This window comes from Plantactinospora sp. A48 (assembly GCF_055793945.1).
Map to the genome: position 1 here is coordinate 1 of NZ_JBTIXF010000054.1, position 46017 is coordinate 46017.

General features: G+C 70.4%; 44 protein-coding genes. 22 read left to right on the top strand and 22 right to left on the bottom strand.

Annotation, left to right across the window (positions count from 1 at the left end; genetic code table 11):
- The 6 genes from ACXN5W_RS23260 to ACXN5W_RS23285 form a co-directional block, all read right to left on the bottom strand.
- The coding region (locus ACXN5W_RS23260; RefSeq protein ID WP_473160475.1) for an amylo-alpha-1,6-glucosidase at positions 1 to 1272 on the bottom strand (1272 nt) is incomplete at its 3' end.
- Positions 1269 to 1652, bottom strand: coding sequence for an SCP2 sterol-binding domain-containing protein (locus tag ACXN5W_RS23265; protein ID WP_473160476.1), 384 nt, complete (start codon positions 1650 to 1652; stop codon positions 1269 to 1271). The genes ACXN5W_RS23265 and ACXN5W_RS23260, both read right to left, overlap by 4 nt.
- 59 nt (positions 1653 to 1711) lie before the next feature.
- Entirely contained in the window at positions 1712 to 2128 is a 417-nt protein-coding gene (locus ACXN5W_RS23270; protein ID WP_473160477.1) for a CBS domain-containing protein, read from the bottom strand.
- A gap of 97 nt (positions 2129 to 2225) precedes the next feature.
- Complete coding sequence (locus tag ACXN5W_RS23275) at positions 2226 to 3248, bottom strand: aspartate-semialdehyde dehydrogenase (protein WP_473160478.1); 1023 nt, start codon at positions 3246 to 3248, stop codon at positions 2226 to 2228.
- Positions 3249 to 3277: 29 nt separating this feature from the next.
- A complete protein-coding gene (locus ACXN5W_RS23280) occupies positions 3278 to 4621 on the bottom strand; it encodes a M16 family metallopeptidase (RefSeq protein ID WP_473160479.1) in 1344 nt (447 codons plus the stop codon).
- Positions 4618 to 5910 (bottom strand): M16 family metallopeptidase, encoded by a 1293-nt coding sequence (locus tag ACXN5W_RS23285; protein WP_473160480.1) that lies wholly within the window; start codon positions 5908 to 5910, stop codon positions 4618 to 4620. Before ACXN5W_RS23285 ends, ACXN5W_RS23280 begins: the two co-directional genes overlap by 4 nt.
- Positions 5911 to 6067: 157 nt before the next feature.
- Here ACXN5W_RS23285 and ACXN5W_RS23290 point away from each other — a divergent pair, with 157 nt between their 5' ends.
- From ACXN5W_RS23290 to ACXN5W_RS23300, 3 genes are all read left to right on the top strand, one after another.
- Entirely contained in the window at positions 6068 to 6283 is a 216-nt protein-coding gene (locus ACXN5W_RS23290) for a hypothetical protein (RefSeq protein WP_473160481.1), read from the top strand.
- A 441-nt stretch (positions 6284 to 6724) separates the two neighbouring features.
- A complete protein-coding gene (locus ACXN5W_RS23295; protein ID WP_473160482.1) occupies positions 6725 to 6928 on the top strand; it encodes a hypothetical protein in 204 nt (67 codons plus the stop codon).
- Between the two features lie 87 nt (positions 6929 to 7015).
- Complete coding sequence (locus tag ACXN5W_RS23300; RefSeq protein WP_473160483.1) at positions 7016 to 7225, top strand: hypothetical protein; 210 nt, start codon at positions 7016 to 7018, stop codon at positions 7223 to 7225.
- A 57-nt stretch (positions 7226 to 7282) separates the two neighbouring features.
- Here the strand turns inward: ACXN5W_RS23300 and ACXN5W_RS23305 are convergent, their stop codons facing one another.
- Both ACXN5W_RS23305 and ACXN5W_RS23310 read right to left on the bottom strand, forming a co-directional pair.
- Entirely contained in the window at positions 7283 to 7837 is a 555-nt protein-coding gene (locus ACXN5W_RS23305; RefSeq protein ID WP_473160484.1) for a DUF1360 domain-containing protein, read from the bottom strand.
- Positions 7838 to 7946: 109 nt separating this feature from the next.
- A complete protein-coding gene (locus tag ACXN5W_RS23310) occupies positions 7947 to 8300 on the bottom strand; it encodes a DUF6158 family protein (RefSeq protein WP_473160485.1) in 354 nt (117 codons plus the stop codon).
- A 151-nt stretch (positions 8301 to 8451) separates the two neighbouring features.
- Here ACXN5W_RS23310 and ACXN5W_RS23315 point away from each other — a divergent pair, with 151 nt between their 5' ends.
- From ACXN5W_RS23315 to ACXN5W_RS23325, 3 genes are all read left to right on the top strand, one after another.
- Positions 8452 to 9015 carry a hypothetical protein gene (locus tag ACXN5W_RS23315; protein WP_473160486.1) on the top strand — a complete coding sequence of 188 codons (564 nt, stop codon included), beginning with the start codon at positions 8452 to 8454 and terminating at the stop codon, positions 9013 to 9015.
- Between the two features lie 22 nt (positions 9016 to 9037).
- The gene (locus ACXN5W_RS23320) at positions 9038 to 9376 is read left to right on the top strand and encodes a DUF3817 domain-containing protein (RefSeq protein WP_473160487.1); all 339 of its coding nucleotides are present in this window, start codon (positions 9038 to 9040) and stop codon (positions 9374 to 9376) included.
- Between the two features lie 378 nt (positions 9377 to 9754).
- Entirely contained in the window at positions 9755 to 10717 is a 963-nt protein-coding gene (locus tag ACXN5W_RS23325; protein ID WP_473160488.1) for a C40 family peptidase, read from the top strand.
- Between the two features lie 206 nt (positions 10718 to 10923).
- Here the strand turns inward: ACXN5W_RS23325 and ACXN5W_RS23330 are convergent, their stop codons facing one another.
- From ACXN5W_RS23330 to ACXN5W_RS23345, 4 genes are all read right to left on the bottom strand, one after another.
- Entirely contained in the window at positions 10924 to 11874 is a 951-nt protein-coding gene (locus ACXN5W_RS23330) for a sigma-70 family RNA polymerase sigma factor (RefSeq protein ID WP_473160489.1), read from the bottom strand.
- A 535-nt stretch (positions 11875 to 12409) separates the two neighbouring features.
- Positions 12410 to 13375, bottom strand: a complete 966-nt coding sequence (locus tag ACXN5W_RS23335; protein ID WP_473160490.1) for an N-acetylmuramic acid 6-phosphate etherase — start codon at positions 13373 to 13375, stop codon at positions 12410 to 12412.
- Entirely contained in the window at positions 13372 to 14292 is a 921-nt protein-coding gene (locus tag ACXN5W_RS23340; RefSeq protein ID WP_473160491.1) for a MurR/RpiR family transcriptional regulator, read from the bottom strand. The genes ACXN5W_RS23335 and ACXN5W_RS23340 overlap by 4 nt, the downstream gene beginning before the upstream one ends.
- An 85-nt stretch (positions 14293 to 14377) precedes the next feature.
- Positions 14378 to 15385: an NAD-dependent epimerase/dehydratase family protein gene (locus tag ACXN5W_RS23345; RefSeq protein ID WP_473160492.1), complete on the bottom strand. Its 1008-nt coding sequence runs from the start codon at positions 15383 to 15385 to the stop codon at positions 14378 to 14380.
- A gap of 183 nt (positions 15386 to 15568) precedes the next feature.
- Here ACXN5W_RS23345 and ACXN5W_RS23350 point away from each other — a divergent pair, with 183 nt between their 5' ends.
- From ACXN5W_RS23350 to ACXN5W_RS23390, 9 genes are all read left to right on the top strand, one after another.
- Positions 15569 to 16270 carry an SDR family NAD(P)-dependent oxidoreductase gene (locus tag ACXN5W_RS23350; RefSeq protein ID WP_473160511.1) on the top strand — a complete coding sequence of 234 codons (702 nt, stop codon included), beginning with the start codon at positions 15569 to 15571 and terminating at the stop codon, positions 16268 to 16270.
- Positions 16271 to 16406: 136 nt separating this feature from the next.
- Positions 16407 to 16985 (top strand): nucleotidyltransferase, encoded by a 579-nt coding sequence (locus tag ACXN5W_RS23355; protein WP_473160493.1) that lies wholly within the window; start codon positions 16407 to 16409, stop codon positions 16983 to 16985.
- Positions 16982 to 17260: a hypothetical protein gene (locus tag ACXN5W_RS23360; RefSeq protein WP_473160494.1), complete on the top strand. Its 279-nt coding sequence runs from the start codon at positions 16982 to 16984 to the stop codon at positions 17258 to 17260. The genes ACXN5W_RS23355 and ACXN5W_RS23360 overlap by 4 nt, the downstream gene beginning before the upstream one ends.
- A gap of 35 nt (positions 17261 to 17295) precedes the next feature.
- Positions 17296 to 18087 (top strand): metallophosphoesterase family protein, encoded by a 792-nt coding sequence (locus ACXN5W_RS23365; protein ID WP_473160512.1) that lies wholly within the window; start codon positions 17296 to 17298, stop codon positions 18085 to 18087.
- Positions 18078 to 18221 carry a GPGG-motif small membrane protein gene (locus ACXN5W_RS23370; protein WP_473160495.1) on the top strand — a complete coding sequence of 48 codons (144 nt, stop codon included), beginning with the start codon at positions 18078 to 18080 and terminating at the stop codon, positions 18219 to 18221. The genes ACXN5W_RS23365 and ACXN5W_RS23370 overlap by 10 nt, the downstream gene beginning before the upstream one ends.
- A 434-nt stretch (positions 18222 to 18655) precedes the next feature.
- On the top strand, positions 18656 to 20014 hold the full coding sequence (locus ACXN5W_RS23375) for an ABC transporter substrate-binding protein (protein WP_473160496.1): 1359 nt from the start codon (positions 18656 to 18658) through the stop codon (positions 20012 to 20014).
- A gap of 111 nt (positions 20015 to 20125) precedes the next feature.
- The gene (locus ACXN5W_RS23380) at positions 20126 to 21067 is read left to right on the top strand and encodes a carbohydrate ABC transporter permease (RefSeq protein WP_473160513.1); all 942 of its coding nucleotides are present in this window, start codon (positions 20126 to 20128) and stop codon (positions 21065 to 21067) included.
- The gene (locus ACXN5W_RS23385) at positions 21064 to 21990 is read left to right on the top strand and encodes a carbohydrate ABC transporter permease (RefSeq protein WP_473160497.1); all 927 of its coding nucleotides are present in this window, start codon (positions 21064 to 21066) and stop codon (positions 21988 to 21990) included. The genes ACXN5W_RS23380 and ACXN5W_RS23385 overlap by 4 nt, the downstream gene beginning before the upstream one ends.
- A 121-nt stretch (positions 21991 to 22111) precedes the next feature.
- A complete protein-coding gene (locus ACXN5W_RS23390; RefSeq protein WP_473160498.1) occupies positions 22112 to 23863 on the top strand; it encodes a glycoside hydrolase family 13 protein in 1752 nt (583 codons plus the stop codon).
- 82 nt (positions 23864 to 23945) lie between these two features.
- Here the strand turns inward: ACXN5W_RS23390 and ACXN5W_RS23395 are convergent, their stop codons facing one another.
- The 5 genes from ACXN5W_RS23395 to xylA form a co-directional block, all read right to left on the bottom strand.
- The gene (locus tag ACXN5W_RS23395) at positions 23946 to 25361 is read right to left on the bottom strand and encodes an MFS transporter (RefSeq protein WP_473160514.1); all 1416 of its coding nucleotides are present in this window, start codon (positions 25359 to 25361) and stop codon (positions 23946 to 23948) included.
- 96 nt (positions 25362 to 25457) lie between these two features.
- Positions 25458 to 26714, bottom strand: coding sequence for a type II toxin-antitoxin system HipA family toxin (locus ACXN5W_RS23400; protein WP_473160499.1), 1257 nt, complete (start codon positions 26712 to 26714; stop codon positions 25458 to 25460).
- Entirely contained in the window at positions 26701 to 28413 is a 1713-nt protein-coding gene (locus tag ACXN5W_RS23405) for a DUF262 domain-containing protein (protein ID WP_473160515.1), read from the bottom strand. The genes ACXN5W_RS23400 and ACXN5W_RS23405 overlap by 14 nt, the downstream gene beginning before the upstream one ends.
- Before the next feature lie 129 nt (positions 28414 to 28542).
- The gene (locus ACXN5W_RS23410; RefSeq protein ID WP_473160500.1) at positions 28543 to 29991 is read right to left on the bottom strand and encodes a xylulokinase; all 1449 of its coding nucleotides are present in this window, start codon (positions 29989 to 29991) and stop codon (positions 28543 to 28545) included.
- A 105-nt stretch (positions 29992 to 30096) separates the two neighbouring features.
- Complete coding sequence (xylA, locus tag ACXN5W_RS23415) at positions 30097 to 31272, bottom strand: xylose isomerase (RefSeq protein ID WP_473160501.1); 1176 nt, start codon at positions 31270 to 31272, stop codon at positions 30097 to 30099.
- A gap of 274 nt (positions 31273 to 31546) precedes the next feature.
- Between xylA and ACXN5W_RS23420 the strand changes: the two genes are divergently transcribed.
- Positions 31547 to 32713 (top strand): ROK family protein, encoded by a 1167-nt coding sequence (locus tag ACXN5W_RS23420; protein ID WP_473160516.1) that lies wholly within the window; start codon positions 31547 to 31549, stop codon positions 32711 to 32713.
- 66 nt (positions 32714 to 32779) lie between these two features.
- On the opposite strand, the gene ACXN5W_RS23425 is transcribed toward ACXN5W_RS23420, so the two are convergent.
- Positions 32780 to 33307 carry a MarR family winged helix-turn-helix transcriptional regulator gene (locus ACXN5W_RS23425; RefSeq protein ID WP_473160502.1) on the bottom strand — a complete coding sequence of 176 codons (528 nt, stop codon included), beginning with the start codon at positions 33305 to 33307 and terminating at the stop codon, positions 32780 to 32782.
- 55 nt (positions 33308 to 33362) lie between these two features.
- Between ACXN5W_RS23425 and ACXN5W_RS23430 the strand changes: the two genes are divergently transcribed.
- Entirely contained in the window at positions 33363 to 34511 is a 1149-nt protein-coding gene (locus tag ACXN5W_RS23430; protein WP_473160517.1) for a PP2C family protein-serine/threonine phosphatase, read from the top strand.
- Between the two features lie 18 nt (positions 34512 to 34529).
- On the opposite strand, the gene ACXN5W_RS23435 is transcribed toward ACXN5W_RS23430, so the two are convergent.
- From ACXN5W_RS23435 to ACXN5W_RS23450, 4 genes are all read right to left on the bottom strand, one after another.
- A complete protein-coding gene (locus ACXN5W_RS23435) occupies positions 34530 to 36014 on the bottom strand; it encodes a sugar transferase (protein ID WP_473160503.1) in 1485 nt (494 codons plus the stop codon).
- Positions 36015 to 36636: 622 nt separating this feature from the next.
- Positions 36637 to 38331, bottom strand: a complete 1695-nt coding sequence (locus ACXN5W_RS23440; RefSeq protein WP_473160518.1) for a VWA domain-containing protein — start codon at positions 38329 to 38331, stop codon at positions 36637 to 36639.
- Positions 38332 to 38583: 252 nt separating this feature from the next.
- The gene (locus ACXN5W_RS23445) at positions 38584 to 39615 is read right to left on the bottom strand and encodes a lactonase family protein (protein WP_473160504.1); all 1032 of its coding nucleotides are present in this window, start codon (positions 39613 to 39615) and stop codon (positions 38584 to 38586) included.
- A 74-nt stretch (positions 39616 to 39689) separates the two neighbouring features.
- On the bottom strand, positions 39690 to 40292 hold the full coding sequence (locus ACXN5W_RS23450; RefSeq protein ID WP_473160505.1) for a GTP-binding protein: 603 nt from the start codon (positions 40290 to 40292) through the stop codon (positions 39690 to 39692).
- Between the two features lie 234 nt (positions 40293 to 40526).
- Between ACXN5W_RS23450 and ACXN5W_RS23455 the strand changes: the two genes are divergently transcribed.
- From ACXN5W_RS23455 to ACXN5W_RS23475, 5 genes are all read left to right on the top strand, one after another.
- Positions 40527 to 41114, top strand: a complete 588-nt coding sequence (locus tag ACXN5W_RS23455) for a hypothetical protein (RefSeq protein ID WP_473160506.1) — start codon at positions 40527 to 40529, stop codon at positions 41112 to 41114.
- 13 nt (positions 41115 to 41127) lie between these two features.
- Positions 41128 to 42705, top strand: coding sequence for a hypothetical protein (locus tag ACXN5W_RS23460; protein WP_473160507.1), 1578 nt, complete (start codon positions 41128 to 41130; stop codon positions 42703 to 42705).
- 236 nt (positions 42706 to 42941) lie between these two features.
- Positions 42942 to 44621 (top strand): sodium:solute symporter family protein, encoded by a 1680-nt coding sequence (locus ACXN5W_RS23465; RefSeq protein WP_473160508.1) that lies wholly within the window; start codon positions 42942 to 42944, stop codon positions 44619 to 44621.
- Between the two features lie 13 nt (positions 44622 to 44634).
- Positions 44635 to 45081 carry a hypothetical protein gene (locus ACXN5W_RS23470; protein WP_473160509.1) on the top strand — a complete coding sequence of 149 codons (447 nt, stop codon included), beginning with the start codon at positions 44635 to 44637 and terminating at the stop codon, positions 45079 to 45081.
- Positions 45082 to 45526: 445 nt separating this feature from the next.
- Positions 45527 to 45886, top strand: a complete 360-nt coding sequence (locus ACXN5W_RS23475; RefSeq protein ID WP_473160510.1) for a hypothetical protein — start codon at positions 45527 to 45529, stop codon at positions 45884 to 45886.
- Positions 45887 to 46017 lie beyond the last annotated feature (131 nt).

The window sequence follows — 46017 nt, forward strand, 5'->3', positions numbered from 1 at the left end:
CCCATCGTGATACGAAATCGAATCCCACGAATCCTTCCAACACTGGTTCTCCAACCCGTTACGGGTGTTACGCCGCTCGTACCACACGTACCCGTTCCCCATCAGATCCGCATACTCATCAATCCACCGCAACGCCTCCCGCGCCTCGAACTCCAACTCCCGCACCAACGCCGTATCACCACTCCACCGCTCGTACTCATCCAGCAGAATCACGAACAGACACGTACTGTCCGCCGCGCCGTAGTACGGGGTGTGCGGCTGGTCCGCGAAGGCTGCCGTCTCGCCGTACCGCATCTCGTGCAGGATCTTGCCCGGGTCCTCGTCCCGGAAGTCGTCGAAGCGGGTGCCCTGGAGGGCGGCCAGGGCCCGCAGGCAGGTCGTCGACAGTTCGGGGGTGAACGCGAGGGTCTGCAGGCAGGTGAAGATGCTGTCCCGGCCGAACATCGTCATGAACCACGGCAGCCCGGCCGCCGGCAGCGCCTGCCCGGGCAGCGACAGCGGGGAGAACCGCAGCGCCGCCAGGTCGGCGAGGCTGCGGTCGTACGCCCGGCTCAGCGCGTCGCACTCGCAGCTCATCTTCGGCGCGGCGGCCAGCCACCGTTGCAGGTCGTGCTGTAGTGCCATCCGCTCGGGACCGTGCGACTGGACCCCCATCCGCAGGTCCCGGCCGCCCGGTCCGACGGCGGTGGTCCGGACCAGCAGTTCGGTGGCCCAGGAGCCGCCGACCTCGACCTCGACCTCGAAGCTCAGTCCCCGCTCGTCCAGCTGGGCGGGCTCGGTTGACGAGATGAGCGTCTCCCGCCGGTAGTCCTCCCGGTGGTAGCCCAGGCGCAGCAGCTCCGGTTCCGCCTGGGCGTAGTACTCGCCCTTCTTGTTCAGGACCTCGTCCTTGATCTCGAACAGGTCGGCGAAGTCGGCGCCGGCCTCCAGCCGCAGCGAACAACGCAGCGTCTGCTCGCCGTGGTTCAGCACGGTTATCCGCTCCCGGAAACTGCCCCCGATCTCCCGCTGGCGGATCACCGAGACCTTGGCGTCGCCGTGATTGTTCGCCATGGCGGGTACGAGGAAGAAGCGCGTCTCGTAGTACTGCAGGTCGTCCACCGAGAGCCGGTTCAACCGGTGGCCGTCCATCGTGAGCACCCAGCGGGACAGGTACCGGGTGTCCAACGAGAACAGTCCGGTCGGCGTGCTCGGGGATCCCTCGATGTCGCCGCGCCCGTCGCAGACCACGAACGTGTTGCCGTCAAGGATGCTGACCAGGTCCTCGCTCACCTGTCGGCCCTCTCCGCTATCCGCCGCCGCGGCCCACGTGAATCCGGTGGGCCCGGGAAGAGCCGCTCGATCCGCAGGATCAGCACCGCGTTGCCGGTCAGGGTGATCGCGCCACGGAGGATCGCCGCGATGGTGTTCGCCTCACCCCGGATCAGCTGCGCGAACAACCTCGGGTTGGTGTTGACGACCAGGTCGGCTTCCCGGTCCTCACGCGACACCTGGACCTCGCCCCGGTCGATGACCATCGCCCAGTGCTCGCTGTGCGCCTCCTCGTGCAGGTCGAACCGCACGGTGCCGACGACCTTCTCCAGCAGCGGCTGATGCTGGCTGCGGTCAAGATCCCCGAAGAACTGGCTGATCACGTAGTCGTCGTCCGTCATCCGCGCTCCCCCGCTGCCGGTCCGCCCGCCGCCGAACCCTGCGACGGGCGGTACCCGTCTCAGTTGTTCGGCTCGTCCGCGCTGATGTCGGCGAGCACGGACTGCGGTTCCCGCTCCACGGCGAGGTCGCCGAGCGAGACCAGCCCGATCAGCTGGCCTTCCTCGATCACCGGAAGCCGGCGGACGCCGTACGTCCGCATCAGGTCCGCCGCCGCCACCGCGTCGTCGTACTGGCTGACGGTGACGATGTCCTGGCTGGTGATCTGGTTCAGCCGGGAAATGTCCGGGTCCATGTTTTCCGCCACGCCACGGACCGTTATGTCGCGGTCCGTCACGATGCCTATCACGTCGTCGCCATTGGTGACGATGACGTCTCCGATCGCCCGGTCCCGCATCTCCTGGGCGGCCGCGGTCAGCGTGTCGTTGCCGTCCATCGTGACCAGGCGGGTCGTCATGAACTCTCCGACCGTAGTCATCCCGTGGCTCCCCTCTTACTGACGGTGGTCAGCAGCGGGTACCCGGTCGTCGGGTCAGGTAACGTCCCGGTGGCGGGTGCGCGGCCAGCGGGGCTGGTCAGCCTCCGGCCAGCACCAGCTCGGCGATCTGCACGGCGTTCAGCGCGGCGCCCTTGCGGAGGTTGTCCCCGGAGCAGAACAGCGCCAACCCGTTCGGCGCCGTCTCGTCGGCGCGGATCCGACCCACGTACGTCGGGTCCTGACCGGCCGCCCGCAGCGGGGTCGGCACGTCCGCCAGCACCACACCCGGCGCCCGCCCCAGCAGTTCCCGGGCCCGCTCCGGCGGCAGTGGCGCGGCGAACCGGGCGTTGATCTGCAACGAGTGGCCGGTGAAGACCGGCACCCGGACGCAGGTGCCGGAGACCGCCAGGTCGGGAATGCCGAGGATCTTCCGGCTCTCGTTGCGGAGCTTCTGCTCCTCGTCGGTCTCGCCGGATCCGTCGTCCACCAGCGAACCGGCCAGCGGCAGCACGTTGAAGGCCACCGGCTCCGCGAACACGCGCGGTGCCGGGAACGTCGCGGCCGAACCGTCCATCGTGAGCTCCGCGGCCTGCTCGGCGACCTTGCGGACCTGCTCGTCCAGCTCCGCCACGCCAGCCAGGCCGGCTCCGGAGACCGCCTGGTACGTCGAGACGACCATCGCGACCAGCCCCGCCTCGTCGTGCAGCGGGCGCAGCACCGGCATCGCCGCCATCGTCGTGCAGTTCGGGTTGGCGATGATCCCCCGGGGCCGGACGGCGGCGGCCGCCGGATTGACCTCGGCGACCACGAGCGGCACCTCGGGATCCATCCGCCAGGCGGAGGAGTTGTCCACTACCACGGCACCGGCCTCGGCGACCCGGGGCGCCAACTCCCGCGCGGTGCCCTTGCCCGCCGAGAACAGCGCCAGATCCAGCCCGCGGTAGTCCGCCGTGGCGGCGTCCTCGACCGGAAGCTCGACGTCCCGGAAGGACAGCGTGCGGCCCGCCGAACGCGCCGACGCGAAGAGTCGGAGCTCGTCGACCGGGAAGTTCCGCTCGGCCAGCAACCGTCGCATCACGCCGCCGACCTGGCCGGTGGCCCCCACAATGCCGATCCTCATGGGGTCAGGCTACCGATTGGCGGACCGGTTCAGACCGCGACATCGGTCACTTCACCGAGCCCGGAGGCGACCAGCTCGTCCCGGATCACCGCGGCGTCGCCCTCGACGACCAGCGTGAGGTGCTCCGGACGCAGGTACGTCGCGGCCGCCGCGGAGACGTCCGACACCGTGGCGGCGAGCAGTTCCGCGCGCAGCCGGGCGTGGTAGTCGTCGGGCAGGCCGTACACGACCAGGGTGGCCAGTGCGCCCGCGATGGCCCGGGGGGTCTGCAACTCCACCGACAGCTGACCGGCCCGCCAGGACCGGGCCACCGCCAGCTCCTCCTCGGTCACCCCTTCGGCCTGGGTACGGGCGATCTCGCCGACCGCGTCGACCAGGGCGGGCGCGGTCACGGCGGTCTGCACCCCGGAGGCCACCACGAACCGGCCGAACAGCCGGGAGAGCCCGAAATCGGCCCGGATCCCGTACGTGTAGCCGCGTACCTCCCGGATCAGGTGGTTGAGCCGGGACGTGAACGCGCCGCCCAGCACGGTGCCGGCCAGGGTCATCGGCACGAAGTCGGGGTGGGCCCGGTGCGGTGCCGGGTGTCCCAGCCGCAGCGTGGACTGCACCGACCCGGGCCGGTCCACCAGCAGGATCCGGCGCTGCCGGTACGAGGAGTCGTACGGCTCACCGGTCCGGACCGGGCCACCAGTGGTGCCGCCGAAGGCGGTCCGCCCCAGCGCGTCGAGGTCGATCCGGTCCAGGTCGCCGGCCACCAGCAGGGTGCCCGGCCCGGTCAGCCAGTCCCGGTGGAACGCCGTCACGTCCTCGACGGTCACCGCGGCGACCGAGTCCGGGTCACCGCCCATGGGCCGGCCGTGCCGCCGGTCGGAGCCGAACACGTCGGCCCGCAGGGCGGCGTCGGCCCGCGGCCCGGGATTCGCCCACTGCATCCGTACCGCGGTGGCCTCGTCGTCCCGGACCCGGGCCACGTCGGCGGGGTCGAGCCTGGGCGTACGGACCGCCTCCGCCAGCAGTTCCACGGCGGCCGGCAGCCGTTCGGGCGGGACCTGCACGGTGGCCCGGAAGGAATCCCAGTCCGCCTCCACGCCCAGCCCGGTGCCCAGCCCCTCCAGCGCCAGCGCGTACGCCCCGGCGTCGCGGGTCGTGCTGCCCTCCTCGATGGCCTTGGCCACCACGCCGACCAGTCCCTCCCGGCCCGCCGGCTCGCGCAGCGCCCCGGCGTCGAGCAGCAGGCTGGCCACCGCGAGGTTGTGACCGGGCAGGTGCGCGGCCACCACCACGCCGCCCGCCACGTCGCGCCGGACCACCCGGGGAAAGCGGTACGACCGGGTGGCACCCGGACCGGGACGATCGGCGATCAGCTTCACGCGTTCTCCTCGGGCAGGTAGGTCAGGGTGACCCGGTCGGCGGGTCGGAGCACCTCGGCGGCCACCTCGGCCACCTGTTCGGCGGTCACCGAGAGCCAGGCCGGGAGCCGGTCGGCGGCGCGGGTCGGGTCGCCGAACTGGGTGGCGTACCGGCTCAGCGTGTCCGCCCGGCCCTCGACGGTGGCCAACTGCCGCCACCAGGCCGTGGTGAGCAACGCCCGGACCCGGTCTATCTCCGCCGGGCTGGGCGGCTCGGCCGCCAGCCCGTCGACCACCTCGGCCAGCCCACCCTCCAGGTCGTCGGCCGAGACCCCGGGCCGGGCGGTGGCCTCGATGATCAGCGGCGCCGGCCCCCATCGCAGGTCGACGCCGTACGCCTCGACGCTGTCCGGTTGGGCCAACCGCCTGCCGTCGGCGACGCGCTGGTAGAGCCGGCTGCCCCGGCCGCTGCCGAGCACCGCGGCCAGAACGGTGCAGGCGTCGTACTCGGGGGTGCCGAACGGGTCTGCGCGGTGCGCCAGGAAGACCCTGGGGGCGGGCACGTCGGCGGTGACCGTCTCCCGGGCCGGTACGCCGGTCGCCGGCACCACCAGCCCGTCCGGGGCCGGCGGGATGTCCGGGCGTGGTTCGAGACCGCCGAAGTACCGCCGGGCCAGCCCGAACACCTCGTCCGGGGTGGTGTCGCCGACCACCGTGAGCACCGCGTTGTTGGGCGCGTAGTAGGTGCGGTGGAACTCCTGGAAGGTGGCCAGGTCGGCCGCGTTCAGGTCGGCCATGGACCCGATCGTCGGGTGATGGTACGGGTGGCCCGGCGGGTACAGCAGGGCCAGCAACCGCAGCCAGGCGTCGCCGTACGGCACGTTCTCGTACCGCTGGCGCCGCTCGTTCTTGACGACCTCCCGCTGGTTGTCCAGCTTCTCGTCGGTCAGCGCGGGCACCAGGCCGCCCATCCGGTCCGCCTCCAGCCACAGGGCCAGGGCGAGGTGTTCCGCGGGCACGGTCTCGAAATAGTTGGTGCGGTCCGAGTTCGTGGTCGCGTTCAGCGAACCGCCGGCGCCCTGCAACAGCCGGAAGTGCTCGGTCTTGGCGACGTTGACCGAGCCCTCGAACATCAGGTGCTCGAAGAGATGGGCGAACCCGCTCTGCCCCTCCGGCTCGTGCCGCGCGCCGACGTCGTACCAGAGGTTGACGGCCACCACGGGAGCGTTGTGGTCCTCGCTCACCACCACCCGCAGGCCGTTGTCCAGTCGGGTCTGTTCGATCGGCCAGGGGTAACCGGTCTCGGGCATGCCCAGAACGTTAGCGGATACCCACCCTTGGTAGGAGTACGCGCACGCCGACCCCCTGCAAGGAAGGGCACCTTGTTATCGCTTTTTGTACAGGAAGGGCCCCTTCTTAACTCCACGTCGGGAGTACGCCGGGCGGGTTCCGGGTACCGGCCGGGTCATGAGTGAGCACAGCAGCGTAGACGGTCGGGTGGAGTCACGTGCCGGGCATCTGCTCCCGGAGGAGCGGGTGGTCGGCAGCGCGGATCCGGAGGCGCAGGCCGAGGCCATTCTGGCCGAGTCGGACATCCGGGAGGCCGACCAGCGCGCCGCACCGGACACCATCCTCGAACACCGGACCTCGACGGAGGCCGCCGCCGTCGAGCCGCCGGACTGAGCCGCGACGGCACCGGCCGGCCCGGAGTTGCGGATCGGCGGTGCGCGACGGGTCCGCCGCGTCAACTTCGCCGCGTCAACAAGGGACCCTTCCTATACAAAAAGCGATAACAAGGTGCCCTTCCTTACCGCCCTGCAGCGCTCGGGGGGCGCAAACTCGTCGGCACCGAAAAGGCGCCGCCCACGACCTCGCGGTCATGGGCGGCGCCGGGTGTCGGTGTGCAGGTCGCCTCTCGGCGAGTGGCACAACGTGGCTCCGGCCGAACCGGTATTCCACGAAGGCAATTTAGGTGAGGCCCGGGGACACTGGACACACCGACAGTCGTTCCAACCGCGCCTCCGGTGCCGATGTTCCGGGCCGAGGTGTAACCCGGGTCACTCCATTGGCCGGTGTCGGACCCCGCGCCCGTTTGACCCGGCTCCTGCCGGGTAGCTGTGAGCTGTGACCGACGAGACCCGCCAGCGGCTGGACGACCTGCTCGATGACCTGTGGTCCGGGCAGGAGCGCGTGACGCAGGCCGAGATCCACCGGCGGGCCGTGGCCGCCGAGATGCCGGCGGACCTGCTGACCCGGATCACCGCGATGCCCGAGGGCGAGTACGCGGCAGACGAGGCGGCGGAACTGCTGGGCGGCACGGCCGGCTGAGCTTCGATCCCACCCCGCCGTGATCAAGTCTCCGGCTTTGCGGTCCTTCCCCAATCCGCCGAGTCCACCGGTTCGAAGGAGTCCTCCATGACCGACAGCAACCTGCCCGACCACGACCCGGCGGACGAGAGCCTGCCGGCGATCGGTCAACCCCGTTCCGGCCCGGACCCGGACGCCGACCCGGACTTCGCCGGTGAACACGACGAGACCGCCGTCTCCAGTGACATCATCACCGATGATGACGCCGGGGACCGTGAGCCCGAGGCGCCACGTGGGTGGTCGGGCATGCAACGTTGAGGCGTACGTCGAGCGGGGCACTGCCGTTCGGCGGTGCCCCGCTCGCTGTTCGTGGCCTCACCCGGTCTTGGCGGTTTCGTGACCGGCGGCTCGGGGATGGCCCTCGGCCGCCTGCTGCGCGACCGCGTATCCCATCTGGAGGAAGTCCGAGGCGGCGACGGCGGTCAACGCCGTCGCGACGAGCCGGGTCAGCCGGGGGGCCAGGACGAGTCCCCCGGTCAGACCGGTGGCTATCCAGACGGCCAGACAGAACGGGCAGCTCAACAGCTCGCCGATGGCGTGCCGGGTACCGCTGCCGGAGTCCCGCACCTGTTCCATCACCTCGCCGCTGCCGATCGGCCGGTCGTAACGGGTGAACGGCGCCCGCAGCGGGCTGGTGACGGCGTCCTTGGCGAGGAGCCGGCTGAGCTTGTGGGTGGCGATCGACAGCAGCACCACGTCGGCGGTCGCCGGTCGCTCCGGCACCGGCCGACCGGTGGCCCGGACGAGGCCGGCGATCCCGCTGATCACCCCGCCGTACGTGGTCATCGCCACCAGATAGCCGCCGAGCGGGCGGTGTTCGTGCGGCGCGTACGCCTGGCGCAACCGGCCGATCCTGTCACGAAGGCTCATCGTCGCTCTTTCCCGTGCGTCAGTTGCGGACGGATCAACCGGCGGTGAGGTCACCGGCGACCTCCGGGTCCGGAGCGTCCAGGGCGCCGCCGCTCCCTCGGCGACGCGGTCACCCGACGTCGCGCAGTCGGTGCGGGTCGACCTCCCGGCCGGGGAACCGGGTCAGGTACTCGGTCTCCAGGTCGGCGGTCCGCCGCAGGTGGTTGGCGAGCGCCGAGTCGGCGGCGTGCCGCAGCGTGTCGAGGCGGGTGCGGTGCAGGCTGTGCATCTCCCGCAGCAGGTCCTCGTCGGCCAGTTCGGCCGGATCCACCCCCAGCGGCTCGGGCTCCTCGGCACCGAGGTCGGGGACCGTGGCGGCGGCCGGACCCGCGCCGTCCCATCCGCTGACCCGCTGTTCCGGGCTGTCGGCCATCAGCCGGCCCGCACCGGCCGGCGTGAACTGATCACGTATGGGGTCGCTCATCGTCGCTCCCGGGGTCTCGTCGCGGTCTACCGCCTACACCGTTGCCCGCCCCGGCCGCCACCAAACCCAGCCGGGGGCACCAGAGCGGGGGGCGGCGCGCTGCTACGACGGGCCGTCGGAGTGGCGCGGGCCCGCCGGTACGCTCGATGCCATGCGACGGCTGTTGACCCCGGGCTGGCTGGTGCGGCACGCACTGACCGTGCTGCTGGTCGCGGCCTTCCTGGGGCTCGGTTGGTGGCAGATCAGCCGGGCCGCCGACGGAAACACCCTCAGCTGGGGGTACGCGGTAGAATGGCCGGTGTTCGCCGGTTTCGTGGTTTTTCTCTGGTTCCGGGAGCTTCGACACACTCTGCGCGCTCCGGCCGACCCGGATCCTCGGCCCGACACCGACCTCGCGACCCGCGGGAATGCCGATTCGGGCCCGGATGGTGCCGGCACCGACGCAGCCGATCCCGGGCCCGGCCCCGGGGGCACTCGGGGGACCCGGGGCACCGGAGGCGCCCGCGCCGAGGACACCGATCGGGACGCGGCGATGGTTGGCCCGGTGCGCGCGGGCGGTTCCACCTCCACCGGCTTCCGACCCCCGGTCCGCACCGCACGGCGGCCGGCCACACCCGTCGACCCCGGCGAGGACGATCGGCTGGCCGCGTACAACGATTATCTGTCCTGGTTGAACGCCAATCCCGGCGCCCGGCCGGGCGACTACCCCGGCTGAGGCCGGCAGGAAGGAACGGACCGTGGGCGCAGCCCTGACCCGATACCGCGTGATCGCGTACGTCGTGGGTGTGGTGTTGATCGTGCTCGTGGCGATCGGCATGCCCCTCAAGTACATCTGGCACGACGAGACGGTGGTGGCCACCGTCGGCCCGGCGCACGGCTTCCTCTACCTGGTGTATCTGGCCGCCGCTTTCGACCTGGGCCGTCGGGCGAACTGGCCGTTGAAGCGGATGGCGCTCGTGATGCTCGCCGGCACCGTGCCGTTCGTCTCGTTCTATGCCGAGCGCCGGGTCACCGCCTGGCTGGGTGACCGGGAAGCGACGACCGCCGAGCCGCCGCTGGCCCGCCAGGCCGGCTGACCGACACCCGGGCACCGGCAGGCGTCGGCTCCGGGCAGGACCGGCCCTTGGCAGCGCCGACCCTGACCGGATGGGCGAGCACCACGTCACTACCGAGAGCTTTCAGCCAATAACTCGAAGTAATGGTGACATTCCGTTGATCGGGCTATTTTGGCGCGAATCGCACACATCGTGCTGACGGGGCCCGACTTTCGGGTTACCTTGGGCCCGCTGGGCCGGTCGTCCGTCACCGAGTGGGTGGCCCCGGCCCGGTGCCGTCGCCTCGCCGGCCCACCTCGGTGACCCTCGGGTTGCCGCGTCCGGGCCCGGAAGCCCCCGTCCCGGGTCGCCACCAGCCTTCCGGGACCCGAAGCGGCGGGCGGAAGAAGGGTTCACCTCTTGTCGCCAGTGCGCGTCCTGCTGCGCACGCTCGCCATGGCCGGCGTGTCGGCCATGCTGGTCGCACCGACCTCGGTGGCCCAGGCCGCCCCCTCGGTGGACGAGTTGACGCAGCAGATCAACCAGGCATCGGCCCAGCTGGAGAAGAAGGTCGAGTCCTACAACCGGCTCAACGAAGAGATCAAGAAGACCCGGGCCGCCTCGGGCGAGCTGGCCAAGAAGCTCGGTCCGCTGCAACAGCAGATGGAGCAGGCTCAGACCCAGGTCGGACAGTTGGCCGCCACCGCGTACATGACGGGTGGACTGCGTACCGCCGGTGCTCTGCTGGAGACGACCAGCGCCGACACCCTGGCCAGCAACCTGGGCACGCTGGACCAGCTGGCCCGGGACCGGCAGCAGAAGGTCTCCGGCTTCACCCGCTCCCAGCAGGAGTTCATCGCCGAGAAGGCTCGGCTGGACGAGACCCTGGCCCGGCAGACCGCGCAGGCCAAGGAGCTGGACGCGGGCAAGAAGAAGATCGAGGGAGACCTCGACCGGTTGTACAAGATGCGCCGGGCCGCCTACGGCTCGGAGCGCTCGTCCGGCGGTTCCTACTCGGGCAAGATCCCGGCCGTCTCCGGCAAGGCCGGGGTGGCGGTGAAGTACGCGTACGGGGCGATCGGCAAGCCGTACGTCTGGGCCGCGGACGGCCCCGACGGGTACGACTGTTCCGGGCTCACCATGGCCGCCTGGCGGTCCGCCGGGAAATCCCTGCCGCACAACGCGGCGATGCAGTGGGACGCGGTGTCGCACATCGGACGCGGCTCGCTGAAACCGGGTGACCTGGTGTTCTACAGCTCGCTGGGGCACGTCGCGCTCTACGTGGGCAGCGGGAAGGTGATCCACGCCCCGCAGGCCGGCGAGGACGTCAAACTCGCCAGCGTGGACATGATGACGCCCTACGGCTACGGCCGGGTCCGGTAGGCACCCGGACCGATCCAGCCGGCAGCGAGCACCGGCGGCACCGACCGGACGGGTCAACCGCCGGACCGGCGGCACCGGCCGGACGGTAAGCACCAAGCCGGATCTTCCGGTACCAACGACGGCGAACGGCCGGCGCCCATTCGGACGCCGGCCGTTCGCCGTACATTCCGGTCCGATCCGCCGAGACCGGCGGGTCGGAACGTGGGTCAGGCCGCCTGCAACCCCTCGGCGCGAGCCAGCTCACGGAGCCGGCCGAGCGCCTGGATCTCCAGCTGCCGGATCCGCTCACGGGACAGCGAGAACCGCGACGCGACCTCGGTGAGCGAGTGCTCCCGTCCGTCCTCCAGGCCGTACCGGGCCCGCATGATGCCGGCGGACCGGTCGTCGAGGTGGTTGAGCAGGCCCTCGATCCGCTGCCGCTCCAGCGCCGTCAGCACGACCTCCTCCGGAGAGGGAGCGTCGCTGTCGGCCACCAGGTCACCGAGGTTGGTGTCGCCGTCGTCGCCGACCGGCGTGTCCAGCGAAACGGTGTCCTGCGACCAGCGGACCAGTTCGCTCACCCGCTCGACCGTCACGCCCAGCGCCTTGGCGATCTGCTCGGGCTCCGGGTCGCCGCCCAGCTCGCGGGTGAGCTGTCGGGCCACGTTGCGCATCCGGTTGACGTCCTCGACCAGGTGCACCGGCAGCCGCACGGTCCGCTCCTGCTGCGCGATGGCCCGGCTGATCGCCTGCCGGATCCACCAGGTGGCGTACGTCGAGAACTTGTATCCGCGCTCGTAGTCGAACTTCTCGACCGCCCGCACGAGACCCGTGTTGCCCTCCTGGATCAGGTCCAGCATCGGCATTCCGGATCGCACGTAGCGCCGGGCGATCGACACGACCAGCCGCAGGTTGGCCCGGATGAACAGGTCCTTGGCCCGCTCGCCGTCGGCCACCAGCCGGTCCAGCTCGGCCCGGTCGACGCCGTCCGGAATCCGGTCGGTGTCGAGCAGGTGCTCCGCGTAGAGTCCGGCCTCGATCGACTTGGACAGCTCGACCTCCCGGGCCGCGTCGAGCAACGGTGTACGGGAGATCTCGTGCAGGTAGACACCGACCAGGTCCCGCTCCTCGGCAACCTCGTCGGTTCGCATAACGATGTTCTTATCCACGTTGCCCACGATCCCCTCGTTCGCGCCGGTCGCCCGGTTCCTTGCCGTCCGCACTACCGTCAGCCCCTCCCCGGTAACCTCCGCCATGCCCCCCGGTGCTGACATCTACACAACAGATGAGACGCATCAGGGATTCCGTGTGGTGAGTCGAAAGTGTCACGAATGCCTGGGTAGTTGCTGAGAGCACAATCGGGGTTTGCTGTCAGGCGCCCCGTCGGGATCGGTAGAAGCCGTGTAACCCGTGCGGCGGGGCCGGCGATGGCCGCGCGCTACCCACTTGCCGGACCTCATAACACCATGACGTTTGCGATGCCCGCAGCGACGCGCGTCACCACATGATTGCGACGCTCGTCACGTCCCGCCCGACGACGAGCGGTGGTTCACGGCCGCCCGGAGAATACCCGTGGGCCCCGCCGCCAATCCCGGACCGGCCGGCCCACCGGGTCGGTATCACGGCCGGGCGGTGGGCATCCACGGGGCCCGGGGGTGGGTGACACCGGGCCCGGAAGGCGGGCGACACGGGGCCGGGCGGTGGGCGGCACGGTCAGGAGGCGAGCAGCGCGAGCGCTCCCCGGACCTGGTGCGCCGAGCGGGCCAGCGCCACCCGGGCATCGGCCACCGCCGCCCCGGAGACCAGCGCGACGAGGGCGGGTTTGACCTCGCCGCCGGCCTCGGCCAGGGTCCGGCGCGAAGTCTCCTCGTCGCAGCCGGTGGCGTCCATGAGCATCGAGATCATTCGGCCCCGCAGCTTGGCGTTGGTCGCCACCATCTCGATCATCAGGTTCGAGTAGACCCGCCCGAGTCGCACCATGACCGCCGTGGAGAAGGCGTTCAGCACGAGCTTCTGGGCGGTAGCCGCCTTCATCCGGGTCGACCCGGTGACCACCTCGGGACCGGTGTCCACCCCGAGGAACACCCGCACCTCGGCGGCCGCGGCGGCGTCCGGGTCGGCGCAGAGCAGCACGGTCTCCGCCGGTAACCCGCGGGCCGCGCGCAGGGCGCCGAGCACGTACGGGGTACGACCGCTGGCGGCCAGGCCGATCACGAGGTCACCGGGCCGTACGCAGGCCAGCGCCTCGGCCCGACCGGCCGGCTCGTCGTCCTCCGCGTCCTCCACCGCCCGGGTGAGGGCGGCCGTACCGCCGGCCAGGTGCGCGCAGAACCAGTCCGGCGGCGCGTTGTACGTCGGCGGCAGTTCCGCCGCGTCGAGCACCCCGAGCCGGCCGGAGGTGCCGGCGCCGAAGTAGTGGATCCGACCGCCGGACCGCAGCGCCGCCGTACCGAGGTCGACGGCCACCGCCAACTCGTCCAGGACCGCCGCGACGGCGGCCGGCACCTGCTGGTCCGCGTCATTGATCAACGCGAGCACCGCACGGCTGGACATCAGATCGAGATCGGTGCTGAGTGGATGCCGGCGCTCGGTCGGCGCGCCCACCCGGACCACGGCGCGGGCTTCGTCGAGGTCGATCCCGCCGTCCCGGCCGACCGCCGGATCGCCGGACGGGGTCATGCCCGCCTCCGGCCCGGGCCGTCGACCCGGTGCGGTCGCACCGCGTCCGCGGTGGCCTCCAGCGCTCTGCGGGCCCGGGACCGGTTGCGGGCGGCCACCCCCACGAACAGGCAGTCCACGACGGTCAGCTGGGCCAGCCGGCTGGCCGTGGCACCGGACCGGTACGTCGTCTCCCGGGCCGCCGTGGTGAGCACGAAGTCGACGACCTCGGTGATCGGCGAGCGCGGGAAGTTGGTGAGCGCCACGGTGGTGGCGCCCCGGCCCCGTGCCTGCTCGAGCACCTCGATCACGTCCGAGGTGGTGCCGGTGTGTGAGATGCCGACGGCCACGTCGCCCTTGCTGAGCAGGGCCGCCGAGGTCAGCGCGGTGTGTACGTCCGGGAAGTAGAAGGCGATCCGGCCGATCCGGTGCAGCTTCTGCTGGAAGTCGCTGGCCACGAAGCCGCTGGCCCCCGCACCGTAGATGTCGATCCGGGCGGCGGCGCCGATCGCCTCGACGACCCGCTCGCAGACCTCCGGGTCGAGCTGTTCGGCGGTCTCCTCCACGGCCCGCGCGTCGTTGAACGCGATGGTGGCGATGATCTGGGCCAGGTCGGCGCCGGGCGGGATGTCGCCACCGACCACCCGGGCGTCCACCGGCTCGATCCGGCGGGCCGCCTCCGCGGCGAGCCGGATCCGCAACTGCGGGTAACCGTCCATGCCGACGGACCGGCAGAACCGGATCACTGTCGCCTCGGATGTCTCGGCCGCGGTGGCGAGGTCGGTGATGGTCCGCCGGGCGGCGTCGGCCGGATCGGCGACGACCAACCGGCCGACCCGCTGCTCGGCCGGCGAGAGCGACGGCAGCAGGCCGCTGATGTGGACGATGAGCCCACCACCGCTGGAGTGGGTCGCGGAAATCTTCGCACTCTTCGCCACGCATGAAACTTACTTTCACCAGGCCGGAGCGTCAACCACGACACGGCCGGCGTGGCGTCCCCCACCGGCCGAGCGGGTCGGCGGGTCACGCGACGTCGCGGGTGTGCCATTTCCGCAGCACCGCCACCTCCTCCTCGGCGGTCAGTCCCCCGCTCGAAACGTCGGCCGGATGCTCCGACAGCCACTGGAGGGTGGCCGCGGCGGTCTCGGCTACCGGCCGCACGGCCAACCCGGCCGCCGCCGCGAGCGTGGCGTCCCGGGACATCACTCCGGCCTGCTCCGGCACCCGCAGCCAGAGCGGCAGGGACCGCTCCCCGGACCACTCCCGGACGTCGTTCGCGGCCAGGAAGTCCTGGTCGACCCAGGTCAGTTCGGGGTCCGGGCGACCCACCCCGGCGGCCACGCCGGCCAGGAACTCCGCGCGGGGCAGCACCGGCCCGACCCCGTCGTACGTGCCGGCCAGTCGATCCCGGGCGGCCCGTACCAGCCAGGCGGCGAGGTCCCGGACGTCGACGAACTGCACCGGTTCGTCCGGCCGGCCCGGCGCCAGCACCTCGCCGCCGCGGGCGAGCCGGGCCACCCAGTAGGGGAACCGGTCGCTCGGGTCCTCCGGGCCGATGATCAACCCGGCTCGGCAGATGAACGACCGGTCCGCGCCGAGCGCGGTCAGCACCTCCCGCTCGGCGGTGACCTTGCACCGGCCGTACCACTCGAAACCGGGACCGGTCCCGTCCACCTCGGGCGGCGCGGGCGCCAGCAGTGGGGCGTCGGGCCGCTGGCCGGGGGTGGCCTCGTCGGCGTACACGGACACTGTGGAGACGAAGACCCAGTGCCGGGTCCGTTCGGCGAGCGTCGCCAGCGCGTGCCGGACGTGACTGGGCCGCCGCGCCACGTCGACCACCGCGTCGAACGGGCCGGTGAGCGTCGCCAGGCCGTCCGGATCGTCGCGGTCCACCGTGACGAACCGGGCGCCCGGCACCGGTTCACCCGCCCGGCCCCGGGCCGCGCAGGTGACATCGTGGCCCTCGTCGAGGGCCTGCCGGGCGACCGCCCGGCCGAGAAAGCGGGTACCGCCGAGAACGAGAAGTCGCATGGCCGCGATCCTCGCCGGCCCACCGCCGCGGCGGCCAGGTTCTTACGCCGTGGGCAGAGCTTCTTATGCCGTGGGCAGAGCGGACGCCCGTGCGTCACCGACTGTGGCACACGGGTTACGGTTCACCGCATGGTGAGCACGGATCCCGGACCGGCGGCTACCGGACCGATGGCGACCGGAACGGTGGCGACCCGTACCGCGTTGGTGACCGGCGGTCGCGGCGGCCTCGGGGCCGCGGTCGTCACGGACCTGGTCGCGGCCGGTTGGCGGGTCGTCGTGCCGGTACGGCCCGGGGCGGAACCGCCGCCCGGCAGCGGTACGTCCGGCGGCCCGGTGGTCGAGGTGGCCACCGACCTCACCGACCCGGATCAGGTCGACCGGGCGGTGGCCAGCGCCGCGAGCGAGGTCGGCGCCCCGCTGCGCGCCGTGGTCAACCTCGCCGGTGGGTACGCCTCCGGCCGGCTGGTCCACGAGACCTCGCTGGCCGACTTCGAGCGGATGCTCCAGACGAACCTGCGGCCGACGTACCTGGTGACCCGGGCCGCCCTGCCCCGACTGATGGCCGCCGGGGGTGGCTCGATCGTCTGCGTCTCGGCCCGGGCCGCGACGGCCCCGTTCCCCGGGGCGGCCGGATACGTGACCGCGAAGGCCGCGGTGCTGGCCTTCGCCTCGGCGGTGGCCGTGGAGTACCGGAGGGCCGGCGTGCGGTGCAACACCGTGCTGCCCAGCGTGATCGACACCCCGGCCAACCGTGCCGCCCAGCCGGCCGCCGACCACTCCCGGTGGGTCTCGCCCGCCGAGATCGCCGGGGTGATCCGGTTCCTGGTCGGCGACGAATCCGCCCCGACCAGCGGCGCCGCCATCCCGGTCTACGGCCGCGCCTGACCCGCCCCCACCCTCCCGCCCCGCCCGGGCCCGCCTCCCGGGCGGGTGGGACAGGTGTGAACGGCCGGAATGCCGGGTAACGGGATATCTCCACCCCACCGAGTAGATCCGAGCGCGGGGCGAGCGGGAGACATTGATGGCAGAACGCGGGGACGAGAGCCTGGTAGACACCCTCAAGCGGGTGGCGGCCGTCCTCAAACAGTCCGAGATCCCGTTCGCGCTCGGCGGCAGCTTCGCCGTCTACGCGCACGGTGGCCATTCCAGCGATCACGACGTCGACTTCCTGCTCCAGGAGCAGGATGTCGAACGCGCCCTCGAGGCGCTGGCGGCGGCCGGCTTCCGTACCGAACACCCGCCGGAGGACTGGCTGGTGAAGGTGTACGACGAGGACCGGATGGTGGATCTGATCCACCGGCCCATCGAAACGCCGGTGACGGCCGAGACGTTCGCCGACACCGTCGTACGGCCCGTGGACGCCATCCACATGCCGGTGCTCTCGGCCACCCAGCTGATGGTGCACAAGCTGCTCAGCTTCTCCCAGCACTACTGCGACTTCGCCCGGGGCCTGCCGCTGGCCCGGTCCCTGCGCGAGCAGATCGACTGGGACCGGGTCCGCAAGGAGACGGAGCACTCGCCGTACGCGGAGGCGTTCCTGATCCTGCTCGACCGGCTGGACGTCGTACCGCTGCCGGGCGTGAAGGAGATGACCGCATGACCGAGAGCTATCCCCGAACCGGGGCCCAACCCCCCGCGGACTACCTTGAGGCGGCCGTGCAGCGGCTGCTCACCGAGAACGCGGACGTGGCGGAACAGGGCATCACGGTGACCCGCCGGGACGACACGCTGGTCCTCTGCGGCGAGGTGGAGAGCGCTCGCCGCCGGGACGAGATCCTCCGGCTGGTCGTGGAGCACTTCCCCGACGTACCGGTGGCCGTCGACATCGGGCTGGTCCGGTCACAGCCGCCGACCGAGGTCGAGGACCTGCGATGACCGGGGCGGACCTCGATGACCGGGGAGGACCTGGGATGGCCGGGGAGGGCAGCGTGATCAGGATCGCGGCGGTCGGGGACGTCCATCTCGACCAGGATGTCGTGGGCCGGTTCCGGCCCGCGCTGGAGCGGCTGGCCGAGCACGCCGACGTGCTGCTGCTGGCCGGCGACCTGACCCGGCACGGCACCGAGCGCGAGGCGCGGTGCGTGGCCACCGAGTTCGGCGGGCTGGCCGTCCCGGTGGTGACCGTGCTGGGCAACCACGACTACCAGTGTGACGAGGTTCCGCAGGTCATCCGGGTGCTGGAGGATGCCGGCCTGATCGTGCTGGAGGGCACCAACACGGTGCTGGACACCCCGGGCGGCCGGCTCGGGGTCGCCGGGGCGAAGGGCTTCGGCGGTGGGTTCGCCGGCCGGTGCGCCAGCAACTTCGGCGAGCCGGAGATGAAGGCGTTCGTGGGGACCACCATGGCGATCGCCGACCAGCTCAGCGAGGCGCTGCACGACATGGAGTGCGATGTGCGGGTGGCGCTCACCCACTACTCGCCGGTCCCGGACACCCTGGCCGGCGAACCCCCGGAGATCTACCCGTTCCTCGGGTCGTACCTGTTGGGTCAGGCCATCGACTCGGCGCCCACGGCCCTGGCCATCCACGGCCACGCGCACGCCGGCACCGAGCGCGGCACCACCCCGGGCGGGGTCCGGGTACGCAACGTCGCGCACCCGGTGATCAAGCAGGCGTACAGCGTCTATCACCTGCATGACCACGGCGGAAGCCCGAAGGTTTCCGCCGCGAGCGGGTCGGGTATTTCGCAGCCATGGAGCTGATTCTCTACATTCTCGCAGCCGTACTCGTGATCGCCGGCGTGCTCGCGCTGTTCCGGCGGCAGCTTCTCTGGGGCATCGTCCTCATCATCGTCGGCCTGCTGGTCGGGCCCGGCGGCGTCAGCATCTTCACCTGATCCCCAGCCCTGACCCCCCTGATCTCTGACCCCCCGACCCCTACCCCCCACCGAAACCAGCCCGCCGGGGCCGCCACCCGCGGGTCGACGTCCTCCCGACAGTCGACCCGAGGTGGCGGTCCCGGCGCCTCTTTGTGCCGACCCCGCCGAAACTGACCGCAGAGGCGGCGGCGGCACCGGATCGGTAACAACGGCAACGGAACGGACACCGCTCCTGACCAGCGACGAGAGCCTGTCCGGGAATCCGCAAGTCGGTTGCGGCCGGATCCGAAAATGGTTGTTACCTCGACGTTCAATCGTTATCGACTCGATCAACTGGTAACCATTGCGCAGCCGTCCGGACACGGATTGACTGGCCGTTGAGTGTCCCGTCCCGGGCGTTGCGTTCGCGGCGCCAACGGGTCCGCGCAGCGAAACCAGAAAGGAAAGGGCGTATGTCCCTCCGCCCCACGAAGCCGCGGTTGGCGGCCGCGTCGGCTGGCGCCCTCGGCCTCACCCTCGCCCTCGGCATCACGGCCTGTGACAGCGGCTCGTCGAACGACGCCGCCAACGAGCCCAAGACCGACTGCAGCCAGTTCTCCCAGTACGGCGACCTCTCGGGGAAGACGATCTCGGTGTACACCGGCATCGTCACGCCGGAGGACACCGCCTACATCAAGTCGTACAAGCCGTTCGAGGACTGCACGCACGCCACGGTGAAGTACGAGGGCGACAAGTCCTTCGAGACGCAGATCCTGGTCCGGGCCCAGGCCGGCAACCCGCCGGACATCGCCATCGTGCCGCAGCCGGGTCTGCTGCGGCAGCTCGTGGCGACCGGCAAGGCCAAGGAAGCGCCGGCCGAGGTGAAGGCGAACGCCGACAAGTGGTGGGGCGCGGACTGGGTGTCCTACGCCACCGTCGACGGCAAGTTCTACGGCGCGCCGTCGGGCGCCAGCATCAAGTCGCTGGTCTGGTACTCCCCCAAGGAGTTCACCGACAACGGCTACCAGGTGCCGAAGACGCTCGACGAGCTCAAGGCGCTGACCGACAAGATCGCCTCCACCGGAAAGAAGCCCTGGTGCGCCGGCATCAGCAGCGGTGACGCCACCGGCTGGCCGGTCACCGACTGGATGGAGGACTGGATGCTCCGGCTCTACGGGCCGGACACCTACGACAAGTGGGTGCACCACGAGATCCCGTTCAACGGGCCGGAGTCGACCGCCGCGCTGGACGCGGCGGGTGCCTACCTGAAGGACCCGAAGTACGTCAACGGTGGCCTCGGCGACGTGAAGAGCATCGCCACCACCACCTTCCAGGACGCCGGTCTGCCGATCCTGGACGGCAACTGCTCGCTGCACCGCCAGGCCAGCTTCTACGCGGCGAACTTCCCGAAGGGCACCAAGGTGGCCGAGGACGGTGACGTCTTCGCCTTCTACCTGCCGGGCAAGACCGCCGAGGACAAGCCGCTGCTCGGTGGCGGCGAGTTCAACCTGGCCTTCTCGGACCGGCCGGAGGTCAAGGCGTTCCAGACCTACCTGTCGACCGACCTGTGGGCCAACACCAAGGCCAAGCTGTCGCAGGGTTGGGCCACCGCCAACAAGGGCCTGGACCCGAGCAACGTGAGCAACCCGATCGACAAGCTGGCGGTCGACCTGTTCCAGGACCCGAAGGCCGTGTTCCGGTTCGACGGCTCGGACCAGATGCCGGCCGCCGTGGGCTCGAACGCGATCTTCAAGCAGTGCACCAACTGGATCACCGGACAGAGCACCAAGGACACCGTCGACAAGGTCGAAGCCGCCTGGCCTGCCAAGTGACCTGTGGCTTCATCGACCGGCCGGTGACCCCATCCCGGGGGCGCCGGCCGGTCGCCTACCTCTCGGAAAGGAGGTGAGGAGGCCGTGACCACAGCCGACAAGTTCCTGACCATGGGCGCCGCGGTGCTCCTCTTCGTCGCGGTCCTCGGGGTCATCCTCTTCGTCGCCAGCCGGTTCGGTGGCCGCCGCAGCAACGGGGTGGTGGCGTATCTCTACCTGTTCCCCGCCCTGCTGATGCTGGCCGTGGGGTTGGTCTATCCCGGACTTCGCACGATCTACCAGTCGTTCTTCGACGCCGCCGGCACCTCGTTCATCGGGCTGGACAACTACAAGACGATCTTCACGAGCGAGGACCAGCTCACGGTGCTCCGCAACACCGTGCTCTGGGTGCTGGTGACGCCGTTCGTGGCGACCGCCGTGGGGCTGCTCTACGCGATCCTGGTGGACAAGGCCAGGTTGGAGGCGGTCGCCAAGGCGTTCATCTTCCTTCCGATGGCGATCTCGTTCGTCGGCGCCGGCATCATCTGGAAGTTCATCTACGAGTTCCGTCCGGACCAGGCCGGCATCAAGCAGATCGGTCTGCTCAACCAGCTCGTGGTGCTGTTCGGTGGCAAGCCGCAGCAGTGGCTGGTCGACTCGCCGTGGAACACGCTCTTCCTGATCGCGGTGATGATCTGGATCCAGGCCGGTTTCGCGATGACCGTGCTGTCCGCGGCGATCAAGGCGATCCCGGACGACATCGTCGAGGCGGCCCGGCTGGACGGCGTCACGGCGTTCGGAATGTTCCGGTTCATCACCATGCCCAGCATCCGGCCGACCCTCGTGGTCGTGCTGACCACCATCGGCATCGGTACGCTGAAGGTGTTCGACATCGTGCGGACGATGACCGGCGGCCAGTTCTTCACCAGCGTGGTGGCCAACGAGTTCTACAGCCAGAGCTTCCGGGCCAGCAACCAGGGGCTCGGCGCGGCGCTGGCGGTGCTGCTGTTCATCCTGGTCATCCCGATCGTCGTCTACAACATCCGCCAACTGCGGGCATCGGAGGCACGATGACCACGATCAGCGAGCCGCTCACCACCACCCCGCCGATCGTTCCGGGTCCGGCAAGTCCGGCCAGGCGGGCCCGCAAGGCGCTGACCTCCCCGTGGGCCTCGCTGGCCGCGGTGATCATCGCGGTGCTCTGGACGGTGCCCACGTTCGGTCTGGCGATCTCGTCGTTCCGCCCGGAGCGGCAGATCAAGACGACCGGCTGGTGGACCGCGTTCAGCGATCCGCAGTTCACCCTGGACAACTACCGGGCGGTGCTCGGCATCGGCGAGGACGCCAGCTCGACCAGCCTGGCCGCCTACTTCGTCAACTCGATCGTGATCACCATCCCGTCGGTGATCATCCCGATCAGCCTGGCCACGCTGGCGGCGTACGCCTTCGCCTGGATGAAGTTCCCCGGCCGCAACGTGCTGTTCGTGGCGGTCTTCGCGTTGCAGATCGTGCCGATCCAGGTCACGCTGATCCCGCTGCTGCGGCTGTACGTGGACGCGGGCATCGCCGGGACCTACTGGCCGCTCTGGCTGTCCCACTCGATCTTCGCGCTGCCGTTGGCGATCTTCCTGCTGCACAACTTCATGCGGGAGGTGCCGGCCGGGTTGCTGGAGGCGGCCCGGGTCGACGGCGCGGGACACGTGGCGATCTTCTTCCGGGTGCTGCTGCCACTGCTCACCCCGGCGCTGGCCGCGTTCGGCATCTTCCAGTTCCTCTGGGTCTGGAACGACCTGCTGGTGGCGCTCACCTTCGCCGGCGGCGGGACCGACGTCGCGCCGATCACCGCGCAGCTGGCGAACCTCACCGGGACCCGGGGGACGGCCTGGCACCTGTTGTCGGCCGGCGCCTTCGTCTCGATCATCATCCCCGTGCTGATCTTCGTGGGCCTGCAGCGGTACTTCGTCCGCGGCCTGCTCGCGGGCAGCGTCAAGGGCTGAGAACGCCCGACAACAGCCGCCCCCGGCCCATCCGGTCCGGGGGCGGCTGTCCGCCCGGCGTGGCCCGACCACCGCCCGGCCGCGGGTCCGGAAACCCGCCAGCCGCCGATCACAGCGCGTGATGTGGTTCGCGGGCGGCCCGACAGGGCAGACTGAGAAAACGACCAGCCCGAACCAGACCTCTCGGGAGCACATCCTGGACACCAACGAGACGACCGCCCAGCCCACCGACCGGACCGGCACCCCGGCCGACTGGTGGCAGGACGCCGTCATCTACCAGATCTATCCCCGTTCGTACGCCGATTCGGACGGTGACGGCGTCGGCGACCTGCCGGGCATCACCGCGCGCCTCGGGCACCTCGCCGAACTGGGCGTGGACGCCATCTGGCTGTCGCCGTTCTACCCGTCGCCGCAGGCCGACGCCGGGTACGACGTGGCGGACTACCGCGACGTCGACCCGCTGTTCGGCCGGCTGGAGGACGCCGACAAGCTGATCGCGCAGGCCCGGTCACTCGGCCTGCGGGTCATCGTCGACCTGGTGCCCAACCACACCTCGTCGGCGCACCCCTGGTTCGGCGCGGCGCTGGCCGACGAACCCGGCGGACCGGCCCGGCAGCGCTACATCTTCCGCGACGGCCGGGGTCCGGACGGCGCCGCGCCGCCCAACGACTGGCAGAGCGTCTTCGGCGGCCCGGCCTGGACCCGGGTCAACGACCCGGACGGCACCCCCGGGCAGTGGTACCTGCACCTGTTCGACGTGGGCCAGCCGGACCTGAACTGGGACAATCCCGAGATCCGCGCCGAGTTCCTGGACATCCTGCGGTTCTGGCTGGACCGTGGCGTGGACGGGTTCCGGGTGGACGTGGCACACGGCCTGATCAAGCAGGCCGACCTGGCCGACTGGTCGGAGCCGCAGGAGATCCTCTCGGGCGAGGATATCGACAAGCCCCGGCCGCCGATGTGGGACCAGGACGGCGTACACGAGATCTACCGGTCCTGGCGGAAGCTGCTGGACGGCTACCCGGGCGACCGGATCCTGGTGGCCGAGGCCTGGGTCGAGCCCGCCGAGCGGTTGGCCCGGTACGTCCGGCCGGACGAGATGCACCAGGCGTTCAACTTCGAGTACCTGCTGGCCGCCTGGACCGCGCCGGCCCAGTACGCCGTGATCACCCGGTCGCTTGAGGCCGCCGACGCGGTGGGCGCACCGACCACCTGGGTGCTGTCCAACCACGACGTGGTCCGGCACGCCTCCCGGCTCGGCCTGCCGATCGGCGCCCCGAGGCCCAACGGCATCGGCGCCGACGACCCACAACCGGATGCCGTCCTCGGGCTGCGCCGGGGTCGGGCCGCCACCCTGCTGATGCTCGCGCTGCCCGGGTCGGCGTATCTCTACCAGGGCGAGGAACTGGGCCTGCCGGAGCACACCACGATGCCCGACGCGGCCCGCCAGGACCCGACCTGGCTGCGCAGCGGGCACACCGAGCGGGGCCGGGACGGCTGCCGGGTACCGATCCCGTGGGAGGCGGACGCCCCGTCGTACGGGTTCGGGCCCACCGACGCGAGCTGGCTGCCCCAGCCGCCGATCTGGGCCGAGTACGCGCTGGACCGTCAGCGCGGCGTCGCGGGCTCGACGTACGAGATGTACCGGACGGCCCTGCGGCTGCGCCGCGAGGCCGGGCTCGGCACCGGCACCCTGGAGTGGCTGCCGGCCGGCGACGACGTGCTGGCCTTCCGCAACGGTTCGCTCGGCGTGCTCACCAACTTCGGTACCGAGCCGCTGCCGCTGCCGGCCGGGGCGGAACTCCTGCTGTCCAGCGAGCCGCTCGACGACGGCCGGGTACCCACCGACGTGACCGCCTGGTACCGCGCCTGACCCGAACGCACAGCTGTAAGGAAGGGCCCCCTGTTATCGCTTTTTGTATAGCAGAGGGCCCTTCCTAACGCCCCGGTCCCGGTCAGTCGCGGTGGCCACGGTCCTCAAGCAGTCGGTGTACCGCCGTGATGTCCCGGGGCGAACTCCGGGAGGCCCACCAGTACATGATGCCGGTCGGGATGAAGAACAGCTGGAAGGCGGCCAGCCCCACGGCGAAGTTCAGCGGCGGCGGGAACGCCGTCCGCAGCGCGCCGAACGCCACGCCCACCAGGCCGTTGCCGGCCGCCCGGCCCACCCCGTTCACCAGGTTGCCGAGGCTGTAGACGGTGCCCCGGTGTTCCGGCGGGTTGACGTCGGCGATCAGCGCGAACCAGTTCGGCGAGTTCGCCGAGGTGAGCCCGAGCGCGAGGACGGCCGCCAGCAGGCTCAGCCCGACGGTGGGCTCGGTCACCACGCTGGCCAGCACCGCGCTGACCACCGCGCCCGCACCCGCGCCGTCCGGCACGTCGACCCGGAGCGGCACGAAGAACAACACCAGGTAGAACGGCACCGCCGCCAGCACGCCGACCGCCGCCACCAGGGCCCGGCCCCGGGCGGTACGGCGTTGCAGCGCGTCGCCAACCAGCCCGCCGACGATGGACAGCACCCCACCGAGCTGGAACAGCGTCGCGAAGACGCTGCCCACCACGATCGCGGTGGCCGACGAGTAGCCCTGGGCCAGCGCCCGGTTGCTGAACAGGAAGGGCAGCCAGACCAGCGAGCCGAACGCGAACTGCGCGGTCAACCCCTGCAGGACCAGCCAGACGTTGGTCCGGCGGCCGAGGATGCGCGGCAGGTCGGACCGGCTGATCCGGTAGTCGTACTCGGCGCCGGCCGCGAGCGCGTCCGCCAACTCGGGCTGGCTCTGCCCCCGCCGGATGTCGTACGTGAACAGGTACGCGACCGTGGCCAGCACCCCGGCGCCGGCGAGCACGAGAAACGGGCGGTGCCAGTCGGTGGCGCCGAGGATCCCACCGGCCAGCGTGCCGGCCAGCGTGCCGACGCCCTGGGACAGCCCCCAGAAGCTCATCACCAGCCCGCGCCGGCGGGGCGAGATGAGGTCGGTGACCACGGAGAAGCCGACCGAGCCGACCGCACCCAGCCCCACCGCGGCGACCAGTTGGGCCGCGAAGAACACCTGGTATCCCCCGGCCAACGCGCTGCCGGCCATGCCGGCCGCCCAGATCAGGGTGCCGACCATCAGCAGCGGCTTGCGGTCGGTCCGATCGCCCACGTACGCCCAGCCGACCGCGGCCACCGCGCTGACCAGGAAGGAGACCGCGGTGACGTACCCGATGTTCCGCTGTGGCACCGCGAAGGCCGCGCCGAGCGACGAGTAGATCGGCGGTACGAGCCCGATCGCCACGTTGTCCAGCGACGCCAGCACGATGAAGACGACCACGCTGTAGTACCGGTGCCCCGTGCTCCCCCGCCAGAAGGGCCCATCGCTTACCTCTATTGGAGAGGGGACTATGTCTGGCACAGGTTAACGAAGCCTGGGGGGGTGAGTAGGGTTTGGCTCATCAACACGCGAAGTGCCCGTCATTATAGGTCCTTAATTCTTCCTAAGAAGCATCGCCGCGCGGGTCTGGATCCATTGATCAACGCCCTTGGCAAGCCCAACGCTCGACAAGCTGTCCGCGTATCCTGGCCAAACGTTAATTACCTTTTCCACCACCTGCTCCGCGATTAACTCCAGTGACGCATCGACCTCGCCAAGGCGGGAACTCAGCCGGGCTTCGAGCCGCGCGAAGGAACTCAAGGTGATCGAATCAAATTTGGTCGTACCGCCGAACTTGAGTCCGAGATCCTCCGGACCATCGCCCGACCTTCGGTAGACTTGAGTCGCAACCAGATCATATGCTGGGGATAACGTCGGGATCCGCCTGTCCCGGTATATAAGAGACCAGTTCTTCATGTGCGCATCGCCATTCCCGATCAACACCAGAAAGGCCAGTCTACGCGCGAACTCTTGCAGGGCGCTCGTATCCCCGGAGCGATAGCAGAGCGCCGCAACAGTCTCCATAGAACCTTGGTACTTACGCTCGGGATAAACATCTCGCACCTGAGCGAAGTCCTCGATATGCACCAGTCCCGACTCGCCTTCACAGCGATCGAAACGCCGAATAGCGAAAGCCCACTCTTCGTCGTTGGGCCACATACGATCCGGCAGACCTTCTAACTCATCTCGGTTCACTAGCCGGATTTCAGGGACATCGATTCCCGCCGCGTTCGCCATCGCCATCATCACATATTCGTTAGTGGGTACGTTGGCGAACCGATAATCGGGAAACTTAACTAACCAATCTCCTCGCTCGTACACTGCCGGCACCGTGAGACGGTCAGCCCTGGCGATCATTGAGAATTTTAGAGCAACGCCAGCGAGGGAGAACCTCCATATGCTTGTCGGTATAGCTATCCGTGGAGCAACACGGCCCGCCTCCCCAGACCAGTCGTCCTCCACGTCAACGTCACTATCCGGAGCTTCGAGAACTTGTACAGCACCTGGGAGATCGTGACCGACTTGAGCAAGTAGCTCCATCTCCCTATCGAGCGAGACACCTCTCTCGCTGGCTATCCACTCCCTCAAAGGACCCTCAGGCAGTAAGTTCGAGAACCAAGGCGGCAAGCGCAAGGCAGAAGCATACGGCTTTCTAAGCCGTTCCTCGAAACGTAACCCAAGCACAGGGCGATTCGCATCTTCGAGGTACTCCTGATTCAATAGGAAACGCACGTAGTCCCCACGCTGCACCAACGTGCCGATACGCTGTCCATGCAGCAGGACTGCATAGAATTTGTCATGCAGCGGCATTGGGATTATCTTCTAGCTCATCGAGGTCGTCGAATTCGAGGACATCCAGTGATGGAGTATCCTCGTAGTCCCACTCAGCCATCCGCTGAAGGAATCCTGATAGCCGTCGAGTAACGACGTCCTGTCTACGACGCAGGAAGATTTCCCTGTCTCCCTTCTCGTAGTCCTGTAGCATATCCCGATTCAAGCAATACGAGTTAAGAACCGAATCCCAAGCGGAATCGTTCACTCCTAGCGGCTGGCGGGTTAACAAGCTCACCATCTCATCGACAGGGTCGACTGACGTAGGAACGAATAGGCGATTAGCCGACAAGAGCTGCTCGCGCGGCGCAAGGCCTCTCGGATAGATTCTTCTGACAGCTGGCGCTGCGGTTGTTTGGTCGGCAAGCAAATCACTTAGATCCCGAAGCTCGTACGGCTCAGCCGTATACGGAGATCGAGGCCGAAGGGACCACCATGAGCAAAGAATAATCTTGGCACCCGCTTCGTTCGCCTTAAAGCGCTCCGGGTTTGGCATGGAGGGCCTCGCCTCGTCCATCGCTCCGATAAGACCATGGATCGAAGCCCTTTCATCGCCGGGCCTGATACGGGCAGATAAGGCGCGGCTAATCTGGGTAAAACTTCCCTTGAATACAGCAGGTCCAGAGACCGCAACTCGCCAATATAGGCGACGCAATAATTGGATATTCCTCTCACGAGGTTCGGGGAAGTGAGCGAAGAACCTTGCTAAAACGACCAGCAAAGACCGATAAGCTAACAGCGAAAGGTGCGGCACCCCAGCGTAGTCCTGGAGGAACCCAATTGCCCGCACCAAGGCTCGCTCGCCCTCCGCGTAGGCCGTATCTCGATCTTCACCTGGAAATTCCGATCCAAAACGACGGCGCGCGTCGTCGAACTCATTCCGAATCTCACGGGTCGGATCAGGGCCGCGTCGGGCGAGGATTGCAGCCAAGATCGTATCATCATCGATGACGCCGAATCCCGTTCGCGCTGCAATGCGCTCTCCGATCCGACCAATCGAGAGTCGATCCCGGGCACCTTCTTCTGGCCCCGCGAATAGGGCAGAGAATATCTCTGCCCGACTTAGTCGTTTGCCATAATTGTTCATCCGATCGAAGATGTCGGTTAAGATTTCTTCATCGTCTTGCTTGACCAGGTAAGCCGGAACCTTGAATTGGCGCAAGAGCTTGGCAATCCGACGCGCCTCTGGAAAGTATTCCGACACGCCCTGACCAGGCCCCGCAAACCAGTCCAACAACTTATCCAGATCGAATAGAACGGGCAAGGGGATATAGCGCGGATCTTGAATAGCCGGAGGGGGTATAAATTCCCGGTCAATTAGGTCATAGCTGATGTTGAAGGGCGTGTGTCGATTACCCTCCGGATGCAAAGCATTCGCTAAGCTTGTAATCCGCTGCTGACCGTCCACGACCCACAGGGTATTATCTGATGCTGGAGCAGCTATTTCGAGCGCCCCGAGAGTTATCCGCTGGCCCGGCGATCGCCTAACCCAAAGCAGAAGACTCCCTACGGGATATCCACGAACGATGCTATCGAATAGCCGAATTACATCCCGCTGGCCCCATCGAAAGTCACGCTGGAAGTGCGGAACGCGAATTCCTCCGTTCCACGCCTCGGTGATCAGGTCCTCTAGATCGTATGTAGCCGCGCTCGGTTGCGTGTCTAGCCCTGCATTCATCTGCCCCTCCACGCGCACGGCCGTCTGACGTGTCAGCCGAACTTCTGCTTGACGGTAACCGTTACGGCTTGCTTGTGGAAGTCTATTGGCTGGTGTGGCGATTGTCGGAGCCACGCGTGCCCGGGTGGATCAGTCCGGCAACCGGTCGAGGGTCAGCTCGCGAGCCTGCGCGTACCGTTCCCGGATCGCCGGTACCGGATCGGCGCCGTACTCCTGCGGGGTGGCGATCGACCACGACGGCGGTTCCGCGCCGCCGAGCGCGACCCACGCGGCCTGCCGGGCCGCGCCGTCGGCGACGTACTCGCCGGGCGGGGGTACGGCGATCGGGCAGCCGAACACCTGGGGCGCGATCCGGCGTACCGCCTCGGAGCGGGCTCCCCCGCCGACCAGCAGCACCCGGTCGGCGCGGGCGCCCTGGCCGACGAGGGCGTCGAGCCCGTCGGCGAGGGCGCAGAGCATGCCCTCGACGGCCGCCCGGGCGAGGTGTTCCGGGGTGGTGGTGCGGGTGGTCAGGCCGTGCAGCGCGGCCGTCGCCGCCGGCCGGTCCGGGGTCCGTTCCCCGCCCAGGTACGGCACCAGCACCAGGCCGTCCGCGCCGGCCGGCGCGCGCAGCGCGAGGTCGGACAACTCGTCGAGGCTGACCCGGAGCATCGTCGCGGCGGCGTCGAGCACCCCGGCGGCGTTGAGGGTGCAGACCAGCGGCAGGAACCGCCCGGTCGCGTCCGCGAACCCGGCGACCGCGCCGCTCGGGTCGGCGGCTGGCACCTCGGCCACGCTGGAGACCACCCCGGAGGTACCGATCGAGATGATCACGTCACCCGGCCCGGCCGCCACCCCGAGTGCCGCGCCCGCGTTGTCGCCGGTGCCGGGCCCGAGCGGGGCTCCGGACGGCAGTCGGCCGGCGACCTCGGCGGGACCGAGCACCGCAGGCAGGGCGGGCGTCCGGCCGAAGGCGTGTTCGAGCAGGTCCGGCCGGTAGTCGCCGGTGGCCGGTGACCAGTAGCCCGTACCGCTGGCGTCGCCGCGGTCGGTCCGCAGCGCCGCGAGGTCGAGCCGGCCCGACCCGCCACCGACGCCCCGGACGCGACCCTGGCCGAGCCGCCAGGTGAGCCAGTCGTGCGGCAGGCAGACCGCCGCGACCCGCTCGGCCGCCGCCGGCTCGTGCCGGGCCAGCCAGCGCAGCTTGGTGATGGTGAAGCTGGCCACCGGCACGCTGCCCACCGCGTCGGCCCAGTACCGCCGGCCGGTCTCGCCGCCGCCGAACTCGGTCACCAGCTCGGTGGCGGCACCGGCGGACCGGGTGTCGTTCCAGAGCAGAGCCGGTCGCACCACCGCGCCGTCCTCGTCGAGGCAGACCATTCCGTGCTGCTGGCCGGCCACCGCCGCCCCGGCGACATCGTCGAGACCGCCGGCGGCGTCGACCGCCTCGGCCAGGGCCGACTCCCAGGCCGAGGGATCCACCTCGGTGCCCTCGGGGTGGCTCGCCCGGCCCTGCCGGACCAGCTCACCGGTCTCGGCGTCCCGAATCACGACCTTGCACGACTGGGTCGACGAGTCGACCCCGGCCACCAACGGCATCCGTCGGTCCTTTCCATGATCCGGACGATCCCGCACCTGCCGGGTCACCGGCGGCGCTCGGGCCGCCTGCTCGCCAGCGGGTGCGGGATCGTCGAGGACAGCGGGTCAGCGGGCGCCGAGCAGGTGCTCGACGGCGAGCTGGTTGAGCCGGACGAAGCCGAAGCCCCGGCTGGCCAGCGTCTCGGCGTCGGCCTCGGGCGCGGCCAGCAGGTCGCCGTACGTCTCGCCCTGGTCCAGGGTGGGCTGGCTCAGCTCGGCCACCTTGCTCGCGGCCAACGCCTCCTGGACCTCCGGGTCCGCGCGGAACGCGGCGGCCCGCTCCTTGAGCAGGAGGTACGTCCGCATGTTCGCCTCGGCCGACGCCCACACCCCGGCGATGTCCTCGGTCCGGGACGGCTTGTAGTCGAAGTGCCGGGGACCGTCGTAGCTCGGCCCGCCGTCCGGTCCGCCGTTCTCCAGCAGATCGACGAGCGCGAAGGCGTTGATCAGGTCGCCGTGCCCGAAGACGAGGTCCTGGTCGTACTTGATGCTGCGCTGACCGTTGAGGTCGATGTGGAACAGCTTGCCGTGCCAGAGCGCCTGGGCGATGCCGTGCGCGAAGTTGAGCCCGGCCATCTGCTCGTGCCCGACCTCCGGGTTGAGCCCGACCAGCTCCGGGTGGGCGAGGCTGCCGATGAAGGCCAGCGCGTGCCCGACGGTGGGCAGCAGGATGTCACCGCGCGGCTCGTTGGGCTTGGGCTCCAGGGCGAACCGCAGCTGGTAGCCCTGGTCGAGGACGTACTGGGTGAGCACGTCGACGGCCTCGCGGTAGCGGTCCAGCGCGGCCCGCACGTCCTTGGCCAGGTCGTACTCGGCGCCCTCCCGGCCGCCCCACATGACGAACGTCCGCGCGCCCAACTCGGCGGCGAGGTCCAGGTTGCGCAGCGCCTTGCGCAGGGCGAACCGCCGGACCTCCCGGTCGTTGCTGGTGAACGCGCCGTCCTTGAAGACGGGGTGGGTGAACAGGTTGGTGGTCACCATCGGCACCACCAGGCCGGTCGCCTCCAGGGCCGAGCGGAACCGGGCGACGGTCTTGTCCCGGGTCGCGGCGTCTGAGCCGAACGGGATGAGGTCGTCATCGTGCAGCGTGACGCCGTACGCCCCCAGCTTGGCGAGCTGGTGCACCGTCTCCACCGGGTCCAGGTCCGGCCGGGTCGCGTCGCCGAACGGGTCGCGCGCCGGCCAACCCACGGTCCAGAGGCCGAACGAGAACCGGTCGGCGGGGCTGGGTGACGGTGCCATCGAATGCCTCCAGCGCTGTGACAATTTGTTTACCGGCTGAATTATTTGGGCCTCGTTATGGCATTGTCAAGAGGTGCCCCCGGTCCCCCCGCCCCCGGCCGCCGCCGACGGCCGCCCGCCCACCCGGACGAACGCGCCGACGAGCAACCCGGCCAGCGCCGCGACGAGCAACCCGGCGAGCAACCCGGCCAACGGTGCGACGAGCAGCCCGGCCAGCGCCGCGACGAGCAACCCGACCAACGGTGCGACGGACGTACCGATCCGGCAGGCCGGGCTGCGGGTCCACAACCTCGCCCTGGTCCTCGGCCGGATCGCCGGCGCGGCCCGACCGCCGTCCCGGGCCGAGCTGGCGACCGCCACCGGGCTCACCCGGGCGACCGTCTCGGCGCTGGCCGACGAGCTGTTGCGGGGACGACTGGTGGCCGAGGTCGATCCGGCGCCCCGCGCCAGAGCCGGTCGGCCGGCCGCGGGGCTGGTACTGGCCGGCCACGGCGCCGCCGGGCTCGGCCTGGAGGTCAACGTCGACTACCTCGCGGCCTGCGTCGTGGACCTCACCGGCCAGGTACGGCACCGCGCGGTACACCGGATCGACCTGCGCCCGCTGGACCCGCGTACCGCCCTCGATCGGCTGGCCGAGCTGGCCACGGCCGCGCGGCGGGCCGCCGAGGACGCCGGGCTGCGCCTGGCCGGCGCGACGCTGGCGGTACCCGGCCTGGTCGACCCCGCCGGGGTGGTCCGGCGGGCGCCCAACCTGGGCTGGGCCGACGTTGACGTACCGGCGCTGCTGGCCGGCCGGATCGCGGACCTGACCGTGGGCAACGAGGCCAACCTGGCGGCCCTCGGCGAACTGCACGCCCCCGGCGCGCCCGCCAGCTTCCTGTACGTCTCCGGCGAGATCGGCGTCGGCGCCGGGATCGTGCTGGGCGGCGCCCTCTACCGGGGAGCCCGGGGCTTCGGTGGGGAACTCGGGCACGTACCGGTGGATCCGACCGGCCCGCCCTGCCGGTGCGGTGCCCGGGGCTGTCTGGAGCAGTACGCCGGGCAGGAGGCGATCCTGGCGGCGGCCGGGCTCGGCGGCGGCGGCCCGGGGCCGGACGCGCCGCTGAGCCGGGTCGCCGAGCTGGCCCGGGCCGGCGCCCCGGCGGCGTTGGCCGCGCTCGACCGGGCGGCCCACACCCTCGGCATGGTGGTGGCCGGCGCCGTGAACATGCTGGACCTGGACACCGTGCTGCTCGGCGGAGGGTACGCCGAACTGGCACCCTGGCTGCTGGATCCGCTCCGGGCCGAGCTGTCCACGCGGGTGGTCACCACCGGCTGGGCGCCGGTCGTGGTACGCCCGGCGCTGCTGGGCCCGGACGCGGCCGTCCTCGGCGCTGCCGGTTCGGTGACCCGCGAGGTGCTGGCCCAGCCGGCACGCTGGCTGGCCCGAACCGGGCGCTAGAAACCGACACGGCCGTTAAAAGGGGGCCCCTGCTATACGAAAAGCGATAACAGGGTGCCCTTCCTCTCAGGCGGCCGGCGGGGCTGGGGTCTGGGCGACCGGCGGGGTAGCGTTCTGGGCCACCGCGTCGAACTCGCTGAGGCCGCGTACCAGGGCCTGACGCCCGGACTGGCTCATCCCGCCGAGCACCTGGCTCAACCGGGCCCGGCGTTCGGTGCGCAGCGCGTCGAGCAGGGCCACCCCGGCCGGGCTGAGGTGCAGGGATATCTCCCGGCGATCGATACGCCCTGGTTCGCGGTCGAGCAGGCCGGCCGCGACCAGCCGGTCGACCAGCCGGCTCGCCGAGGAGAGCAGCATGTCGAGGTGCCGGGCCAGGCCACGGAGGTTGATTCCGTCGCTGCCCTGCACCACGATCAGGGCGCGCAGCTGGGAACTGGACAGCTGGCCGGCGGCGCTCTCCCGGGCGGCGTCCCAGATGGCCAGCAGTGCGGCCGTGGCGCCATCCACCGTGGCGGCCACGGCCGTCACGGGGTCCGCAGCGCCGCCGTCGGCCGGCCCGGTGTCAGCGCCGTCGAGTCTGCCCTGTTCAATCATGGTGATCCGACATTACCCCGCTCACCTGCGGCTTCGCACCAACGAGAGGACGCCGATGGCCGACCGGATGACCATGATCCGGCGGTGCCTGATCGAGGCGCCGGCCGACCAACTCGTCGAGCGTCTCGCCGAGCCGCTGGCGGCGGCGTACGGCTGTTCCGCCGTCCGGCTGTTCCAGGTCGACTACCGGCTGGCCAGCCTGCTTCCGTTGGACGGCGGCGCCGCGCGGTCCCACCCGGGCGACCCCGCCTGGCGGTGTTTCGACCACCAGCAGCCGGTCGAGGAGGACGACGTCGGGTACTTCCCGGTGACCATGCGCGGTGAACGCACCGGTGTGCTGGCCGTCACCGGCGCCCGGCCGGGCGCCGAGATCCGGGTGGAGCTGGCCGAGGTCGCCACCCTGCTCGCGCACGAACTGGCCGCCGTACGGGCCGGCACCGACCGGTACGCCCTGGCCGCCCGCAGCCGCCGGCTCACGCTGGCGGCCGAGATGCAGTGGGAACTGCTTCCGGGCCGCAGCCGCGAACGCGCCTCGTTCGGGCTGGCCGGCCAACTGGAACCGGCGTACGCCGTACGGGGGGACAGCTTCGACTGGTCGGACGACGGTCACCGGGTCTGGCTGGCGGTGATCAACGGCATGGGTGACGGGGTCACCGCGGCGAGCCTCACCGCGCTCGCCACCAACGCGCTCCGGAACGCGCGTCGGGCCGGCCTCCCGCTCGCCGACCAGGCCGCCCTGGCCGATCAGGCGGTGTGGGCGTACCACCAGGGGGCGCAGTACCTGGGCACCCTGCTCCTGGAGGTGGAGCTGGACACCGGCGTAGTGACCGCCGTCGACGCGGGATCGCCCCGGCTGCTGCGGCTGCGGGCCGGTGAGGTGACCCACGAGGCCCTGGACGAGCAGTTCCCACTGGGCATGTTCGAGGGCTCGATCTACCGCCCCCAGAGTTTCCAGTTGTCCGCCGGTGACCGGTTGTACGTGGTCAGCGACGGCGTACACGACGCGGCGGCCGAGGCGGGCCGCTACGGCGGCGCCGCCCTCGACCGGTTCGTCCGCCGGTCCGGGCCGCTGGCGCCGTTGCAGGCGGTCCGCTCGCTGCTGGCCGACCTGCGGGCGTTCGTCGGCAGCGATCTGGTCGACGACGCCGTGGTGGTCTGTCTCGACTGGCGCGGCCGGCGCGAGGAACCGCCGGCCGGTCGGTAGACCTCCCGGGCGGCCGGGTCAGTAGGCGCCGCGGCTGCCGACCACGGCGCCCAGCGTCTTCCACAGGATGGTCAGGTCGCTGGCCAGCGACCAGTTCTCCACGTAGTAGAGGTCGAGCCGGATGCCGTCCTCCCAGGGCAGGTCGGACCGACCGCTGACCTGCCACAGACCGGTCATCCCGGGCTTGACCAGCAGGCGCCGGGCCACGTCGCCGTCGTAGCGGGCCACCTCGGACGGCAGCGGCGGGCGTGGACCGACCATGCTCATCTGGCCGAGCAGCACGTTGGCGAACTGCGGCAGTTCGTCGAGCGACCAGCGGCGCAGCAGGCGGCCCACCCGGGTCACCCGGGGATCGTCGCGCATCTTGAACAGCAGACCGTCGGTCTCGTTCCGGGCCATCAACTCGGCCAGCATGGCGTCGGCGTTGATCACCATGGTCCGGAACTTGAAGACCCCGAACTCCCGGCCACCCATTCCGACCCGGGTCTGCCGGAAGATCACCGGACCACGACTGTCGATCTTGATGGCCAACGCGATCAGTACGAGCACCGGCAGCATCACCGCCAGGGCGATCAGCGAGAGCGTCCGGTCCACCAGCTCCTTGACGAGCTTCCGGACACCCCGGAACTCCGGCGCCTCGACGTGGATCAGCGGCAGCCCGGCCACCGGCGTGGTGTGGATCCGTGGCCCCGCCACGTCGGTGAGGGTCGGCGCCACCACCAGGTCGATCCCGGTCCCCTCAAGCTGCCAGCCGAGCCGCCGCAACCGGGTCGCGGTCAGCTCCTTGGACGCGGTGACCGCGACCGTGTCGGCGGAGACGCCCTGAGCGGACTCCATGATGGACCGGAACGAGCCGATCACCGGCACGTCGCCGAGGCGTTGCGGCACGGGGGCGAGCAGCGCGTCGGGGATGCACGCGCCGACCACCTCGTAACCGGCGTACGGCTCCCGGCGCAGCGTGCCGACCAGCTCCAGGATGTGCGCGGCGTCACCGACCACGAGCACCCGGCGGGACCAGCCCACGCCACGCACCCGGGCCCGGTGCAGCACCTTGCGGGCGCAGAACCGGCCGATCACCAGCCCCACGGTGCCGGTCACGAAGGCGATCCCGAGAAAACCCCGGGAGACCCCCACGTCCGCGATGTAGCCGATGATCGCGAGGGCGCCGGCCAGCCGCAGGCTGCCCGACATGACCCGGCGGTACTCGTCGGCGCCGTAGCCGACCACCCGGGCGTCGTAGCAGCGCAGCAACCGCAGCGAGGCGAGCCAGACCCCGACCAGGATCGGCGCGATGAGCGCGTACGGGATGTCCGAGCCGCGCGGCTGCTCACCCCGGAACCGGGCGACGTAGCCGCTCAGCACCGCCAGCGTGATGATCGCCGTGTCGACGAGCACGACCGCGCGTAGGTAGGAACGTTTGCGTACCTGTGGGCCGTCGCTCGCCGGCCCGGTTCCGGCAGCCGGCCGCGTAGCGACGGGATTCAGCACGGTCGCCGAGGTCAACGACGCCTCCCCTGTTCCCTGCGGGGTATGTTGTCCAGGCGCGGCAGCCCTGCCCTCGAGTCCCGCACCCTCAGGACAGTTTGACCGATCAACATCACGAGGAAAGACCTCCGACGGATTAATGTCACCGTCTTTTCATCGGTGCCGCCAACCCTTCCGCTGTGACTGCTAGTTAGGGTAACGTCGCTCGCCGTCATTATGAACGGACACATCGGCCGGTCGGTCCGAATCGACGGACCACCAGTGCGATTCGCCGATCGTCGGCCCGATCAGCCGGCCCGCGGGCTGCGATTCACCGATTGACGGTCGTCAGCCACCAGCCGGGTCGTACCGGCCGTCCACCAGCACAACCGGCCGTCCACCAGCACAACCGGCCGTCCACCAGCACGACCGGTCGTCCACCAGCACAGCCCGTCGCCAACCGGCCGGGTTGGTTGGCGGTCCGTGGTCGTCAACCGGCCGACGAACCCGGCCGTGGACCGGCGAACCGGCCAACGGACGTTCCCGCCCGTCGACCGGTGCCCGGACCCACCGGTCGGCCCGCGCCCGAACCACCGTTGGCCGGTGGTCGTACCTACCGGTTGGCCGGTGCCCGGACCCACCGGTTGGCCGGTGGTCGTACCTACCGGTTGGCCGGCGCCCGCAGTGCGATCGCCTTGAGGAAGATGTCCCCGATCTTCGAGGGATCCTCGGTCACGAAGACGCCGCCACCGGTGACCTTGACGATCGACTTCAACTCGTTCTGGTTGACGTCCGTACCGATGCCGAGGATGACCACCTGGATCGGCCGGTCGGGATCGTTGAGCCGCTTCAACTCCGAGAGCAGCCGCTGCTGGCTGATCCCACCCGGGTTCTCGTCCTTGCCGTCGGTGAACAGCACGATCGAGTTCACCCGGCCGGGCTGCCAGCCGGACTGCACGGTCTTGTACGCCGCGAGGGTCGTGTCGTACAGACCGGTGTTGCCGCTGCTCGGCACGATCGCCGGAAGCGACCGCTGCAGGGCGTCCCGCTGGGAGCTCAGCGGCCCGATCGGGACCAGTTCCCGCCAGGGCCGCTTACCGACCAGGTTGGTGGAGAAGGTCCACAGGCCGACCTCCCAGCTGTCGTCGAAGAGTTCCAGGCCGCGTACGGCGGTCTGCACGGTCACCTGCTCGCGGTTGGCGTTGACCCCCGGAACCTCGTCCTTCATCGAGCCGGAGACGTCGATCACCGCGAGCATCCGGCCAGGTTGGGTGGAGATGGACCAGCTGGACAGCACCCGGTCCACCACGACCGGATCCAGTCCGGCCGCCGCGCTGCCACCCGAGGTCGGCGCCGAGGCCGCCGGGTCGGTACCGGCCGGGCTGGGTGCGCCCTGCGGCGCGGCGAAACCGGGGGTGAAGGTGCCGTCCGCCGAGCGCAGCCCCTGGGCGCCGAGCCGATCCCGGAAACCCTGGGTGCCGAGCACCTTGAACAGCCCCTCGGCCGCCTTGGACTGCGGCGCCTGGGTGCCGGGCATCACCGCGTACGGGTAGTCGAGCGACAGCGGGGCCGGTTCCAGGTAGAGCGCGGCGAGCGCGATCGGCGGCTTCTTGGCGTTGTACGCGATGACGTCCTCTTCGGACAGCGAGGCCGCGGCGAGTGACGAGGCGATGGCCGCCGGCTCGGCCGACCGGGGGAACCGGGCCAGCAGGTCATCGCGCAGCAGCGACCGCCCGGTGGCCAGCGCGCGCATCGCCTTGGTGCTGCTCTTCTGCGCGTCGGCGCTGCCGCTGGCGGCCTGGCCGAGCGAGAGCAGCCCGGACAGCCCGGCGGCGTCCCGGGTCGGCTCCACGATCCCGGTCCGCAGGCCCGCGCCGTTGGTGATCTGGCCGAGCAGGGTGGTCCAGGTCAACTTCTTGTTCGGCCAGCCGACCTTCGCGGCCACCGGCTCGGGCATGGCGACAACCACCGGACTGCGCGCGATCGAGGCCCGGTTGAGCGGCTCGAATCCCGAGGCGACACTCTGCAACCGGAGCAGCCAGGTGGACGAGTCCGGAATCCAGACGTCGGGCGCGACGTCGGTGCCGCTCGCCTGGCCGACGCCCGGCAGGTTCACCCCGTGCTGGCCGGCCACCCCGGCGGCCACGTCGACCGGCTGGGCCGCACTGACCTCCACGGCGACGCAGACGCCCTCGACGGCGGCCCCGTCCGCGGCCCACCGGTTCGAGACGTCCTGCACCGCCGGCGCGATCTCGGGCGTCGCGGCGACCCGGAGTTTGAGCTGTCCGGCGCAGGCCGGCTGGACGAGCCGGCGGTACCCGAGCCACACCCCCGCCACGACGAGGACCAGCGCCATCGCTCCGGCGACGGCGCCCACTCCACTGATACGTCCATGATTGCGATGGCGGCCTGACACGCTGACGATTTTGCGGACCTGCGGAGATACCTGCCACGTACGTTCGGACCAAAGTTACTCAGTAGAAACTGTTCATCCCCACATTTTCACTATGAGTGGTTACGTCATGGCATTCCGCACGGAGATACGCACCTTTTGCGCCGTACGCGAGGTCGATCGGGGCCGGCAGTGGATTACGCCGTTAGAGGAAATTTAAGGAAGAACACAGGTGGGGCTGCCCAGTTCCGCGGCCACGCCGACCTGCTCGGGCGATCCGTCGGCAACCGGCAGTGCCCAGGTGGTCACCCGGTGCGCCCGCTCGTCGGCGACGTACAGCCGGTCCCCCACCAGCGCGAAGTGCCGCGGCCATGATCCACCGGTGGAGATCTCGGTACGGTACCGCGGCGCCGCCCCGGACGGAAGCTCGAAGATCGAAACCGTGCCAACGCCGCGGTTCGAGACGTACAGGTGCCGCCCGTCGTCCGACACCGCGATCTCGGCCGGCTGGACGTGCCCGGTCCGCCGACTCGCGGCGACCCGGTCCCGCAGGTGCAGGCGGCCGGCGTCGTCCCGGTCGAGCGCCGTCACGCTGGCGTCCAGCTCCCCACTCAGGTACCACCGCAGGCCATCCGGGTGGCGGGCCAGATGCCGCGGGCCGGTGCCGGCCGGCGTGTGGGTACGACCTCCCGGGATCAGCCGGCCGGCAGCGCTGTCCAACCCGTACCGGTAGACGGCATCGGTACCCAGGTCGACCACGAACAGCGCGACACCGTCCGGCACCACCATGTGTACGTGGGGCCGATCCTGCCGCTCCGGGTCCGGACCGTGTCCCTCGTGGCTGAGCAGGTCGGTGCGCTCCCCCGGCACCCCGTCGGCGTCCAGCGGGTGGACGGCCACACTGCCGCTGCCGTAGTTGGCCACGAAGAGGTGCCCGCCGTCGGGCGCCACGGCCAGGTGACAGGGGCTGTCACCACCGGTCGACCGGACCGCCAACTCGGTGAGCGCGCCGTGCCGGCCGACCCGCCAGGCGCTGACCGTGCCCTCGGCCAGCTCGTTCACCGCGTACAGCACCGGCCGGGTCGGGTGCCGGGCCAGGAAGGACGGCGACGGGGTGACCGCGACCGTCTCCAACGGTTCGAGCGCGCCGGTGACCGGGTCCGGTCGGGCGGCCACCACGCCGGTACCGCGACCGCCGCTGACCTGCGTGTAGCAGCCGACATGGAAGATGGGGCCGTCGTTGGTCACCGGTGCTCCGTTCCGCCTGGACCGATCACCCGTTGATCCAATCACCCGGGACCGATCCGGCGCATCCGGTCCGGCTACCGGGCCGCCACCAGCTCACCGCGCCGCTGCGCCACGTACTCGACCAGGGCGATGAGCAGATCGCGACCGGACTGCCGGTCCCGGGCGTCGCACCGCAGCACCGGCACCTCGGGCTCCAGGTCGAGCGCCTCACGGACCGCCGGCACACCGAACCGGGGCACGCCGTCGAAGCTGTTGACCCCCACCACGAACGGGATGCCGCGCTCCTCGAAGTAGTCGATCGACGGGAAGCAGTCGGCCAGCCGCCGGGTGTCGGCCAGCACCACGGCGCCCAGCGCGCCGTACGCCAGTTCGTCCCAGAGGAACCAGAACCGGGCCTGGCCGGGCGTGCCGAACAGGTAGACCTGGAGCTGGTCGCTGATGGTGATCCGGCCGAAGTCCATGGCGACCGTGGTCGTGGTCTTGGTCTCCACCCCGGTGAGGTCGTCCGTGTCGGCGCTGAGACTGGTCAGCACCTCCTCGGTGTGCAGCGGCCGGATTTCGCTGACCGCTCCCACCAGGGTGGTCTTGCCGACCCCGAAGCCGCCGGCGATGAGGATCTTCAACGCGACCGGCAGCCGGCGTACGGCGGCGCCGTCCGTCGAGCCCAGCGCGTCCATCGATCACCACCCTCGTGCTGTTCGTGGCACAGGATATGCGAGCACGGACCGCCCAGGCATGCCCGGGTGCATTGTCCGGGTTCGAGAGGAGTACGGACCGGGCCTTTCACCCAGAGATGCTGCGGAGAGGATGCGGCATTGCAAAGTGGTCATGAAGCATACCGGGAAAGTGCCCCGGATCGGGATTGGCGATCACTGCTGAGCGGGAATACCGCTTCCGCAGAAGGAGGAACCATGTCGCCTACCTCGATAGTCGTCCTCGTCATCGTCGTCGTCATCATCGCGGCCGTCATCGCCGCCGTCCTGGTCGCCAACCGCCGCCGTGCCCTGCGCAACCGGTTCGGCCCCGAGTACGACCGGGTGGTCGCCGAGCAGGACAGCCGGTCCGCCGCGGAGCGGGAGCTGCGCGAACGGGAACGCCGGCACGCCGAACTCACCCTGAACCCACTGTCGGACGAGTCCCGGCAGCGCTACGCGAGCGCCTGGGAGGAGATCCAGGCCCGCTTCGTCGACGCGCCGGGCGAGGCGGTCGGTGCCGCCGACGAGCTGGTCACCCGGCTGGTGGCCGAGCGCGGCTACCCCACCGAGAACTACGAGGACCAGCTCGCGCACCTGTCGGTCGAGCACGCCCGCACCCTGACCAACTACCGGGACGCCCACGAGATCAACCTGGCCAACGGCCGGGGTGAGGCCAGCACCGAGCAACTGCGACAGGCCGTGGTCCACTACCGCGCCCTCTTCGCCGACCTGCTCGGTGGGGAACCCGTCGCGCAGACCCGGGACAGCCTCCCGGACACCCCCCAGGACACCCCGAGCCGCTGAGGAGGCCACCGCCATGCGCCACCAGGACCAGATCAACGACGAGCACCCCGACGTGGTGAAGTCCAACCCGGTTCCCGTACCCCCGCCGGACCGGGCGGACGACGGACCGGACCGGGCCGACGACACCCTGACCGACGACACTCTGACTGACGACACCCCGACTGACGACACCCCGGCCGACGACACCCTGGCGGACGACGCGGGGCGGACGGACAACGAGCCGGCTGACCGGACGGACGCCGACGCGGCCGACGACGGACTGGACGACGCGGCCGACGACGGACTGGACGACGGCGGTTCCTTCGACGATCCCGTGCTGGTCGACGACGAGCGACAGCCGGATGCTGAAACGGCCGGGTACGCGGAGGCCGGGTACCCGGACCGGGACGGGCTGCCCGACACCCGCGCCCAGGGGGCGGCGCTGGACGACCAGCTCACCGACGCGCGCGACAGCGACCTGCTCGACGACGAGCCGGTGCCGGGTGACCGGACGACCGGCGACGCATCGCTCGACGGACCCGGCGAGCCGGACGCATCGTCCGACGGACCCGGCGAGCCGGACGCATCGCTCGACGGACCCGGCGACGTCGACGCGCCGTTCGACGGACCCGGTGAGCGGGACGACGAGCGGACCGAGTTCCACGACCCGGCCCCGCAGCCGACCGCGTTCGGTGCCGCTACGCCCGGCGGTGCCGTCGCCGCCTCCGCCCTGGCCGGCGAGGAGCGGGCCACCGAGCACGACGTCGACGAGGTCGACGCGGACCGCAGCCGGGACGGTCTGGTCAACGGCGCCCCGACCCAGCGCACCGACCTGGACAACGACCTCGACAGCGATCTCGATACAGACACCGATCTCGACCACGACGGCGGCGCCACCGAGACCGTTCACGGCCGTACCGCCGAGGACCTTGACCGGGACGGCCCCGTCGACGACCGTGACCTCGACCGCGCCAACGACCGTGACCTCGGCCTCGCCGACGGCCGTGACCTCGGCCCAGCCAACGGCCGTGACCTTGGCCTCGCCGACGACGGTGACCGTGACAGCCTGATTGACGACGGCGACCTCGACCGTGGCGCCGACCTCGACCACGATGGCCTCGCCGACGACCGTGATCTCGACGGTCCCGACGGTCCCGACGGTCCCGACGGTCCCGCCAAGGACGGACACGGGTCGGTGGTGGAGGCGGCCGGGGTCGCCGGTGCCGCCGGTCTGGCCGGTGCCGCCGGCGCGACGGCGGCCGGGACCGGTACCTCGACGACGGCCGGCCCGACCGGTGCCGCGGCCGATGGCGGGATGCTGCCCGGAGCCGTGCCGACTGAGCCGGTGGCCGCCCTGATCGGTTCGGATTCCGCCCAGGAGTTCCGGAGTCGCTGGCGGGACGTGCAGCTCCGGTTCGTCGACGACCCGCGGGCCGCGGTCGGCGAGGCACAGGGCCTGGTCGACGAGGCCATCGAGGCGCTGGCCACGGCGCTGGCCACGCAGAAGGACGAGTTGGGCACCTGGCGACAGGGCGGTTCGGACGACACCGAGCAGCTACGGGTGCTGGTCCGCCGCTACCGCGACTTCCTGGACCGCCTACTCGGCCTCTGACACCCGCCGTCCAACCCAACCCACAGCCCCACCCAACCCATGCGTTGATCAAGGCGTTTGCGTCACCGAAGGCATTGCCTGGTGGCACAAACGCCTTGATCAACGCAAGCAACCCGTACCGATCGGTCCCCGGTGTCCCGAACAGGCGCCCAGGGTGGGGTTTCCGCCCAAAAAATCGCGCGTGAACAGCCGAACACCGGGGTAGTAGCCGGCACGCAACGTCTGTGGATCAATCGATGTGGATTGAAGGTGACGGCGTGGATGGCGGCGGCCTGAGACTCAACATGAACGCGCTGGACTACACCCTTCTCGCGCTCTACTTCGTCACCGTGCTCGGTGTCGGGTTCGCGGCGCGCCGAGCGATCCGTACCAGCGTCGACTTCTTCCTGTCCGGTCGTTCCCTTCCCGCCTGGGTGACCGGTCTCGCCTTCGTCTCGGCCAACCTCGGGGCGCTGGAGATCATCGGTATGGCCGCCAACGGCGCCCAGTACGGCATGATGACCGTCCACTACTACTGGATCGGCGCCGTACCGGCCATGGTGTTCCTGGGCATCGTGATGATGCCCTTCTACTACGGTTCCAAGGTACGCAGCGTTCCGGAGTACCTGCGCCTGCGGTTCAACAAGCCGACGCACCTGCTCAACGCGCTCAGCTTCGCCCTGGCCCAGGTGCTCATCGCCGGCGTGAACCTGTACGCGCTCGCGCTGATCATGCAGGCGCTGCTCGGCTGGCCACTCTGGGTGGCCATCATCATCGGCGCGGCGATCGTGCTGGCGTACATCCTGCTCGGCGGGCTCTCCGGGGCCATCTACAACGAGGTGTTGCAGTTCTTCGTCATCCTCGCCGGACTGATCCCGATCACCGTGATCGGCCTGGTCAAGGTGGGTGGCGTCAACGGCCTGCTGGACGCGGTCCGCGGCAGCAAGCTCGGCGAGGCCGGCCTGCACGCCTGGGCCGACACCGGCAGCACAGACAACCCGCTGGGCGCCCAGTGGTGGGGCATCGTCTTCGGCCTGGGCTTCGTGCTCTCCTTCGGCTACTGGACGACGAACTTCGCCGAGGTGCAGCGGGCGCTGTCGGCCCGGAACATGAGCGCGGCCCGACGTACCCCGATCATCGGGGCGTACCCGAAGCTGCTGATCCCCGCCGTGACGGTCATCCCCGGCCTGATCGCACTGGTCACCGTGAAGGGCCTGGGCGCCGACAAGGGCGCGTTGCAGTACAACAACGCCATCCCGCTGCTGATGCGGGACCTGCTGCCCAACGGCGTGCTGGGCATCGCGGTCACCGGCCTGGTCGCCTCGTTCATGGCCGGCATGGCGGCCAACGTGAGCGGCTTCAACACGGTGGTCAGCTACGACATCTGGCAGGCGTACATCCGCAGGGACCGGTCCGACGACTACTACCTGAAGGTGGGCCGGGTGGCCACCGTGGTGGGCGTGCTGGTCGGCATCGGCACGGCGTTCATCGCGGCCGGGTTCAGCAACATCATGAACTACATCCAGGCGCTGTTCTCGCTGTTCAACGCCCCGCTGTTCGGGACGTTCATCGTCGGCATGTTCTGGAAGCGGATGACCGCCTGGGCGGGCTTCTGGTCGCTGCTGGTCGGCACGCTCGGCGCGCTCGCGACGTACCTCTTCTACAAGGGTGGCGTCGTCCACTTCAACTCGGACCTGGAGGAGAGCTTCTGGGGAGCGGGCATCGCCTTCCTGCTGGTGCTCGTCGTGGCCGCGATCGTCACCCCGATGACCAGCCCGAAGCCCGAGTCCGACCTGCGCGGCCTGGTGTCCGGCCTCGGCGGCGTCGACCTGCACGGCGACACGCTGGTGGGCGACCGGGTCTGGTACCGCAACCCGGTGCTGCTCGGCACGATCGCCGTGGCCCTGGCCATCCTGTTCTACATCCCGGTCTTCTAGGAGGTCCCGCGTCATGGACGACAACACCGACCGCGCTCCCGGAACCGCCTCCGAGGCCGCCGACACCGCGCCCGGCAACTCCGATGCCGCCGACAGCGCGCCCGGCGGCGCCGGTGCCGCCGGCACGGCGCCCGGCGGCTCCGGTGCCGCTGGCGGCTCCGGCGCCTCCGGCGGAGGCACCGGCGAGGACGCGCTGGTCGAGGAGACCGAGCGGGAGCAGCGGCGGTCCGCCGCGGCACGACTGTTCGACATCCGCCGGGTGATCGGCGGGCTGTTCGCGGTGTACGGGCTGATCGTCACCCTGATGGGTGTGTTCGACGGCCGGACGGAACTGGACAAGGCGCAGGGCGTCCGGATCAACCTCTGGGCCGGTCTGGGGATGCTGGCCTTCGGGCTCTTCATGCTCGGCTGGGCATTTCTACGCCCGACCGAAGCCCCCGACCCCCCCAACACCCCCTGACCCCCGAGCACCCGCCCCCGGGCACCCCCGCCCCAAGACAACCCGCCCCGGAGCAGATCTTGGAATCCTGTCACCCCTTGGGGGGTAGCAGGGTTCCAAGATCTGTGATGCGCCCCGATTGACGGCGGCTGGGTGGGGTAGGCGGGTAGGCACGGGGTCAGTAGTGGACCGGGCCAGCAGGCAGCCGGGCCAGCAGGGACCGAGGCCAGCGGGCAGCGGGCCAGCAGGGACCGAGGCCGGCAGGCAGCGGGCCAGCAGGGACCGACGCCAGCAGGCAGCGGGCCAGCAGGGGCCGAGGCCGGCAGGCAGCGGGCCAGCAGGGACCGACGCCAGCAGGCAGCGGGCCAGCAGGGGCCGAGGCCGGCAGGGACCGAGGCCGGCGGGCAGCGGGGGGAGCTGCTGGGCGCGGGGTTCAGGCAACCGCCGATGATGACGGAGGACAACGATGACCGATCGCGAGCGCATCCGGCCGGTGGAGGACGATCCGGCGTTCGCGGATGCCGTCGACGACGACACGACCGTGCCGCAGCTCGCCGAGCGCGGCCAGCCGGACCGGGACACACCCAGGTTCCTCGAACCGGGCGCCGATCCCGGGGACTTCCCGGAGACCGAGGATCTGCTCGGCGACCCGTACGGCGCCGGTTCGAACAATGCCGCCGACTACCGCACCGGGGGCGAGCAGCCCTGGGAGGCCGAGGACCTGGCCGTGGCGGAGGGTCGGGACCCGACCCCGGAGAACGTGGCGCGGGCCCAGCGGGAGCTGGACGAGGAGGGATCGGCCGCGATCGAGCGTACGGTGCCCTGAGTTTCCCGGACATGCGGAAGGGGGGGGGAGGAAAAAAAAAGCCCCCCCCCCCTCCCCCTCCCCCCCCCCCACCCACCCCACCCCACACAAAACACCCCCACCCCATCGAACACAAACAACCGCGCTCCTCT

Excerpts from the sequence above, each read along its gene's own strand:
- ACXN5W_RS23265 (WP_473160476.1), bottom strand. The coding sequence starts at position 1,652 with ATGACGGACGACGACTACGTGATCAGCCAGTTCTTCGGGGATCTTGAC.
- ACXN5W_RS23270 (WP_473160477.1), bottom strand. The coding sequence starts at position 2,128 with ATGACTACGGTCGGAGAGTTCATGACGACCCGCCTGGTCACGATGGAC.
- ACXN5W_RS23275 (WP_473160478.1), bottom strand. The coding sequence starts at position 3,248 with ATGAGGATCGGCATTGTGGGGGCCACCGGCCAGGTCGGCGGCGTGATG.
- ACXN5W_RS23285 (WP_473160480.1), bottom strand. The coding sequence starts at position 5,910 with ATGCCCGAGACCGGTTACCCCTGGCCGATCGAACAGACCCGACTGGAC.
- ACXN5W_RS23290 (WP_473160481.1), top strand. The coding sequence starts at position 6,068 with ATGAGTGAGCACAGCAGCGTAGACGGTCGGGTGGAGTCACGTGCCGGG.
- ACXN5W_RS23300 (WP_473160483.1), top strand. The coding sequence starts at position 7,016 with ATGACCGACAGCAACCTGCCCGACCACGACCCGGCGGACGAGAGCCTG.
- ACXN5W_RS23305 (WP_473160484.1), bottom strand. The coding sequence starts at position 7,837 with ATGAGCCTTCGTGACAGGATCGGCCGGTTGCGCCAGGCGTACGCGCCG.
- ACXN5W_RS23310 (WP_473160485.1), bottom strand. The coding sequence starts at position 8,300 with ATGAGCGACCCCATACGTGATCAGTTCACGCCGGCCGGTGCGGGCCGG.
- ACXN5W_RS23315 (WP_473160486.1), top strand. The coding sequence starts at position 8,452 with ATGCGACGGCTGTTGACCCCGGGCTGGCTGGTGCGGCACGCACTGACC.
- ACXN5W_RS23335 (WP_473160490.1), bottom strand. The coding sequence starts at position 13,375 with ATGACCCCGTCCGGCGATCCGGCGGTCGGCCGGGACGGCGGGATCGAC.
- ACXN5W_RS23345 (WP_473160492.1), bottom strand. The coding sequence starts at position 15,385 with ATGCGACTTCTCGTTCTCGGCGGTACCCGCTTTCTCGGCCGGGCGGTC.
- ACXN5W_RS23355 (WP_473160493.1), top strand. The coding sequence starts at position 16,407 with ATGGCAGAACGCGGGGACGAGAGCCTGGTAGACACCCTCAAGCGGGTG.
- ACXN5W_RS23360 (WP_473160494.1), top strand. The coding sequence starts at position 16,982 with ATGACCGAGAGCTATCCCCGAACCGGGGCCCAACCCCCCGCGGACTAC.
- ACXN5W_RS23365 (WP_473160512.1), top strand. The coding sequence starts at position 17,296 with ATGGCCGGGGAGGGCAGCGTGATCAGGATCGCGGCGGTCGGGGACGTC.
- ACXN5W_RS23370 (WP_473160495.1), top strand. The coding sequence starts at position 18,078 with ATGGAGCTGATTCTCTACATTCTCGCAGCCGTACTCGTGATCGCCGGC.
- ACXN5W_RS23375 (WP_473160496.1), top strand. The coding sequence starts at position 18,656 with ATGTCCCTCCGCCCCACGAAGCCGCGGTTGGCGGCCGCGTCGGCTGGC.
- ACXN5W_RS23380 (WP_473160513.1), top strand. The coding sequence starts at position 20,126 with ATGGGCGCCGCGGTGCTCCTCTTCGTCGCGGTCCTCGGGGTCATCCTC.
- ACXN5W_RS23385 (WP_473160497.1), top strand. The coding sequence starts at position 21,064 with ATGACCACGATCAGCGAGCCGCTCACCACCACCCCGCCGATCGTTCCG.
- ACXN5W_RS23390 (WP_473160498.1), top strand. The coding sequence starts at position 22,112 with ATGTGGTTCGCGGGCGGCCCGACAGGGCAGACTGAGAAAACGACCAGC.
- ACXN5W_RS23400 (WP_473160499.1), bottom strand. The coding sequence starts at position 26,714 with ATGCCGCTGCATGACAAATTCTATGCAGTCCTGCTGCATGGACAGCGT.
- ACXN5W_RS23405 (WP_473160515.1), bottom strand. The coding sequence starts at position 28,413 with ATGAATGCAGGGCTAGACACGCAACCGAGCGCGGCTACATACGATCTA.
- ACXN5W_RS23410 (WP_473160500.1), bottom strand. The coding sequence starts at position 29,991 with ATGCCGTTGGTGGCCGGGGTCGACTCGTCGACCCAGTCGTGCAAGGTC.
- xylA (WP_473160501.1), bottom strand. The coding sequence starts at position 31,272 with ATGGCACCGTCACCCAGCCCCGCCGACCGGTTCTCGTTCGGCCTCTGG.
- ACXN5W_RS23425 (WP_473160502.1), bottom strand. The coding sequence starts at position 33,307 with ATGATTGAACAGGGCAGACTCGACGGCGCTGACACCGGGCCGGCCGAC.
- ACXN5W_RS23430 (WP_473160517.1), top strand. The coding sequence starts at position 33,363 with ATGGCCGACCGGATGACCATGATCCGGCGGTGCCTGATCGAGGCGCCG.
- ACXN5W_RS23440 (WP_473160518.1), bottom strand. The coding sequence starts at position 38,331 with ATGGCGCTGGTCCTCGTCGTGGCGGGGGTGTGGCTCGGGTACCGCCGG.
- ACXN5W_RS23450 (WP_473160505.1), bottom strand. The coding sequence starts at position 40,292 with ATGGACGCGCTGGGCTCGACGGACGGCGCCGCCGTACGCCGGCTGCCG.
- ACXN5W_RS23455 (WP_473160506.1), top strand. The coding sequence starts at position 40,527 with ATGTCGCCTACCTCGATAGTCGTCCTCGTCATCGTCGTCGTCATCATC.
- ACXN5W_RS23460 (WP_473160507.1), top strand. The coding sequence starts at position 41,128 with ATGCGCCACCAGGACCAGATCAACGACGAGCACCCCGACGTGGTGAAG.
- ACXN5W_RS23465 (WP_473160508.1), top strand. The coding sequence starts at position 42,942 with ATGTGGATTGAAGGTGACGGCGTGGATGGCGGCGGCCTGAGACTCAAC.
- ACXN5W_RS23470 (WP_473160509.1), top strand. The coding sequence starts at position 44,635 with ATGGACGACAACACCGACCGCGCTCCCGGAACCGCCTCCGAGGCCGCC.
- ACXN5W_RS23475 (WP_473160510.1), top strand. The coding sequence starts at position 45,527 with ATGACCGATCGCGAGCGCATCCGGCCGGTGGAGGACGATCCGGCGTTC.